This is a genomic window from Micromonospora eburnea, from assembly GCF_900090225.1.
Classification (GTDB): domain Bacteria; phylum Actinomycetota; class Actinomycetes; order Mycobacteriales; family Micromonosporaceae; genus Micromonospora; species Micromonospora eburnea.
The window spans coordinates 6456674-6514189 of sequence record NZ_FMHY01000002.1; the positions used below are offsets into that span (position 1 = coordinate 6456674).

Annotated in this window: 47 protein-coding genes, 3 tRNA genes and 3 pseudogenes (2 of these 53 only partly in view); 16 read left to right on the top strand and 37 right to left on the bottom strand. The window is 73.0% G+C overall.

All coding sequences use genetic code 11. The features are described 5' to 3' along the window. The 6 genes from rpmG to GA0070604_RS28145 form a co-directional block, all read right to left on the bottom strand. Window positions 1–85, bottom strand: partial view of a 50S ribosomal protein L33 gene (rpmG, locus tag GA0070604_RS28125; RefSeq protein WP_007073056.1) — the 5' portion only. It extends 83 nt beyond the left edge of the window; the window shows 85 of its 168 coding nt (coding positions 1–85); it begins with the start codon at window positions 83–85; its stop codon lies beyond the left edge, outside the window. Window positions 86–215: 130 nt separating this feature from the next. After that, window positions 216–288, bottom strand: a tRNA-Met gene (locus GA0070604_RS28130). A gap of 25 nt (window positions 289–313) precedes the next feature. After that, window positions 314–386 (bottom strand) — tRNA-Thr (locus GA0070604_RS28135). A 96-nt stretch (window positions 387–482) separates the two neighbouring features. Beyond that, window positions 483–3011: a putative bifunctional diguanylate cyclase/phosphodiesterase gene (locus GA0070604_RS28140; protein ID WP_091125226.1), complete on the bottom strand. Its 2529-nt coding sequence runs from the start codon at window positions 3009–3011 to the stop codon at window positions 483–485. Between the two features lie 62 nt (window positions 3012–3073). Continuing rightward, a complete protein-coding gene (locus GA0070604_RS32805) occupies window positions 3074–3232 on the bottom strand; it encodes a hypothetical protein (protein WP_167363374.1) in 159 nt (52 codons plus the stop codon). A gap of 918 nt (window positions 3233–4150) precedes the next feature. Beyond that, window positions 4151–4234, bottom strand: a tRNA-Tyr gene (locus GA0070604_RS28145). 147 nt (window positions 4235–4381) lie between these two features. Here GA0070604_RS28145 and GA0070604_RS28150 point away from each other — a divergent pair. Continuing rightward, a complete protein-coding gene (locus GA0070604_RS28150; protein ID WP_091125230.1) occupies window positions 4382–4876 on the top strand; it encodes a YajQ family cyclic di-GMP-binding protein in 495 nt (164 codons plus the stop codon). 290 nt (window positions 4877–5166) lie between these two features. Here the strand turns inward: GA0070604_RS28150 and GA0070604_RS28155 are convergent, their stop codons facing one another. From GA0070604_RS28155 to GA0070604_RS28195, 9 genes are all read right to left on the bottom strand, one after another. Further along, window positions 5167–6426, bottom strand: coding sequence for an MFS transporter (locus GA0070604_RS28155; protein WP_091125233.1), 1260 nt, complete (start codon window positions 6424–6426; stop codon window positions 5167–5169). Between the two features lie 149 nt (window positions 6427–6575). Beyond that, entirely contained in the window at window positions 6576–7454 is an 879-nt protein-coding gene (gene htpX / locus GA0070604_RS28160; protein ID WP_091125237.1) for a zinc metalloprotease HtpX, read from the bottom strand. 151 nt (window positions 7455–7605) lie between these two features. Then, window positions 7606–9069 carry an NADH-quinone oxidoreductase subunit N gene (locus GA0070604_RS28165; RefSeq protein ID WP_091125242.1) on the bottom strand — a complete coding sequence of 488 codons (1464 nt, stop codon included), beginning with the start codon at window positions 9067–9069 and terminating at the stop codon, window positions 7606–7608. A gap of 31 nt (window positions 9070–9100) precedes the next feature. Next, on the bottom strand, window positions 9101–10609 hold the full coding sequence (locus tag GA0070604_RS28170; RefSeq protein ID WP_091125246.1) for a complex I subunit 4 family protein: 1509 nt from the start codon (window positions 10607–10609) through the stop codon (window positions 9101–9103). Continuing rightward, window positions 10606–12552, bottom strand: a complete 1947-nt coding sequence (locus GA0070604_RS28175; protein ID WP_167363636.1) for an NADH-quinone oxidoreductase subunit 5 family protein — start codon at window positions 12550–12552, stop codon at window positions 10606–10608. The genes GA0070604_RS28170 and GA0070604_RS28175 overlap by 4 nt, the downstream gene beginning before the upstream one ends. 11 nt (window positions 12553–12563) lie before the next feature. Beyond that, entirely contained in the window at window positions 12564–12914 is a 351-nt protein-coding gene (nuoK, locus tag GA0070604_RS28180; protein ID WP_091125250.1) for an NADH-quinone oxidoreductase subunit NuoK, read from the bottom strand. Further along, window positions 12911–13537 (bottom strand): NADH-quinone oxidoreductase subunit J family protein, encoded by a 627-nt coding sequence (locus tag GA0070604_RS28185; RefSeq protein ID WP_244162101.1) that lies wholly within the window; start codon window positions 13535–13537, stop codon window positions 12911–12913. The genes nuoK and GA0070604_RS28185 overlap by 4 nt, the downstream gene beginning before the upstream one ends. Further along, window positions 13534–14121, bottom strand: coding sequence for a NuoI/complex I 23 kDa subunit family protein (locus tag GA0070604_RS28190; RefSeq protein WP_091125253.1), 588 nt, complete (start codon window positions 14119–14121; stop codon window positions 13534–13536). Before GA0070604_RS28190 ends, GA0070604_RS28185 begins: the two co-directional genes overlap by 4 nt. Window positions 14122–14232: 111 nt before the next feature. Next, entirely contained in the window at window positions 14233–14664 is a 432-nt protein-coding gene (locus GA0070604_RS28195; protein WP_091125255.1) for an ester cyclase, read from the bottom strand. A gap of 94 nt (window positions 14665–14758) precedes the next feature. Between GA0070604_RS28195 and GA0070604_RS28200 the strand changes: the two are divergent. Continuing rightward, a pseudogene (locus GA0070604_RS28200) lies at window positions 14759–15804 on the top strand (glutathione S-transferase family protein). 51 nt (window positions 15805–15855) lie between these two features. Here GA0070604_RS28200 and nuoH read toward each other — a convergent pair. Both nuoH and GA0070604_RS28210 read right to left on the bottom strand, forming a co-directional pair. Continuing rightward, a complete protein-coding gene (gene nuoH, locus GA0070604_RS28205) occupies window positions 15856–16818 on the bottom strand; it encodes an NADH-quinone oxidoreductase subunit NuoH (RefSeq protein ID WP_091125258.1) in 963 nt (320 codons plus the stop codon). Between the two features lie 266 nt (window positions 16819–17084). Next, window positions 17085–17684: pseudogene (locus GA0070604_RS28210) on the bottom strand (NADH-quinone oxidoreductase subunit C); the annotation flags it as partial. Window positions 17685–17797: 113 nt separating this feature from the next. Between GA0070604_RS28210 and GA0070604_RS28215 the strand changes: the two are divergent. After that, window positions 17798–18844 carry a glucose 1-dehydrogenase gene (locus GA0070604_RS28215; RefSeq protein WP_208602181.1) on the top strand — a complete coding sequence of 349 codons (1047 nt, stop codon included), beginning with the start codon at window positions 17798–17800 and terminating at the stop codon, window positions 18842–18844. A gap of 10 nt (window positions 18845–18854) precedes the next feature. Here GA0070604_RS28215 and GA0070604_RS28220 read toward each other — a convergent pair whose 3' ends face one another. After that, entirely contained in the window at window positions 18855–19430 is a 576-nt protein-coding gene (locus tag GA0070604_RS28220; protein WP_091125270.1) for an NADH-quinone oxidoreductase subunit B, read from the bottom strand. A 135-nt stretch (window positions 19431–19565) separates the two neighbouring features. Here GA0070604_RS28220 and GA0070604_RS28225 point away from each other — a divergent pair, with 135 nt between their 5' ends. Then, window positions 19566–20123, top strand: coding sequence for a SigE family RNA polymerase sigma factor (locus GA0070604_RS28225; RefSeq protein ID WP_091127469.1), 558 nt, complete (start codon window positions 19566–19568; stop codon window positions 20121–20123). Continuing rightward, a complete protein-coding gene (locus GA0070604_RS28230) occupies window positions 20120–21361 on the top strand; it encodes a hypothetical protein (RefSeq protein WP_091125273.1) in 1242 nt (413 codons plus the stop codon). The genes GA0070604_RS28225 and GA0070604_RS28230 overlap by 4 nt, the downstream gene beginning before the upstream one ends. A gap of 72 nt (window positions 21362–21433) precedes the next feature. Here GA0070604_RS28230 and GA0070604_RS28235 read toward each other — a convergent pair whose 3' ends face one another. Genes GA0070604_RS28235 through GA0070604_RS28245 form a run of 3 tightly spaced genes read right to left on the bottom strand, consistent with a single transcriptional unit; the run spans window position 21434 to window position 24671 of the window. Continuing rightward, window positions 21434–22906 (bottom strand): pyridoxal phosphate-dependent decarboxylase family protein, encoded by a 1473-nt coding sequence (locus tag GA0070604_RS28235; RefSeq protein WP_091125276.1) that lies wholly within the window; start codon window positions 22904–22906, stop codon window positions 21434–21436. Further along, entirely contained in the window at window positions 22903–24327 is a 1425-nt protein-coding gene (locus tag GA0070604_RS28240) for an MFS transporter (protein ID WP_091125278.1), read from the bottom strand. The genes GA0070604_RS28235 and GA0070604_RS28240 overlap by 4 nt, the downstream gene beginning before the upstream one ends. A gap of 32 nt (window positions 24328–24359) precedes the next feature. Continuing rightward, window positions 24360–24671, bottom strand: coding sequence for an MGMT family protein (locus GA0070604_RS28245; RefSeq protein WP_091125281.1), 312 nt, complete (start codon window positions 24669–24671; stop codon window positions 24360–24362). Between the two features lie 13 nt (window positions 24672–24684). On the opposite strand from GA0070604_RS28245, the gene proB reads away from it, so the two are divergent. The 3 genes from proB (at window position 24685) to GA0070604_RS28260 (ending at window position 27728) form a co-directional block, all read left to right on the top strand. Next, window positions 24685–25842, top strand: a complete 1158-nt coding sequence (gene proB, locus GA0070604_RS28250) for a glutamate 5-kinase (protein ID WP_091125284.1) — start codon at window positions 24685–24687, stop codon at window positions 25840–25842. Between the two features lie 66 nt (window positions 25843–25908). Further along, window positions 25909–27150 carry a glutamate-5-semialdehyde dehydrogenase gene (locus tag GA0070604_RS28255; RefSeq protein ID WP_091125286.1) on the top strand — a complete coding sequence of 414 codons (1242 nt, stop codon included), beginning with the start codon at window positions 25909–25911 and terminating at the stop codon, window positions 27148–27150. 95 nt (window positions 27151–27245) lie between these two features. Beyond that, window positions 27246–27728, top strand: coding sequence for a tetratricopeptide repeat protein (locus GA0070604_RS28260; RefSeq protein WP_244162102.1), 483 nt, complete (start codon window positions 27246–27248; stop codon window positions 27726–27728). A 400-nt stretch (window positions 27729–28128) separates the two neighbouring features. On the opposite strand, the pseudogene GA0070604_RS28265 reads toward GA0070604_RS28260, so the two are convergent. The 6 genes and pseudogenes from GA0070604_RS28265 to GA0070604_RS33795 all read right to left on the bottom strand — a co-directional run. Beyond that, window positions 28129–28998 (bottom strand): annotated as a pseudogene (locus GA0070604_RS28265) (hypothetical protein); the annotation flags it as partial. Window positions 28999–29069: 71 nt separating this feature from the next. Next, window positions 29070–30317: an adenylyltransferase/sulfurtransferase MoeZ gene (gene moeZ, locus GA0070604_RS28270; RefSeq protein ID WP_208602182.1), complete on the bottom strand. Its 1248-nt coding sequence runs from the start codon at window positions 30315–30317 to the stop codon at window positions 29070–29072. A 41-nt stretch (window positions 30318–30358) separates the two neighbouring features. After that, window positions 30359–31180, bottom strand: coding sequence for a DUF3152 domain-containing protein (locus tag GA0070604_RS28275; RefSeq protein ID WP_244162104.1), 822 nt, complete (start codon window positions 31178–31180; stop codon window positions 30359–30361). Between the two features lie 86 nt (window positions 31181–31266). Further along, window positions 31267–32172 carry a DUF3152 domain-containing protein gene (locus GA0070604_RS28280; protein WP_091125290.1) on the bottom strand — a complete coding sequence of 302 codons (906 nt, stop codon included), beginning with the start codon at window positions 32170–32172 and terminating at the stop codon, window positions 31267–31269. Between the two features lie 5 nt (window positions 32173–32177). Beyond that, window positions 32178–33200 carry an alpha/beta fold hydrolase gene (locus GA0070604_RS28285; protein ID WP_091125291.1) on the bottom strand — a complete coding sequence of 341 codons (1023 nt, stop codon included), beginning with the start codon at window positions 33198–33200 and terminating at the stop codon, window positions 32178–32180. Window positions 33201–33244: 44 nt separating this feature from the next. Further along, entirely contained in the window at window positions 33245–35179 is a 1935-nt protein-coding gene (locus GA0070604_RS33795; RefSeq protein WP_425256121.1) for a hypothetical protein, read from the bottom strand. Between the two features lie 1133 nt (window positions 35180–36312). Between GA0070604_RS33795 and GA0070604_RS28295 the strand changes: the two genes are divergently transcribed. The 5 genes from GA0070604_RS28295 to GA0070604_RS28315 all read left to right on the top strand — a co-directional run bounded on the left by GA0070604_RS28295 (window position 36313) and on the right by GA0070604_RS28315 (window position 41371). Then, window positions 36313–36951, top strand: coding sequence for a TetR/AcrR family transcriptional regulator (locus GA0070604_RS28295; protein WP_091125295.1), 639 nt, complete (start codon window positions 36313–36315; stop codon window positions 36949–36951). Between the two features lie 65 nt (window positions 36952–37016). Next, window positions 37017–37244: a DUF3107 domain-containing protein gene (locus GA0070604_RS28300; protein WP_091125297.1), complete on the top strand. Its 228-nt coding sequence runs from the start codon at window positions 37017–37019 to the stop codon at window positions 37242–37244. Window positions 37245–37832: 588 nt separating this feature from the next. Next, window positions 37833–39473, top strand: a complete 1641-nt coding sequence (locus tag GA0070604_RS28305; RefSeq protein WP_091125299.1) for a DEAD/DEAH box helicase — start codon at window positions 37833–37835, stop codon at window positions 39471–39473. A 188-nt stretch (window positions 39474–39661) separates the two neighbouring features. Continuing rightward, window positions 39662–40813: a class I SAM-dependent methyltransferase gene (locus GA0070604_RS28310; protein WP_091125302.1), complete on the top strand. Its 1152-nt coding sequence runs from the start codon at window positions 39662–39664 to the stop codon at window positions 40811–40813. A gap of 141 nt (window positions 40814–40954) precedes the next feature. Beyond that, the gene (locus GA0070604_RS28315) at window positions 40955–41371 is read left to right on the top strand and encodes a helix-turn-helix domain-containing protein (RefSeq protein WP_091125304.1); all 417 of its coding nucleotides are present in this window, start codon (window positions 40955–40957) and stop codon (window positions 41369–41371) included. 4 nt (window positions 41372–41375) lie between these two features. Here GA0070604_RS28315 and GA0070604_RS28320 read toward each other — a convergent pair whose 3' ends face one another. From GA0070604_RS28320 to GA0070604_RS28335, 4 genes are all read right to left on the bottom strand, one after another. Continuing rightward, a complete protein-coding gene (locus GA0070604_RS28320; RefSeq protein ID WP_244162106.1) occupies window positions 41376–42299 on the bottom strand; it encodes a hypothetical protein in 924 nt (307 codons plus the stop codon). 112 nt (window positions 42300–42411) lie between these two features. Continuing rightward, on the bottom strand, window positions 42412–42642 hold the full coding sequence (locus GA0070604_RS28325) for a heavy-metal-associated domain-containing protein (protein ID WP_091125306.1): 231 nt from the start codon (window positions 42640–42642) through the stop codon (window positions 42412–42414). A gap of 109 nt (window positions 42643–42751) precedes the next feature. After that, complete coding sequence (locus GA0070604_RS28330) at window positions 42752–44926, bottom strand: RecQ family ATP-dependent DNA helicase (protein ID WP_091125308.1); 2175 nt, start codon at window positions 44924–44926, stop codon at window positions 42752–42754. A 37-nt stretch (window positions 44927–44963) separates the two neighbouring features. Next, window positions 44964–46730 (bottom strand): AfsR/SARP family transcriptional regulator, encoded by a 1767-nt coding sequence (locus GA0070604_RS28335; protein ID WP_091125310.1) that lies wholly within the window; start codon window positions 46728–46730, stop codon window positions 44964–44966. A 141-nt stretch (window positions 46731–46871) separates the two neighbouring features. Between GA0070604_RS28335 and GA0070604_RS28340 the strand changes: the two genes are divergently transcribed. After that, window positions 46872–47696 (top strand): hypothetical protein, encoded by an 825-nt coding sequence (locus tag GA0070604_RS28340; RefSeq protein ID WP_091125312.1) that lies wholly within the window; start codon window positions 46872–46874, stop codon window positions 47694–47696. 123 nt (window positions 47697–47819) lie between these two features. On the opposite strand, the gene GA0070604_RS28345 is transcribed toward GA0070604_RS28340, so the two are convergent. The 6 genes from GA0070604_RS28345 to GA0070604_RS28370 form a co-directional block, all read right to left on the bottom strand. Then, the gene (locus tag GA0070604_RS28345) at window positions 47820–48917 is read right to left on the bottom strand and encodes a branched-chain amino acid ABC transporter permease (protein WP_091125313.1); all 1098 of its coding nucleotides are present in this window, start codon (window positions 48915–48917) and stop codon (window positions 47820–47822) included. Next, window positions 48914–49804 carry a branched-chain amino acid ABC transporter permease gene (locus tag GA0070604_RS28350; protein WP_091125315.1) on the bottom strand — a complete coding sequence of 297 codons (891 nt, stop codon included), beginning with the start codon at window positions 49802–49804 and terminating at the stop codon, window positions 48914–48916. Before GA0070604_RS28350 ends, GA0070604_RS28345 begins: the two co-directional genes overlap by 4 nt. Continuing rightward, window positions 49801–50532, bottom strand: a complete 732-nt coding sequence (locus tag GA0070604_RS28355; protein WP_091125317.1) for an ABC transporter ATP-binding protein — start codon at window positions 50530–50532, stop codon at window positions 49801–49803. Before GA0070604_RS28355 ends, GA0070604_RS28350 begins: the two co-directional genes overlap by 4 nt. Continuing rightward, a complete protein-coding gene (locus tag GA0070604_RS28360; protein ID WP_091125319.1) occupies window positions 50529–51272 on the bottom strand; it encodes an ABC transporter ATP-binding protein in 744 nt (247 codons plus the stop codon). Before GA0070604_RS28360 ends, GA0070604_RS28355 begins: the two co-directional genes overlap by 4 nt. A gap of 3 nt (window positions 51273–51275) precedes the next feature. Next, window positions 51276–52472, bottom strand: coding sequence for a substrate-binding domain-containing protein (locus tag GA0070604_RS28365; protein WP_091125321.1), 1197 nt, complete (start codon window positions 52470–52472; stop codon window positions 51276–51278). A gap of 273 nt (window positions 52473–52745) precedes the next feature. Continuing rightward, on the bottom strand, window positions 52746–54113 hold the full coding sequence (locus GA0070604_RS28370; protein ID WP_167363587.1) for a DUF7507 domain-containing protein: 1368 nt from the start codon (window positions 54111–54113) through the stop codon (window positions 52746–52748). 320 nt (window positions 54114–54433) lie between these two features. On the opposite strand from GA0070604_RS28370, the gene GA0070604_RS28375 reads away from it, so the two are divergent. After that, entirely contained in the window at window positions 54434–54664 is a 231-nt protein-coding gene (locus GA0070604_RS28375; protein ID WP_091125325.1) for a GntR family transcriptional regulator, read from the top strand. A 289-nt stretch (window positions 54665–54953) separates the two neighbouring features. Beyond that, window positions 54954–57516: the 5' portion of an AfsR/SARP family transcriptional regulator gene (locus tag GA0070604_RS28380; protein ID WP_167363588.1), read on the top strand. It continues 449 nt past the right edge of the window; only the first 2563 of its 3012 coding nucleotides appear in the window; it begins with the start codon at window positions 54954–54956; its stop codon lies off the right edge, out of view.

Genomic DNA, 57516 nt, shown 5'->3' on the forward strand with positions numbered 1-57516 from the left:
GGTTCTTGCGCGTGATGTAGTTGCGCTCCTTGCACTCCACACACGCCAAAGTGATCTTCGGCCGGACATCGGTCGCCTTCGCCACGGCGGAGTGCCTTCCTCGCTAACGGGTAACAACTACGACGCATCAGCCTACGCCGTTACTGCGCAGACATGCAAAGTGGGCGCCTATGGCGCCCATCCCACCGACCACCGGGTGACCCGGAGGACGAGAGTAGCGGTGGCCGGACTTGAACCGGCGACACAGCGATTATGAGCCGCTTGCTCTGCCATCTGAGCTACACCGCCGTGGCGGGTCCAGCCGGACCCTCTGAGCCCCCTTACGGAATCGAACCGTAGACCTTCTCCTTACCATGGAGACGCTCTGCCGACTGAGCTAAGGGGGCCTGCCCGATCACCCCGTGGGGTGCCGCGCAGGGGAAACAGTACACGACCTTGCCCCCGAGGTGAAATCGGATCCCCCGTTACCGCGTCCGCGCAGTTCAGAGCACCGCGCGCAGGCGAGGCAGCTCGTCGGCGGCGCCCGCCTCCGGGTCGGCCTGGGCGCCGAACCAGGTCTCCAGCCGCTCGTACGGCAGCGGCCGGCTGAACAGGAAGCCCTGGCCGATCTCGCAGCCGATGTCCTGGAGCAGCTCCAGGGTCAGCTCGCTCTCCACGCCCTCGGCCACCACGGCCAGCCCGAACTGCTGGGAGAGCGTCACCACCGCGTTCACGATGGCCAGGTCGCCCGGATCGGTCGCCATCCCCTGCACGAACGACCGGTCGACCTTCACCTCGTTCACCGGCAGCCTGCGCAGCTGGGCCAGGGACGAGTTGCCGGTGCCGAAGTCGTCAACGGAGAGCCGGACACCGAGGTCACGCAGACGCCGCAGGGTGGGTATCGGACGCTCCGTGCCGTCCAGCACGCCGGACTCGGTGATCTCCAGGGTGAGCCGCTGCGGCGGCACACCGTACTCGTCGAGCAGCTCCCGTACCAGGGTGGGGAAATGCTGGTCAGTGAGGGTGCGGGCGGCAAGGTTGACCGACACGGCCAGCGGCTGCTCGCCGTGGCTCCAGTCCCGGCTGCGCCGCAGGCTCTCCCGGAGCACGAACTCGGTGAGCCGACCGAGCTGGCCGGTGTGCTCGGCCACCGCGACGAAGTCGTCCGGCGCGACCGTGCCGTGCGCCGGGTGCTCCCAGCGGGCCAGACACTCGACCCCGATCAGACGCCGGTCCCGCAACGTCACCTTGGGCTGGAAGTAGACCTCCAGCGCGCCGTCGTCCAGCGCCCGCCGCAGATCGCCGGCGAGGCCCAGCCGACGCAGCGACCGGGACTCCAACGCCGGGCTGTAGAGCTGGACGCTGCCCGGAACGGACTTGGCGGCCGTCGCCGCCAGATCCACCCGCTGGAGCAGGGTCACCGCGTCACTGCCATGGTCCGGGTGCACGGCCACCCCGACCGCGGTGTCCACGTCTAGGGTGAGCGCGTCGAAGACCATCTCGTCGCGGATCTGCTCGCGGATCCGCCCGGCCAACTCCAGCGCCGCCTCGGCGCTCTCCAGCCGCAGCGTCACCAGGAACTCGTCACCGCCGGCCCGGCCGACCAGTGCCGAGGAGGGCGCGCAGGCGCGCAGCCGTTCGGCGACCTCGACGAGGACCTTGTCACCGGCCGCGTGGCCGAGCGACTCGTTGACCTGGCGCAACCGGTCGACATCGAACAGCAGCAGCGCCACCACCTCGCCCGGCGCCCGGATCTTGACGGCCTCGCCCACCGCTGCGGTGATCCGGCGGCGGTTGGGCAGCTTGGTCAACGTGTCGTGGGTCGCGTCGTGCCTCAGCCGGTCGACCAGGCGGGAGTTCTCGAGGGCAACCGCGGCGTGCGCGGCGACCGTCTCGAAGACCGGTATGTCACTCTGGGTGAAATGGCCCACGTCGCTCAGCCGATTGGCGACTTCGAGCGTGCCGATCACCGCTTGACCGGAACGCAGGGGTACCACGATGACGTCCTTGACCTTCGCGTCGTTCGTCGCCCGGCGGGCCGCCTGCTCCACACCGAAGGCACGACCGACCGCCACGGTGCGGCCCTCCGTCGCGGCACGTTCCCGCAGTACGCCAGGTGTGTGCACCACGTCGAGCAGGCCCTTGTCATCGACCCGGGCGGTGAGCAGCACTTCGGGATGCCGGCCCTGCGCGGGCAGCCAGAGCGTGGCGTACTCGGCCTGCATCAGTGCTCGCACCCGGCCGAGGAGGGCGTCCGCAAGGGTGCCGTCCGGACCGCTCTCGGCGGTAGCCCGGGTCAGGTCGTACATCTGGGCGAGGGTGCGGTGTTGCCGGAAGAACTCCGCGTAGGACCGGTAGACCAGGACCAGTGCCGCCGCCAGCGTCGCGAGCAGCAGAACCGACCACCATGTGCTCTTGACCGCGATCAGGATCATCAGACCCATCGAGGTGTTGATCGCGGCGGTGAGCAACCCGGGCGGGGCGCTGCGAAGCGCGTCTCGCCCGGCCTGCCAGCCCTGCAGAAGGGTGTGCACACCAACGATGGCGGCGAGACTGACAACGATCACCGAGCCGACGGCCGTGAAGAGGATCATCCACGTGCCCGGCCCCACTCCCCGCATCCGTGGCAGGGCCTGGAGTACGAGCCCGGCCAGGGAGGTACCGGCGGCCGCCTTGGCCACGTTGAACCAGAACTTTGCCGGGGGGAGGCGATGCCGGGTCTGGGTGACCATCGACGCGATGGTGTAGATCACCACAACCGTCAGCGGTGGCAGCAGGGCGAGCGCCACGACGAGCGGGATCTCGGTCAGCGTCATGCCGAACGACTGCCGCCGGACCACGAAGTTGAGCACCGGAATGCCAACAACGACCATTACCACCAGCAATGCGGCAGCCAACGCCCACTCGCCGAAGGCCTCGTCTGCGACCAAGCCGGTAATCGTGGCGCAAACGACCGCGAGCAGTGCCAGTGGTCCGGTGATCAGCCAGGCGTGATCGTTGGATCTCCGTCGCGAACGTTCACGACCGGCCATGGCGCTCCCTACGGGCTACGGATCTGCAGGCTCCTTGCCCGTCAGACGTCTTCCCGCGTCAGTCAGACACCCCTGTCGGCGGGTGCGACGGTCCAGATGAAGTCCGCATTCGAGTAGCGACCAGCCACGCCGTTGTGGTGCCCGGTGTTGAACCCGATAGCCGCAGCGGCGGCGATCGCGAGGACCGAGCCAAGCAGCCGGCCCAACCGTCGACCAGACATGGTTACTCCTGTCGGCGAGCGTCACGGGGTTAGGGTTCCACGATCGTGCCACAGGGCTCGCACATAGAAAAGCGCTGGAACCCCGCCCGACACGGGGAGCTGGACAGGTTCCGTCGTTCGGCCCACACCCTGCGGCACACCTGGCCAGATCAGGGCCCTGCCGGGTCGACGGACTGGTTCACCTACTGCGGGTTCCGACCTAAACCCCAAATCGATCATCAGCCTCAAGGATCACGCTGAGTAGCCCTACCGCGGACACGCTCCGGCAAGACCCCCCGCACCCAGCCATAGGTCACCATACATGCATCACGCCCGAAACCAGACCCGGACGTCACTCCTCGGTCACCGAACGGGCCTGCCGACGTTGCGTCGATCCGCTACCCAGAACGAGCGGTGTGAGGAGCGCTGCCCGAGGCGTCCGGGGTCGAGGTCGTACCCGACCTGATCGCCGGCCCTGGCCAGCCTCCAGAGCTCGGTGTCAGGCCCACCACTTCGGATACCACCTCAGAACCTCCTCGGCGGACTTCGGTGGCCTGGGTGCCCTCTCCCGCCGGGCGGCGACGGCGGCCGGCGCATGAAACAGGAACGATCCGGCGGCGAGGAGCAGCGACGTGACCTTGTCGGACCAGCCCAACCACAGCCCAACGCCCCACGCGAGCCCGAGCAGAAACCCGACGAGCTGCGGACGCGCCGTGCGACGGGTCTAGATTTGATCGCCAAGACGCCGAGCCCCCGTCGTCCGCAGCGTACGGATGCCGGCTGATCGGGTGGCAGGTCAGCGTGACCGAACCCCGAAGCCGAGATCGATGTTTCCGCTTTCGTCCCGGTAACCGCCGACCGATCGGACTGGACTGCGCTCGACTGAACGACAACGGCCCCGGAGCGCGTTTTCGCAGCTCACGGGGCCGTTCTCGCACCTGGTGGCGGGTAGAGGATTCGAACCTCTGTAGCTTTCGCGACGGATTTACAGTCCGCTCCCATTGGCCGCTCGGGCAACCCGCCAGGGCGTGCCACCGCGTGTAACGCGGCAGCGGAAGCAAGGATAGCGGTTACCCCCGGGCCTCTCGCAACCGGGTACCGTCAGGGGGTCCCACCGCTGGTCAGCGGGGGACGGACCAGGACAGACCGCCGGACAGCAGGAGCATGAGCATGGCAGCGAACCCGTCGTTCGACATCGTGAGCAAGGTCGACCGGCAGGAGGTCGACAACGCCCTCCGCCAGGTGGAGAAGGAGCTCGCGACGCGGTTCGACTTCCGCGGCACCGGTGCGGAGATCTCCTGGGCGGGCGAGGAGGCGATCAGCCTCCAGGCGGAGACCGAGGAGCGGGTCCGGGCCGCCCTGGAGGTCTTCAAGGAGAAGCTGGTCAAGCGGAACATCTCGCTCAAGTCGCTGGACGCCGGCGACCCGCGCTCGTCTGGGAAGGTCTTCAAGATCGACGCCAAGGTGATCCAGGGCATCGACTCGGACAAGGCCAAGGCGATCAGCAAGAAGATCCGCGAGGAGGGCCCGAAGGGTGTCCAGGCCCAGATCCAGGGCGACCAGCTTCGGGTCACCGGCAAGAAGAAGGACGACCTCCAGGCCGTCATCGCGCTGCTGAAGGGCGAGGACTTCGGCGTCGCCCTTCAGTTCACCAACTACCGCTGAGGGTTCTCGGGAAATAGTCCCCGGTAGCCCCGGTGATCAACTCGGTGTGCGGCAAAGGGTGGTCTCGCGGTCGGGATTGGCCCCAACATGCCGCACACCGAGTTGCTCAACAGGTCGACGGCTCAGCGCGCGAAGACCAGCAGCAGGATCACCGTCAGGATGGCGCTGACCAGGATCGAGCCGAGACAGCCGATCCGGTTCGAGAAGAAGACGAACATGCCGGGCGGCGTACCCGCCCCGGCTGCCTTTGATCCTCGGGCAGCCGGGGCGTGGGTCCGGGCGGCTGAGTGTCAGGCGGCGACCGGCTGTTCGACGCGTACCGTCGAGGCCTCGGCGCGGGCGATGGGGCCGGCGGGCAGCGCGGCGACCCCGGCCCCGACGGCGACGGCCGCCCCGGCGAAGAGGAAGGCCCAGGGTACGCCGCCGGCGTGGTCGACGATCAGCCCGGCCACCGCGCCCCCGGCGGCGCTCGCCGCCACCGACATGGTGACCACCCAGGTGTACGCCTCGTTCAGCATGCCGGCCGGGGCGATCCGGCCGACCAGGGTGTTCTCCAGGGTCAGCGCGGGAGCGATGGTGGCCCCGCCGAGCACCAGCGCCACGCCGAGCGCGGACGGGGTCGGCATCACCGCGAACACGGCGAAGCTGGCCGCGACGGCGGCGAGCAGCCAGGCGAACTGGCGGGTCATGTTGGCGGCCGGCCGGCGTACGCCGAACCAGAAGCCCCCGACGGCGCTGCCGATGCCCCAGACGGCGAGCAGCACGCCGGCGAGGCTCTCCGGGTCGTCGGCGGCGGCGTTCCCGGCGAAGGCCGGGACGGTCACCCCGGCGGCCCCGAACGCGATGCCGATGCAGGCGACGCAGAGCAGCAGGGCCGGGAAGCCACCGACCCGCAGCGGGCCGAGCCCCTTGGCCTGGTGCTCGTGCGGGTGCGGGCGCCAGTTGCGCATCACCTGGCCGAGCGCGACGGCGGTGGTCCCGACCAGGGTGACCACCGCCGCCCCGACCAGCGCGGCGGCGGCGTCGGCGAACAGGACGAACCCGGCCACCAGCAGCGGGCCGAGCACGAAGACGACCTCGAAGAGCGAGGTCTCCGCGGCGAGCGCGGTGTTGCGCAGGTGGGCCCGGCCGGAGGCGGGGGTGGTCAGGTCGTTCCAGGCGCCGCGGATGGCGGCGGTCAGCGGCGGGTAGGTGGCCCCGGCGACCCCGGCGGCCACGTAGATCAGGGCGAGGCTGCCGGCCCCGGACTGGCTGGCCCAGAGCAGCCCGAAGAGGGCGAGCGGGTGGGCGACGGCGGTGACCAGCAGCACCGGGGTGGGGCCGACCCGGTCGGCGGCCCGCCCGGCGACCGGGCTGAGCGCGGCGCCGGAGAGTGCGTAGATGCCGCCCGCGACCGCGGCGAGGGAGTACCGGTTGGTCACCCCCTGCACCACGAGCAGCAGCGCCAGCGGGGTCATGCCGATCCCGAGCCGGCCGATGATGCCGAGGATCAGCAGCATCGGCGCGCCGGGAATCCGCCAGACGCCCAGATACTGGCGCAGAGCGCGCACGGGTACACCTCCGAGGAGACAGGTAATGGGTGGAATACCTTCCGACCCTAACGCCCCAGCTCATCCTGGAGGTGGTCGGCTCGCTCACACCGGGTCGAAAACGGCTCCGCCCGCGTCCGGCTGTCGGACGCGGGCGGAGACCAGGTCGGTCAGCGCTGGAACTGCACCGGGCCGGCGTTGCGGGCCATCTGCTCCAGCCGGGCCACCCGCTGCTCCATCGGCGGGTGGGTGGAGAACAGGGCCGCGACACCGCCACCCCGCTTGAACGGGTTGTCGATCATCAGGTGGGCGGTGCTGGTGAGCTGACCCTGCGGCGGCAGCGGGCGCATCTGGGTACCCATGTGGATCTTCCGCAGGGCACTGGCCAGGGCCAGCGGGTCCCGGCTCAGCTCGGCGCCGGACTGGTCGGCCTGGTACTCGCGGCTGCGGCTGATCGCGAGCTGGATCACGGTGGCCGCGATCGGGCCGAGGATCATGGTGAGCAGCAGCACCGCCGGGTTCGGGCCGTCCTCGTCGTCCGAGGAGCCCAGCGGGATGAACCAGGCGAGGTTCGCCAGCATGGTGATGATGCCGGCCAGCCCGGCCGCCACGCTGGAGATGAGGATGTCCCGGTTGTAGACGTGGGACAGCTCGTGGCCGATCACCCCGCGCAGCTCGCGGTAGTCGAGGATCTCGACGATGCCCTGGGTGACGCAGACCGCCGCGTGCTGCGGGTTACGCCCGGTGGCGAACGCGTTGGGCTGCGACGTGGGGCTCACGTAGAGGCGGGGCATGGGCTGGCCCGCCTGGGTGGACAGCTCGCGGACCATCCGGTACAGCTCGGGGAACTCTGCCTCGCTGACCGGTTGCGCCCCCATCGAGCGCAGTGCGAGCTTGTCGGAGTAGAAGTAGGTGACGCCGTTCATCAGCAACGAGACGACGACGGCGATGACGAGGCCGCCGCTCCCACCGAACCAGTAGCCGACCGCGAGGATCAGCGAGGTCAACAGGCCGAGCAGCGCTGCGGTCTTCAGACGGTTGTGATGCACGATCGCTCCTTCGGTGCGCGGACCCGCGCGAGGGCCGCTGACCGGTTCAACAACACCGGTACCCGTCAACCATCCTGCCCATGGCTGAAAGTTGGCTGGGAATCTCTGTGAGCCGGCTGTGCCGTCTGCGCACGGAGGGACAAAACGCCGGTCAGCGGGCGGCCAGATCCAGGACGAGTTGCGGAGCGAAGCCGACCACCACGGCCAGGGCGGTGGCGGCCCCGAGGGCCACGACCACCATCCGCGCCGGGCGGGCCGTGGCCGGGCCGGGCGCCGCGTACAGGGTGGCAGCGAGGCGCAGGTAGTAGGCCAGGCCGAGTACCGCGTTCAGCGCCACCACCAGGGCGAGCCAGCCCGCGTGCCCGGCCAGCAGCGCGCGGACCACCGTCACCTTGGCGAACAGGCCGGCCAGGCCGGGTGGCAGGCCGGCCAGCCCGACCAGCGCGAGCGCGAACGCGCCACCCATCCACGGATGCCGTCGGGCCGCGCCGCGCAGGTCGGCCAGGGTGCCGCCGTCGCCGTCCGCCGGGCGCAACGCCACCAGCGCCGCGAAGGCGGCCAGCTCCAGCAACACGAAGAAGACGGCGTACGCGACGGCCGCCGCGTACGCCTCGGCGCGGGCGTCAGCGGTGCGGCCGGCGGCCAGCGCGAGCGCGCCCAGCGGGGCGAGAATGTAGCCGGCCTGGGCCACCGAGGACCAGGCGAGCAGCCGGACGGTACGCCGCTGACGCAGCGCCACCAGGTTGCCGACGGTCATGGTGAGCACCGCCAACCCGGCCAGCACCGGCCCGGTCACGGTGGCCGGCAGCGCCCGTTGCACCACCGCGAGCAGGGCCACCACCCCGCCCAGCTTCGACGCCGTCGACAGGTACGCGGCCACCGGCAGCGGCGCGCCGTCGTACGTGGCCGGGGCCCAGGCGTGGAACGGGACGGCGGCGACCTTGAACGCCAGCCCGGCCACCACCAGCGCCACGGCGACCGTGGTGAGCGGCAGGTCGCACAGCTCCGCGTCGGCGGCCAGGGTGACGCCGAGCCGGTCCAGGTGCAGGCCGCCGGTCACCGCGTAGAGCAGTGCCGCACCGAGCAGGGTCACCGTGGTGGCCACCACACTGACCACGAAGAAGGTGACCGCCGCCTCGGCTCCGGCCAGGCTGCCCCGGCGCAGCCCGACCAGCACGTAGAGCGGCAGGGTGAGCGTCTCCAACGCCACGACCAGGGTGATCAGGTCGCCGGCCGCGCCGAGCACCACGCCGCCGGTCATCGCGCAGGCGAGCAGGAAGCAGTGTTCTCCCACCGGGATCCGGCCGGCCCGCAGCAGCGGGCCCGAGAGCGCCAGCACACCGAGGGTGAGCAGGGCGAAAACCGCCCCGACCAGGGCGGCCCGGCCGCCGTAGACGTAGGAGCAGTCGGCGGCGACGCAGAAGGTACGCCGCTCGCCGCCCGTACCGGCCAGGGCCGCGCCGAGCGCGGTGGCCGCCGCGCCGGTCGCCGCCACCGCCACGGTGACGGCGGGGCGGGCCACCAGGAGGTCGGCCAGGAGCACGAGCACGGCCGTGCCGGCGGCCAGGTACGCCGGCAGCAGCGCCACATGGTCCACGCTCTGCACCAGACTCATCCGGGCTCACCTTCGGTCACGACTGCGGGCCTCACCGGAGAACCCCCAGCAGGGCGTCGACCGGTCCGGAGGCGTACGACAGGACGAGCGCCGGGGCCAGGCCGACGGCGAGGGCGAGCAGCACCAGCGGTGCCCAGGCGGTCAACTCCGCCCCGGCCAGCCCCGGCGCGACCCGCCCGACCGCCGGGCTGGGCCGGCCGTGGGTCACCCGGCGCAGCAGCCGCAGCAGGTACGCGGCGGCCAGCGCCCCACCCAACGCGGCCAGCACCGCGAGCGTGGTCCAGAGCGGGCCGCCCCGCCGTACGGCGGCGACCACGGCGAACGCCTCGCCCCAGAAGCCGGCCAGCCCAGGCAGCCCGAGCGAGGCGACCGCCGCGAAGCCGAGCAGCCCGGCCAGCCGGGGCGCGGTCTCCCGCAGCCCGGACAGTTCGGCGAGCGCCCCGGTGTGGGTACGGTCCTTGATCGCCCCGGCCAGGAAGAAGAGCAGCCCGGTGATCACGCCGTGCGCGATGTTGCCGATCAGCGCGGCCTGCAACCCGGTGGCGGTGAGCGTGGCGATCCCGAGCAGCACGAAACCCATGTGCCCGACGCTGGAGTACGCGATCAGCCGCTTCAGCTCGTCCTGCGCGAGGCAGACCAGGCCACCGACCAGGATCGCCGCGACGGCCAGCACCCCGAGCACCGGGGCGGCCCAGCGGGCGCCCTCCGGAGCCACCCCGACCGCCACCCGGATCAGGCCGTACGTGCCCATCTTCAGCAGCACCCCGGCGAGGATCACACTGCCCACGGTGGGCGCCTGGGTGTGCGCGTCGGGCAGCCAGGAGTGCAGCGGCCAGAGCGGGCTCTTCACCGCGAAGGCCAGTGCCAGCAGGGTGAACGCGGCGAGCTGGGTGCCCCGGGACAGCCCGGTCCCGCCGGTCAGCGCGACCAGGTCGGCGGTGCCCGCGGTGGTGACCACCAGGTAGACGCCGACCAGCAGCAGCACCGAGCCCAACAGGGTGTAGAGGACGAACTTGCGGGCCGCCCGCCGCCGGTCGTCGCCACCCCAGCCGGCGATCACCGCGTACATCGGGAGCAGCACGACCTCGAAGAACAGGAAGAAGAGCACCAGGTCGAGGGCGAGGAAGGTGCCCAGGATGCCCACCTCGACCACCAGCAGCAACGCCACCAGCGCCCGACCGCTGCCGCCGCCTTCGGGCACCCGCCACAGCGTGTACCCACAGCAGAGCAGCGTGAGCAGGGCGGTGAGCACCACCAACGGCCAGGAGATGCCGTCCACCCCGAGGTGGAAGCGCAGGTCCAGGCCGGGCACCCAGGGCAGGTCGAGCTCGTGCCAGGGGAGCACGCCGGGCGTCGGCCCGTAGCGGAACCAGCCGCGGTCACCGCCGCCGACCAGCGGCAGGGTGGCGAGCAGGGTCAGCGCGGCAGCGACGGTGCCGACCAGGCGGCCGGCCCGGTCGCCCGGGGTGGCCGCCACCGCGACCGCGCCCACAGCGGGCACCGCCAGGACCGCGACCAGCAGGAACTGCCCGAACGTCATGAGGTCACTCCGATCAGGGCGACCGCGAGGCCGATCAGCAGCGCACCGGCCAGCACGCCGGCCGCCGCGCGCGGCAGGGCCGCCCGGTGCAGCGCGGCCAGCCCGCCGCCCAACCCCACGGCGGCCCGACCGCTCCCCTCCACCAGGCCGTCGACCCCCCGCTCGTCCCCGGCCCGCACGGCCCGGGCCAGCGCGGTCGTCGGGCGTACCACGAGGGTGTGCTGGACGTCGTCGAGCCGGAACGCCCGGGCGAAGACCGGCCGCAGCGGGCCCAGGAAGCGCGCCGGGTCGGCGGCCGGGTCGCGGCGCCAGCCGAACCACGCCACGCCCACCCCGATCAGCAGCAGCACCAACGCCAGCACCAGGGCGGTGCCGACGTGGACCAGCGAGGTGCCGAAATCGGTCAGCTCCGCCTCGGTGACCGGCGCGAAGATCCGATCGGTGAAGGGCGTCCAGAAGGCGGCCAGGCCGAGCAGCGCGGCCGGCACCGCCAGCAGCAGCACCGGCCAGCGCATCACCCCCGGTGGATCATGCGGGCGGACCAGCGGGCTGCGCGCGGCGCCGAAGAAGGTACGCAGCAGCAGGCGGGTGGCGTACCAGGCGGTGATCGCGACGCCGAGCAGCCCGGCCAGCCACACCAGCCAGCCCACCCAGGCGTAGCCCGGGCCGCCGCCGTGCAGCGCGGCGACCTCAGCGGCGGCGAGCACCCCGTCCTTGCTCCAGAACCCGGACAGCGGCGGCACCCCGGCGAGCGCGCCCAGGCCGACCAGCATGCACCAGAAGGTGGCCGGCATGCCGGACCGGAGGCCACCCATCCGGGACATCAGGGTGCTGCCGACGGTGTGGATCACCGCGCCGGCCGCGAGGAACAGCAGCGCCTTGAACGCGGCGTGGGTGAGCAGGTGGAACAGCGCCGCCGTGGGCGCGCCGACGGCGAGCGCCCCGGTCATGTAGCCGATCTGGGAGACCGTCGACCAGGCCAGCACCCGCTTGATGTCGTCCTGCGCGGTGGCGGCGAGCGCGCCGAGCAGCAGGGTGACCGCGGCCATCACCCCGAGCACGGCCAGCGCGACCGGGGCGCGCTCGAACAGCGGGTAGAGCCGGGCGACCGCGTACACCCCGGCGGCGACCATGGTGGCGGCGTGGATCAGCGCGGAGATCGGCGTGGGGCCGGCCATCGCGTCCGGCAGCCAGGTGTGCAGCGGGAACTGGGCGCTCTTGCCGGCCACCCCGGCGAGCAGCAGCAGGCAGGCGGCGGTGAGCGTACCGGTCGAATAGTCGTGGGCCAGCACGTCCGCGATCCGGAAGCTGCCGGCGCCGACGCCGAGCAGAGCGATACCGAGCAGGAAGCCGACGTCACCGACCCGGGTCACCAGGAACGCCTTCACCGCGGCCCCCGGTGCCTCCGGCAGCCGCCGGTCGTGGGCGATGAGCAGATACGAGCAGATGCCCATCACCTCCCAGCCGACCAGCAGCAGGATCAGGTCGCCGGAAACCACCACGGTCAGCATCGCGGCGGTGAAGAGGCTGATCTGCGCCGAGTACGGCGGGTACCGGTGGTCCACGTCGACGTCGTCGTGCGGGCCGCGCTTCAGGTAGCCGATCGAATAGACCTGCACGGCCAGGGCCACCGCGGTCACCGCGGTGGCGACCAGCACCGCCACCCCGTCCAGCCGGTAGCCGAGGGTGACCCGGAGCCCGCCGAGGTCGACCCACGTCGTGCCGGACTCGACGAGGTGGTCGGTGCGGATCAGCAGCACGAGCGCGATCAGCAGCGCCGCGGCGGCACCGGTGACGCCGAGGGCGATCGCCGCCCGGCGCGACCGCGTCTCGCCGAGCGCGTGGTCGCGCGGAGACGGTGGCAGCAGCAGGCCGAGCAGACCGGCGGCCAGTGGTACGGCCGGCAGCAGCGGCGCGAGCCAGGTGGTCGCGCCGGTCACCATGGTCCCGTCACTCACCGCGACACCTCGTCACCTTTCCTGGCCGCCGGCTGCGGCGCCGGCTCGGTCAGCGGCACGTCGTCCACGGTGACGCTGGCCCGCAGCCGGTAGAGCTGGAGCACGATGGCCAGCCCGACGCCGATCTCGGCGGCGGCGAGCACGATCACGAAGAGCGCGAACACCTGGCCGGCGTGCGGAAGCTGGGCCCGGACCGTGGTGTCCGCGGTGACCAGGATCAGGTTGACGGCGTTCAACATCAACTCGACGGCCATCAGCACCAGGACGGCGTTACGACGCCGCAGCACGCCGTAGACGCCGAGACCGAACAGCAGCGCGGCGGTGACGTACGGGACGACCGGCCTCACGGGCGCCCGCCCTCATCGGCGGCCGGGACCGCCACGCCGGACGGACCGGCCGCCGGCGCGTCGGCCGGTCGGGGACGGAACGGACCGGGCGGCGCCACACCGGCCGGGTCCGGCCGGGCCGCGCCGGGACGGCCGATGTCGGTACGCGAGAGCACGATCGCGCCGACCAGCGCGGCGAGCAGCAGCACCGAGAGCACCTCGAACGGCAGCACCCAGGAGCGGAACACCTGTTCGCCCAGACGCTCGGCGGTGCCGGCGGCGGGCAACTCGACCCGGGACCAGCGGAACGCGTCGACCAGCAGCACGGCCAGGCCCAGCCCACTGCCGCCGCCGATCAGCGCGGCCGGCCAGCCGGGCCGGTCCAGGTCGTCCGAGGCGCCGATCGGGGCCCGGGTCAGCATCACCGCGAACAGCAACAGCACCACCACCGCGCCGACGTAGATCAGCACCTGCACCCAGGCCACCAGCTCGGCGGTGAGCACCAGATAGTCGCCGGCCAGCGCGCCCAGGCAGACCACCAGCCAGAGGCCGGCCCGGACCAGGTGCCGGGTGCCCACCACCAGCGCGCCGGCACCCACCGCCACCGCGCCCAGGGCGAGCAGCAGCACGTCCGCACCGGTCATGAGGCAGCGCCTCCGCCCTGCTCGGGGCGTACCCGGGAAGGGGCCGGACGCGCGGCGGGGGCCGCGGCCTTGCGGGCGGCGGTGGTCTCCTCCTTGGACGGGTCGCCGTGCGGGTCGTGGGCCGGCGGCGGCGGTACGGTGGCCATCCACTCGCCCAGGTGGTCCTTGTCGTGCAGCAGGTCCTTGATGTCGTACTCGGCGTACTCGAACTCCGGTGACCAGTAGAGCGCGTCGAACGGGCAGACCTCGACGCAGATGCCGCAGTACATGCAGAGCGAGAAGTCGATGTCGAACCGGTCGAGCACGTTACGCTGGCGGGGGCGGGCGGCGCCGGGCACCGCCACCTCCTCCTTGTGCGAGTCGATGTAGATGCACCAGTCCGGGCACTCCCGGGCGCAGAGCATGCAGACCGTGCAGTTCTCCGCCAGCAGCGCGATCACCCCGCGGCTACGGGGTGGCAGCTCGGGAGCCACGTCCGGGTACTGCTGGGTGGTCGAACGGCGGGTCATCGTCTTCAGCGTGACCGCCAGCCCCTTCACCAACCCCTGGCCTGGCACGCCGCTCCGCTCGCTCATGTCGCCCATCCTGCCCTGTGCCATCGGCGGGCGCGACCACCACCCGGCGTATTGCGGGACCGCGGTGGCTCGGGTGGCTGTGGGGCGGGCGCGTCATCGGATCGTCGACGGCCCGCCGGATCACTCGCCGGTCGCGGTGAACCCCGGCGAGGGCGGGATCATCTCCACGCCGAGCTGCTGGAGGACCTGGAACAGCTCGTTGACGCTCCACACGTCCACGATCCGGCCGTTGTCGTCGAAGCGCAGGAAGGTCGCCCCCGAGTAGCTGACCACCTGGCCGGTCGGCGGCACCGGGCCGAACTGCCCGGCCTGGGTGCCGGCGGCCCGCCAGTGCAGGGCCACCCGGTCACCGGAGGCCACCACGTCCACGATCTTGTAGCGCAGGTCGGGGAAGGCCGCCCGCCGTTCCCGATGCCAGGCCAGCGTGCCCGCCGGGCCGGTGCCGCCCAACCCCGGGCAGTCCTCGGCGACCAGCTCGTACGCGGTCTCCTCGCGGGTCGCGTTCCACACGTCGGCGATGAAGCGTCGGGCTACGGCCTCCACATCGGTCACCGCGGCAGCCTATCGCCGACGGTTGCGCCGGGCCTGCCGGACCGGCCCGCGACGACAATGATGGGACGGGACGACAGCGAATTGAGGTGACGCAGTGACCGAGAGCAGCGACGAGATCCTGGACCGGACCGGCGGCAGGTACGTCGAGCCGGGCGGCGAGTTCACCCGGGATCAGCGCTACATCGCCACCCGGATCACGGCCGACGGGCGGACCGGCTGGCCGGTGGAGCCCGGCCGGTACCGGCTCGCGGTGAGCCGGGCCTGTCCGTGGGCCAACCGGTTGATCATCGTCCGCCGGTTGCTCGGCCTGGAGGATGCCATCTCGATGGCGGTGGCCGGCCCGACCCACGACAAGCGGAGCTGGACCTTCGACCTCGACCCGGGCGGGCGGGACCCGGTGCTCGGCATCGAGCGGCTGGCAGACGCCTACTTCAAGCGCTTCCCCGGGTACGAGCGGGGCATCACCGTGCCGGCGATCGTGGACGTACCGACCGGCCAGGTGGTCACCAACGACTACGCGCAGATGAGCCTGGACCTGTCCACGGAGTGGGCGGCGTACCACCGCGAGGGGGCGCCCGACCTCTACCCAGAGCGGCTACGCGCCGAGATCGACGAGGTCAACGCCGCGGTCTTCGCGGACGTGAACAACGGCGTCTACCGGTGCGGCTTCGCCGGCAGCCAGCAGGCGTACGAGAAGGCGTACCACCGGCTCTTCGACCGGCTGGACCGGCTCAGCGAACGGCTGGCCGGACAGCGCTATCTGGTCGGCGACACGATCACCGAGGCGGACGTGCGACTGTTCACCACGCTGGTCCGCTTCGACCCGGTCTATCACGGCCACTTCAAGTGCAACCGGCAGAAGCTCACCGAGATGCCGGTGCTCTGGGCGTACGCCCGGGACCTGTTCCAGACCCCCGGCTTCGGTGACACGGTCGACTTCGACCACATCAAGCGGCATTACTACGAGGTGCACCGGGACATCAACCCGACGGGGGTGGTGCCGCTCGGTCCGGAGCTGTCGAACTGGCTCACCCCGCACGGCCGGGAGGCGCTCGGTGGCCGCCCGTTCGGCGACGGCACCCCGCCCCACCCCCGCTCGAACCCGTCGACCCCGCCCACACCCCACTGCCCATCGGCTGAGTGTGAGAAGGGTCCCCTTCTCTACCGGAGGCGTTAAGAAGGGGACCCTCCTTACAGCGCTAGGCGGACGGCGGCGGTGAGTACGAGCTGGGCGAGGGCCAGCGGCACCAGCACCAGCCAGCAGAGCCGCTGGAGCTGATCCTCGCGCAGGCGCGGATAGCTCACCCGGAGCCAGATGATCACGAACGCGACGGCGAAGACCTTGAGCAGCGTCCACAGCCAGCCGAGCTGGGCGTCGGCGAACGGGCCCTGCCAGCCGCCGAGGAACAGCACGGTGGTCAGCGCGGCGATCACCACGATGCCGACGTACTCGGCGAGCAGGAAGAACGCGAAACGCAGGCCGGTGTACTCGGTCATGTAGCCGAAGACCAGCTCGGAGTCGGCGACCGGCATGTCGAACGGGGGTCGCCGGATCTCGGCCAACCCGGCGACGAAGAAGATCACCATCGCCGGCGCCTGCCAGAGCAGCCACCAGGGCCGCCACGCCTCGACGATCCCGGGCAGGCTGAGCGTCCCCGCCGCCATCGCCACCGACGCGGCGGCCAGCACCAGCGGCAGCTCGTAGCCGAGCAGCTGGGCCGCGCCGCGCAGTCCACCGAGGAGGCTGTACTTGTTGGCCGAGGCCCAGGCCGACATGAGCACCGCCAGCACCCCGATGCCGACCACGGCCAGCACGAAGAACAGGCCGATGTCCAGCGGCTGCCCGACCAGGTCGCCCGGGCCGAGCGGGATCACCAGCAGGGCGAGCAGGTACGGCACCAGGGCCACCGCGGGCGCCAGCCGGAACACCGCCCGGTCCGCGTCCCGCGGGGTGACGTCCTCCTTCTGCACGAACTTGAGGCCGTCGGCGACCAGCTGCGCCCAGCCGTGGAAGCCGCCCGCGTACATCGGGCCGAGCCGGCCCTGCATGTGCGCCATGACCTTGTGCTCGGTCTGCCCGACGACCAGCGGCAGGACGAGGAACGCGACCAGCACGCCCGCCACCCGCACGACCAGCTCCAACCAGGCCGGCATCAGGCGTCACCCTCCTCGGGCCCGGGTCCGGGGGCAGGCTCCTGTCGGGGCGGACCGGTCGGGCGCTCGCCGGGCAGTGGGCGCCCGGGTGGTCCGGGCTCGGCCGCCGCCGGACCCGCCGAACGCTCACCCGCCGGTCGCTCGCCGGTCGTCGGACGAGCCGGGCGCTCGCCGGTCGCCGGGCGGGCCGGGCGCTCGCCGGGGGCGGGACGCGCGGGGCGTTCCCGGGCCGGGCGGGCCGGCGTACCCCCGCGGGGGCCCTCACCCGCCCCGGCCGCGCCGGCGGGCGTGGGCGTGCTCCCCCACTCCCCCGGCGCCGGCACGCCCGGCGGCCGCACCGGCCGGCGGCCACCGCCGGCCTCCGATTCCCCCGGCTCCTTCGCGCCCGGCCACGGCTTGGCCACCCGGGAGGCGAGCACGAACTCCTTGCGCAGCGGATGCCCCTCGAACTCCGGCGGCAGCAGCAGCGGGCGCAGCTCGCCGTGCCCGTCGAACGAGACGCCGAACATCTCGTACGTCTCGCGCTCGTGCCAGGCGGCACCGGGGAAGAGGTCGACGATGGACGCCACCACCGGCGTCTCGCGGGGCACCCGGGTACGCAGCAGCAGCCCGTGCCGGTGCCGCGTGGACCACAGGTGGACCACCACGTCGAAGCCCTCGGCCAGCTCGTCGACCGCCGACAGCCAGTCGAAGAAGTCGCCGTGCAGCTCGGCGTCGTCGCGGGCCGCGCGCACCGCGTCCCGCCAGCTCGCCACGGGTACGTCGACCGTGGCGCGGGCGTACCGCTGACCGCCGGAGACCGACGCGGTGGCCTCGACGGGCGCGAGCAGCGCGACCAACCGCTGGCCGATCTCTTCCGGAGTCATGCCGCTGATCCTATGGCCGCCGGCCGCCACCCGCGTCGGGCCGCCCGCGCTCCCGGTGCCGGGATCCGCCGCTTTGCCGGCGGACGGCCGCCCGGCGGGGAAAGATGAGCACCGTGCGCGCTGTGACTGTGACTCCCGGGGTCCCCGACTCGCTGCGGCTGGTCGAGGAGTGGCCCGAGCCGGCCGCGGAGGAGGGCGCCATCCTGGTGGAGGCGCTCGCGGTGGGCATCTGCGGGACCGACCACGAGATCATCACGGGCGCGTACGGCGAGGCGCCGCCCGGCCAGGAACGGCTGGTGCTCGGGCACGAGTCGCTCGGCCGGGTGCTGGAGGACCCGACCGGCACCCTGCAACCCGGCGACCTGGTGGCCGGCATCGTGCGGCACCCGGACCCGGTGCCCTGCCCGAACTGCGCCGTCGACGAATGGGACATGTGCCGCAACGGCCTGTACACCGAGCACGGCATCAAGGCGTTGCCCGGCTTCGCCCGGGACCGTTGGCGGGTGCAGCCGAAGTTCGCCGTCGGCCTCGACCCGGTGCTCGCCCCGGTCGGGATGCTGCTGGAGCCGACCAGCGTGGTGGCGAAGGCGTGGGACCACATCGAGCGGATCGGCGCGCGGGCCGAGTGGAAGCCGCAGAGCGTGCTGGTCACCGGGGCCGGCCCGATCGGACTGCTGGCCGCGCTGCTGGCCACCCAGCGCCAGCTCTCTGTACACGTGCTGGACCGGGCCACCACCGGGCCGAAACCGGAACTGGTGCAGGCGCTCGGCGCGACCTACCACACCTCGCCAGTGAGCGAGCTGGACTTCGCGCCGGACGTGGTGGTGGAGTGCACCGGCGCGCCCTCGGTGGTGCTGGACTGCATGTACAAGGCCGGACCGACCGGCATCATCTGCCTGACCGGGGTGTCCAGCGGCGGCCGGACCATCGATCTCGACGCGGGCGCCCTCAACCGGGAGCTGGTGCTGGAGAACAACGTGGTCTTCGGCTCGGTGAACGCCAACCGGCGGCACTGGGAGCTGGCCGCAGAGGCGCTCGCCCGGGCCGACCAGTCCTGGTTGAACTCGCTGATCACCCGCCGGGTGCCGGTCTCGTCGTACGCCGAGGCGTACACCTCGTCGGGCGGGGACATCAAGGTGGTGCTGGACTTCGAGCGGTAACGCCGGAGCCTTATTCGGCCGGCGGTCGGACCGGCGGCGCGGTGAGTGACTCCACCGGGCGCGGTGTGCTCTCCGCGGGCCGCGGGTCGACCGGTGGGGCGAGCCGGTCGGGGCGGGGCACCCCGCCGAGACCCGACTCCTCGGCGGCGATCTTCTCCTGGAGGCGGAGGATGCCGTGCAGCAGCGCCTCCGGCCGGGGCGGGCAGCCGGGCACGTAGACGTCGACCGGGATGAGCTGGTCGACCCCCTTGGTCACCGAGTACGAGTCCCAGTACGGGCCGCCGCAGTTGGAGCAGGCGCCGAAGGAGATGACGTACTTCGGCTCGGGCATCTGGTCGTAGAGCCGTTTGATCGCCGGGGCCATCTTGTCGGTGACCGTGCCGGAGACCACCATCAGGTCGGCCTGCCGGGGGCCGTGGGCGAACGGGATCACCCCGAGCCGCATGAAGTCGTGCCGGCCCATGCTGGTGGCGATGAACTCGATGGCGCAGCAGGCCAGCCCGAAGTTGAACACCCAGAGCGAGTAGCGGCGGCCCCAGTTCAGCACGAACCGGATCGGCTCACCGAGCACCGCCGGCAACTGCACCTCGGGCCTCCCTCATATGTCCCCAACATGACAGTCAACCACAGCGTCGGGGCCGTCACCGGCGCAACCACGGCCGAGATCGACGCGTGTGACCGGAGTGGGCCGCACCGACGGCGCCGTGCACGGGAGGACCAGATGACGATGACGGGGGAGCCACAACTCGGCGTGCCGCCACCCGCGGGGACAGCGGAGCGGACCGAAGAGTCCGAGGGGATCGACTTCGACCGGCTCTATCATGCGCATTTCCGGTCGCTGACGCTCCAGCTCGTCGCGTACTGCGGCGACCTGTCGCAGGCGCAGGATCTGGTCCAGGAGGCGTTCTGCCGGGCGTTCGCCCGCTGGTCCCGGGTGTCCCGCTACGACGATCCGCTCGCCTGGATACGCCGGGTCGCCTGGAACCTCGCCACCAGCCGCTGGCGCCGGCTGCGCACCGCCCAGTCCTGGCTGCGCCGGCAGCGCGTGGAGCACGTGCCGGGACCGGGTCCGGACCGGGTGGCGCTGACCGCCGCCCTGGCGATGCTCCCCGCCAGGCACCGCCGGGCGGTGGTGCTGCACTACCTGGCGGATCTCTCCGTCACGCAGATCGCGGAGCAGGAGGGGGTGCCGGAGGGCACGGTCAAGTCCTGGTTGCACCGGGGTCGGGTCTCGCTGGCGGAGCAGCTCGCCGGCACGAACGAGGTGAACGACAAATGACTGAGCGCGACAAGATCCTGGTCAGCGACGAGTTCGCCGCGTTCCGCGAGGCGTACGCCCCGGCGGTGCTGCCGGCCGGCCCGGGAACCGTGCGGCGGACGGTACGCCGGCGGCGCCGGCGCGCGGCGGTCGTCACCGCGGCCGTGGTGGCTCTGGCCGTGGCGATCCCGGTCGTGGCGAACGCGGCCCTGGTCGGGCGTTCCGGTCCGTCGCCCGCACCGGCCGACACCGGCGGCCCGACCCCGTCGGTGACCGCTCCATCGCCGACCCCCTCCCCGACGCCGAGCCTGTCCCCGACGACGCCGCCACCGAGCACGGCCAGCGCCACGCCGGCCGCCCCGGACGGCCGGATCAGCCGTAAGGCGCTGCTCGCCGCCCGGGTCGACCTCGCTGCCTGGTCCCTGTTCAAGACGGGGTACGCGCCGAAGACCTGCGTCAGCCAGGGGGTACGGCTGGACCCGGGGCCAGGGACGATTCCGGAATCCGTGCCGGTGCTGCTGGGTGACCCGAAGTACGGCGACCTGGACGGCGACGGCGCTGTCGAGACGGTGGCCCTGATCGGTTGCCGGTTCGGCGAGCCCACGGCCAAGCAGCTGGTCGCGTTCGACCGGGACACGGCCGGCCGGATCGTCACCCTGGGCTGGATCGTCGGCACCCGGCCCGGCCTGGAGAACATCACCGCGTTCACGGTGGAGCCGGACGGGCGTGTCCGGGCCAAAGTCGCGGACAGCCAGCCCTGCTGCGGTGCCCCGGGCTACTGGGCCCAGCAGCAGTGGCAGACGTACTCCTGGGACGGTGGGTACTTCACCCTGACCGGGGGGCGGGCTGACTTCGGGCCGGACCCCCGGCTCACCGACCTCGCCGTGACCCCCGGCGCCCTCGTCCTCGACCCGCCGGACGAGAGCGGGATGCGGCCGGGCACGCTCAGCGTCACGGTCCGCAACAAGGGCCCGGTCGACGTGCCCGAGTTGGGCTTCGCCTACGTCAACACGATCGGGACGCCCGCCGGCGGTGATCTCGCGGACTGCAAAATGGAGTCACGGACCAGTTGGCACGCCTGCCTCCTGGGCAGCCTGCCGGCGGGCAGGACCCGCACGTACACCTTCCGGTTCCTGGTCGACCCCGCGTCGCTGGGCGACCCGAAGGACGTGAAGGTCCTGCACTTCGACTCCGCCGGGCGGCAGTGGAACGACCTGGACGACGGGGACAACGCGGTCATGCTCCAGGTGAAGCCCTGAAGGTTCAGCGCGTCCGGCAGCACGTGGAGAGCCGGGAATCACGACGGTTCCGGGCTCTCCACGTTCCGGCGGTCACCAGGCCGGGCGTTGCAGCAGACTGACGAACTCGGCCAGCAGGCGTTCCCGCACCGCCACCGGGGCGGCGTCGAGCAGGGTGTTCACCACCGCCATCCGGTCCGGCGCCGGGCCGGTGCCGAGCCCCAGACCGGCGGCCAGCCCGGCGACCAGCTCCGGGGTGAGCGCCTCCGGGGCCAGGCTTCCGGCGAGCGCGAGCAGCTCGGCCGGCAACACGACCGGACCGGCGGCACGCGCCGCCGCGACCGCCTCGGCCAGCGCCGGGCCGAACTCGGCCACCCGGGGGGCCACCGCCGCGGTCACCGTCAGGTGCACGCTGGCCGGCAGTCCGGCGTACGCGAGCTGGGGCTGGGTGTGCCAGCCCCGGGCGGTCAGCTCGTCGACCAGCACGAACAGGTCGAGGCCCGGGTCGTCGCTGGTGAGGCAGACCACGGTGGACTCCGGCTCGGCCAACAGCCGCAGCCCGTCGACCGCGCGGACGGCGTCGGCCAGCCCGGACACCGCCTCCCGGGTCAGCGCCGCCAGCCGCAGATAGCCGTCCTCGCCGAGATGACGCAGGGTGGCGTACGCGGCGGCGATCGGCCCGCCCGACCGGGTCGAGGCGATCACCGGGTTCACCATCGTGTACCCGGGCCAGTCGGCGTACGCGAAGTACTGCGGGGCGCGCAGTCCGGCGTCCCGGTGCAGCAGCACCGACACCCCCTTCGGGGCGTACGCGTACTTGTGCAGGTCGACGGAGATCGAGGTGACCCCGTCGACGGCGAAGTCGAACGGCGGCACCGGTGCGCCGAGCCGCCGCAGCCAGGGCAGGGCCCACCCGCCGAAGCAGGCGTCCACGTGGCAGCGCACCCCGGCCGACGCCGCCACCGCCGCGATCTCCGCGACCGGGTCGACGACGCCGTGCGCGTACGACGGGGCAGAGGCGGCGACGAGCACGGTCTCCGGCCGGATCGCGGCGGCCACGTCGGCGGGCGCCGGGCGCAGGGTGACCGGGTCCACGGGCACCGCGTCGAGTGCCACCCGCAGGTAGTGGGCCGCCTTGGCGAAGGCGGCGTGCCCGCTGACCGGCACCACGATCCGCGGCTCGGCGAGGTCGGGCCGGGCGTCCCGGGCCGCCTTCACGGCCAGGATCAGCGACTCGGTGCCGCCGCTGGTGACGCTGCCGACCACGTCCGGCGCGTTCGTGCCCGGGCCGCCGCCGAGCAGCCGGGCAGCCGCCGCGACCAGGGCGTTCTCCATCGCCAGCAGGGACGGAAAGGCGGTCGGGTCGAGCCCGTTGACGTGGGCGCTCTCCGCGTACGCGGCCCGGGCCAGCTCGTCCAGCCCGGCCACCCCCGGGTCGTAGACGTACGCGAACAGCCGCCCACCGTGCGTGGGCCGATCCCCGGCCCGCAGTGCCCGAACCTCGTCGAGCACCTGCTGGGCGGGCACTCCCTCGGCGGGCAACGCGCCCGTACCTTTCTCGGTCATCGACTGGTGGCACCCTTCTCGTCGCGAATCAGCGGGTCGGTCGGCACCCGGGCAGCGGGTACGCCGGCCGAGCGGGTCACCGCGGCGAGGCGCGCGGCGGTCAGGTGGTAGCCGCGCAGCAGCAGCACCGGCACCCCGACCAGCAGCGCCGGTAGGACGGTGAAGCCGAGGAGGACGCCGAGGCGGGCGGCGTCGGTCTGGGCGGCGGCGACGCCGGTCGACGACGAGACGTACCCGGAGAGCTGGAGGACCAGGCCGTAGAGGCCGGGACCGAGGGCGAGGCCGAAGGTCTCCCCGGCCGTCCAGAGCCCGGTGAACACGCCGGCCTGCCGCCGGCCGGTGCGAGCGGTGTCGTACGCGATGCAGTCGGGCAGCATGGCGAGCGCGAAGACCTGCTGGCCGGCGTAGCCGGCGCCGATCAGCGCGACCACCGCGTAGACCCCGACGGCCGGGAGTGCCGGGGCGGCGACCAGGGCCAGCGCGCCGGCCGCGAAGAGCAGCGACGCGGCGACCAGCCCGGCCCGTTTGCCGGCCCGCGCGCCGACCCGGGTCCAGACCGGCATGACCAGCAGTGCCGGCCCGACGAAGCAGGCGAAGAGCAGGGTCGGCCCGGTCCGCGGGGCGTGGAGCACCTGGTCGGCGAAGTAGCTCACCCCGGCCAGCACGGTCGCCACCCCGGCGGACTGCACGACGAAACAGATCAGCAGCGCCCGGAACGGCCGGTTGTGGCCGGCGACCGCGAGTTGGGCGCGCAGGCTCGGCTCGGTCTCCCCCACCGTTCCGGTCGGGGCGGACCGGGTGCCGAGGAACACGCCCAGTGTGCCGGCCGCGACCAGCGCGGCCACGAAGAGGCCCATCCAGCGATGCCCCGGCACGCCGTCGCCGCCAGCGGCCACCACCGCCGGGGCCACCGCGCCGGAGACCAGGATGGCCAGCGCCAGCACCGCGATCCGCCAGCTCATCAGCCGGGTACGCTCCGCCGGATCGCCGGTCAGTTCGGCCGGCATCGCCACGTACGGCACCTGGAAGAAGGCGAACGCGGTCGCGGTGGCCAGGAAGGCCAGCGCCACGTACACCCCGGCGGCCGGGCCGGCCCCGAACGGCGCGGCGAAGATCGAGGCGAAGAGGACGGCCAGGGCCAGCCCACCGCCGAGCAGGTACGGCCGGCGCGCGCCCCAGCGGGAGCGGGTCCGGTCGGAGATCCGCCCGGCGACCGGGTTGACCAGCACATCCCACGCCTTGGGCAGGAGCACCAGCGCGGCGGCCACGCCGGCCGCGACGCCCAACGTGTCGGTGAGGTACGGCAGCAGAAGCAGCCCGGGCACGGTCCCGAACGCCCCGGTAACCAGGGAGCCCAGCGCGTAGCCGGCGTGCACTCGGCGGGGCAATCGTCCGGCGGACCCCGGACCTGTCCCGCTCATGGTGCCGGATGCTACTCACGTTATGGGGTGAGTCATATCCCCTCCTCCGGTGACCAGGCCGCCGCCATGTCCACCCCGGATGGGCGCAACGGACAGCCCTCGGCCCGCAGCCGGGCCCGCGCCTCCACCTCGTGCCCCGGCGGCAGCCGCCCCGCCGAGTTCACCACCCGGTGCCAGGGCACCGCGCCGCCGTGCCGGGCCATGATCGAACCGACCAGCCGGGCCGAGGCTCGCCCCGAGCGCTCGGCGAGCGCGTCCGCCACCGCCCCGTACGACATCACCCGGCCCGGCGGGATCCGCTCGACCAGATCGAGCACCGCCTCGACGTACTCGTCAGGTGTCATGACCGGCCACGATATGGGAACGCGCGCGGGCCCCGCCGACCCGGACGCGCAGAATGGTCGGGTGCGTGAAGCAGTCATCTCGGCCCGCCGGATCGTCGTCAAGATCGGTTCGTCCTCGCTGACCACGGCGGCGGGCGGCCTGGACGACGCCCGGGTCGACGCGCTGGTCGACACACTCGGCGCGCTGGCCGCCGCCGGCCGCGAGGTGGTGCTGGTCTCCTCGGGCGCGATCGCCGCCGGCCTCGCCCCGCTCGGCCTGGCCCGACGCCCACGCGACCTGGCCACCCAGCAGGCCGCGGCCAGCGTCGGGCAGGGCCTGCTGATCGGCCGGTACGCGACCAGCTTCGCGCGGCACGGGCTGACCGTCGGGCAGGTGCTGCTCACCGTCGACGACGTGACCCGACGCGCGCACTACCGCAACGCGTACCGGACCCTGCGCAAACTGCTCGACCTGCGGGCGGTGCCGATCGTCAACGAGAACGACACGGTGGCCACCGAGGAGATCCGGTTCGGCGACAACGACCGGCTCGCCGCCCTCGTCGCCGCCCTGGTCGACGCCGACCTGCTGGTGCTGCTGTCGGACGTGGACGCGCTCTGGACCGGCAACCCGGCCCGTCCGGGCAGCACCCGGATCACCGAGATCCACGGCGAGGGCGACCTGGCCGGCGTCGACATCGGTGGCGCGGGCCGGGCCGGGGTGGGCACCGGGGGCATGGTCACCAAGGTCGAGGCGGCCCGGATCGCCACCGGCTTCGGCATCCCCGTGGTGCTGACCGCCGCGCCGCTGGCCGCCGGCGCGCTGGGCGGCGAACCGGTCGGCACCTTCTTCCACCCGAGCAGCCGGCGCCCGGCCGCCCGGCTGTTCTGGCTGGCCCACGCCACCGCGCCCCGGGGCCGCCTGCATCTCGACCCCGGTGCGGTGCAGGCGGTGGTGGGGCGGCGCAAGTCGCTGCTCCCGGCCGGGATCGTCGCGGTGGACGGCGCGTTCACCGCCGGTGACCCGGTGGACCTGGTGGACACCGAGGGCGCGCCGGTCGCCCGGGGGCTGGTCAACTACGACGCGGTGGAGCTGCCCGGGCTGCTCGGCCGCTCCACCTCGGAACTCGCCGCGGCCCTCGGCCCGGCGTACGAACGTGAGGTCGTCCACCGCGACGACCTGGTACTGCTGTAAGCAGGGTCCCCCTGTTAACGCCTGGCGTTGTACAGGGGCCCCTCCTAACCACCGGAGGAGTGCAGGATGAGCGTCGTGGAGCAGGCCCGGCGAGCGCGGGACGCGGCTGAGGAGTTGGCTGTCGCCACCCGTACGGCGAAGGACGCCGCGCTGCACGCGATGGCCGACGCGCTGGTGGCGCGTACCCCGGAGATCCTGGCCGCGAACGCGACGGACCTGGCGGCCGGGCGCGCGGCCGGGCTGACCGAGGCGGTGCTGGACCGGCTGGCCCTCGACGCGGGCCGGGTCGCCGGCATCGCCGACGCGCTGCGCCAGATGGCCGCCCTGCCCGACCCGGTCGGCGAGGTGGTCCGCGGCTCGACCCTGCCCAACGGCCTGGAACTGCGGCAGGTCCGGGTGCCGTTCGGCGTGGTCGGCATCATCTACGAGGCCCGGCCGAACGTGACCGTGGACGCGGCCGGGATCTGCCTCAAGTCCGGCAACGCGGCGCTGCTACGCGGCTCCTCCTCGGCCGCGCACTCCAACGCCGCCCTGGTCACCGTACTCCGCGACGCGATCGCCGAGGCCGGCCTGCCGGCCGACGCGGTGCAGCTCCTCGACGCCAGCTCCCGCGACTCCGTCAAGGAACTGATGCGCGCCCGGGGCCTGGTCGACGTGCTGATCCCGCGCGGTGGCGCGTCACTGATCCGGACCGTGGTCGAGGAGTCGACCGTGCCGGTGATCGAGACCGGGGTGGGCAACTGCCACGTCTACGTGGACGCCGCCGCCGACGTCGCCAAGGCCGTGGCGATCACCCTGAACGCCAAGACCCAGCGCCTCTCCACCTGCAACACCGCCGAGTCGCTGCTGGTCCACGCGGACGTCGCGGACGCCTTCCTGCCCGCGATGCTGGCGGCCTTCGCCGACGCCGGGGTCACCGTGCACGGCTCCCCGGAGGTCGCGGCCCACTCCGACGCGGTCGTCCCTGCGACCGAGGAGGACTTCGCCACCGAGTACCTCTCGGCCGACATCTCGGTCGCCGTCGTCGACTCACTCGACGCGGCGGTCGCGCACATCCGGCGGTACGGCACCGGCCACACCGAGGCGATCGTCACCGACTCCCAGGCAGCGGCCCGGGAGTTCGTGGCCCGGGTCGACGCGGCGGCGGTGATGGTGAACGCCTCCACCCGGTTCACCGACGGCGGCGAGTTCGGCTTCGGCGCGGAGATCGGCATCTCCACCCAGAAGCTGCATGCCCGGGGCCCGATGGGACTGCCCGAGCTGACCAGCACCAAGTACGTCGTCACCGGTGACGGTCACCTGCGCTGACCGCCTCGCATCCGGCGCCTCTCGGCGTCGGCCCTGGGGATCGAGGGCCGGCCCACGATCTCGGGGAAAGGCACGATCCATGCCATCGCCGCGACATGAGCCGTGAGGAGCAGACGATGATCATGGATGCGACGCTCGCCCGCATCAACCAAGGGGTGCAGTTGCATCATCAGCAGGGCCAGCGTGCGGCTGCTCGCGACGTGTTCGCGCAGATCTGGGATGAGATCGGCGGGGAGCGGGGCGACCCTCTGCACGTTTGCGTCCTCGCGCACGCGATGGCCGACGTGCAGGACGACGTCCACCAGGAGTTGGTCTGGGATCAGCGAGCCTTGGCGGCGGCCGACCTGCTCACCGATGCCCGGGTGGCGCAGGCTGGGGTGGCGCTGCCGGTGGCCGGTCTGTATCCGTCGTTGCATCTCAACCTGGGTGAGTGCTATCGCAAGCTCGGCGATCTCGGCCGTGCTCGCGAGTACCTCCAGCGCGCGCAGGCGGGGATCGGCGCGCTTGGCGATGACGAGTACGGGCAGTTGATCAAGGGCGGCCTGGATCGGCTGGCGCGGCTGCTGACCTCCGAGTAGGCGCGCGCTGCCGAAGGCGCACGCCTACGGGGGTCGGCCCGCAGGTTGCGGCAGATTGTGGTCTCCGGCGACGGGGAGACCACGAATTGCCGCAACCTGAGTGGATCGCCCGCCCGGATCGGTGGCGGTCCGACCCGGGTGAGGGAGACGGGGACGGCAATCAGCCGAGGGGCAATTCCTCGCCCGCCGTCGCGCCGTTGGGTGGCGGTGAGGCGGCGGCAGGCGGCGCGCCGGCCGCCTGCGGTACGGCGGCAGGCGGCGGTACGGCGGCAGGCGGCGGTACGGCGGCAGGCGGCGGTGCCGCGTGCTGCGCCGGGAGCGGTAGCGGCGGGTTCGGCAGCGCGGCCGGCTGCGGTGGCAGGAAGACCGTGCCGGATGCCGGGGCCTCGGGGGTGGTAGGCCGGCAGGCGCGAATCGCGCGCAGGGTGGTGTGCACGTCGAACTGGTGGCCGTCGTCGCTGTCCCAACCGCCGTCGCTGCGCTGGGTCTCGGCGAGCCGGTTGCGCGCCGACACCAGCAGCCACTGTTCCTCGCCCACCTCGACCCGGCGCAGCGTGGCGGCGAGCCAGGCCACGTCGGCCGGGGACATCTTCGGGATCCGGTCGGCCAGCACCGCCTGGATCCGGGCCGACTCGTAGTACATCTGCTGCCGGTGCAGCACGGCCGCGGCCAGCCAGCCGGCGGGCAGGAAAGACGGCCAGCTCCCGTCCGGGGCGAGCTGCGCGGCGAGCGCCTGCGCCGCCGCCTGCACCACCCCGGCGTACGCCCCACCGACCCGGTGGTCGAGCGGTCCGGCGGCGCGGGCGTCGAGCCCGGCCACGGTCAGCCAGAACCCGGCGTTGGCGGTGAGGTAGAGCTGGGCCTCCGGGTCGCCCGGGGTGGCCCACTCGGGGGCGAGCCCGGCCAACGACGGGTCCTCGTCCCAGCCGCCGGCGGAGAGTTGCGAGGCGGCCAGCCAGTCCAGGGCGCGCCGGGCGGCCGGACGGCCGAGCGCCCCGAGGTCGTCCAACTCGGCCAGCCGGAAGCAGGTGGCGTCGACCGAGGCCACCTCGCCGTCGAGCACGGCGGGCCAGCCGCCGCCGGGCACCTGCCCGACCTCGGCGGCGTCGAGCAGGTCGGCCGGCACCGGGGCACCGGTACGCAGCCGGGAGAGACGGGCGCGGTCCACCGCGTCCCCATGCGCCACGACGAAGCCGATGGCGGCGTCCAGATCGACCACGCCGGAGACGCTACCTGCGGGAACGTGCGCCCGCCTCGGTAGCTCGGTCAGGGATGGCCCGGCTCACCAGACGGCACGCGAAGGGCCCTCCCGACACCTCGGGAGGGCCCTTCGGCGACGACTCAGTACGCCGGCAGCGACGGGTCGATCTGCTTGATCCAGGAGAGCACGCCGCCCTGGACGTGCACGGCGTCGGAGAAGCCGGCCGCCTTCAGCGCGGCGAGCGCCTCGGCGGACCGTACGCCGGACTTGCAGTGCAGCACGATCTGCCTGTCCTGCGGGAACTTCGCGAGCGCCTCGCCGGAGAGGATCTCGCCCTTGGGGATCAGCGTCGCGCCGGGAATCCGGACGATCTCGTACTCGGCGGGCTCGCGGACGTCGACCAGGAAGACGTCCTTGCCGGCGTCCTGCCACTCCTTCAGCTCCAGTGCGGTGATGGTCGAGTCGACCACCGCCTCCTGCGCCTCCACGGAGACCGCACCGCAGAAGTCCTCGTAGTCCTCCAACAGGTCGGTGACCGTGGGGTTCTCGCCGCAGAGCACGCAGTTCGGGTCCTTGCGAACCTTGATCTTGCGGTAGCTCATCTCCAGGGCGTCGTAGACCATCAGGCGACCGACCAGCGGCTCGCCGATGCCGGTGAGCAGCTTGATCGCCTCGTTGACCTGGATCGACCCGATGGACGCGCAGAGCACGCCGAGCACGCCACCCTCGGCGCAGGACGGCACCATGCCGGGCGGCGGCGGCTCCGGGTAGAGGCAGCGGTAGCAGGGGCCGTGCTCGGCCCAGAACACCGACGCCTGGCCGTCGAACCGGTAGATCGAGCCCCAGACGTACGGCTTGCCGAGCAGCACCGCCGCGTCGTTGACCATGTATCGGGTGGCGAAGTTGTCGGTGCCGTCGACGATCAGGTCGTACTGGGAGAAGATCTCCCGGACATTGTCGCGGTCCAGCGCGGTGTTGTGGATCTGGACCTGGACCAGCGGGTTGATCTCGCGGATCGACGCGGCCGCCGACTCGGCCTTGGGCCGGCCCACGTCGGAGACGCCGTGGATGACCTGACGCTGGAGGTTGGACTCGTCGACGGTGTCGAAGTCGATGATGCCGAGGGTGCCGACGCCGGCGGCGGCGAGGTAGAGCAGGGCCGGCGAGCCGAGACCGCCGGCGCCGACACAGAGCACCCGGGCGTTCTTCAGCCGCTTCTGCCCGGCCACTCCGACGTCTGGGATGATCAGGTGGCGCGAGTAGCGACGGATCTCGTCTACGGTCAGCTCGGCGGCGGGCTCGACGAGCGGGGGCAACGACACGGTGGACTCCCCGGGATCGGCGGTGGGACCGCGCCATTGTCGCTCGGCGCGGCGTCGATCGGCCATGATGAGGGCCACCCAACCCGACATTCGGGAGCGGGAATATCTCAGACGCCGTCCGTCTGCTCGCCCTCGTAGCGGATTCCGTCGAGATACGGCCAGGCGTTCGCGACGCAGCCGTCCAGTCCGTACGTCTGCTGCTGCATCACCGGGGCGGGCTCGCCCGGCCCCGGGCAGGCCTGGTGCAACTCGCCGAACTCGTGCCCGACCTCGTGGTTGATCACGTACGTCCGGTAGACGTCCAGCGGGGCGCCGTAGTCCGGCACCGCGTCCATCCAGCGGGCCAGATTGATGATCACCTGGCCGGGCAGCCGGCACGAGGTGTAGCGCTCGGTGTTGAGGCCCCCCTCGGCGCACATCCGCTCCGAGGTGGCCGGGGTGGCCAGGTAGATGGTGAAGTCGGCGGCGCCCGCGTCGGTCACCCGCTGCACCCGCAGCTCGCCGGAGGCGATCCAGCTCCGCGGGTCGCCGAGCACCGCGTCGACCGTGGCGGCGAACTCGTCCGCGTCCTGGCCGGCGTCCCGCTCGACCTCGATCCGGTAGCGGCGCAGCGGTCCGTCGTACCCGCGTACCGGGGAGCGGCTGTCGGCGGTGGCGAACCGTCCGGAGCCCTCGGTCGGGTACCCGCCGGGCTGCGGCCGGTCATCGGTGCCGGTGCCGGCACCGGCACCGGCACCGTGCGCCAGCCGCTGGTCGCCCGCCGCCACGGGCGGCGGGTCGGCGGGCTGGCGTACCAGGTGGGCCACGCCGGTTCCGGCACCGCCGGCCGCGAGCAGGCCGGCCAGGAGCAGGACGGTACGGCGACGGCGGCGACGCATCCGGCGTAGGCCGGACCGGACCGGCGGGCCGGGAGGGGACCACGACGTCATGACACCAGAGTGCCATGAAATTCGGGCATTTAGTGGCTTTTACTGCTTCTCTCGCGAAATACTCCTCATCGCCAGGATCAGGTCTTTCACACCGAAGGGCCGGTGTACCGCCTGCCGTCGAGGTACGGCCACGGGTTCGGCCGACAGCCCCTGAGGAAGAGCGTCTGCTGCTGCATCACCGGCGCCGGCTTCCCCGCCCCGGGGCACCCCTCGTGGTGGTGCCCCAACTGGTGGCCGACCTCATGGTTGATCACATAGAGCCGGTACGTGTCGAGCGGCATCCCCGCCGCGACCAGGTGCGGCGCCGAGGTGCGCCACCGGTCCAGGTTGATCACCACCTTGCCGGGCACCCGGCAGGACGTGTACGGCACCCCGCCCTTGCGGATGTCGACACCACCGCCGAGACACAACCGGCCGGCGGTCTCCCGGGTGGCCAGGTAGATCGTGAAGTCGGACCGGTTGCCCGGGGCGACCTGCTGCAACCGGAGCGCGCCACTGTCCACCCAGCTCCCCGGCCCGGCCAGCGCCCGCTGCACGGCGTCGCCGAAGGCGTGGACGTCCTCATCGGAGCCGTCCTCCACCGCCACCCGGAAGCGTCGCAGCACGCCCGCCCGGCCGAGCACTCCGCCCGGCCGCGCGTCGTACGCGAAGCTGCCCGCGCCGCGGGTCGGCACCGGGCCGGGCAGGCTCAGCACCGGCGCGGGGGTGGTCGGGCTCGGCGGCGGCGACGGGCTCGCCGGGGCGGACGACGTCGGCGGGGCGCTCGACGGCGCGCGCGACGGCGACCCGGGCTCGTCGCCGGCCAACACCTCGGCGAGGGCCGACGGCCGCTGCATCACCACCGGAACCGCGACCCCGCCGGCGATCAGGAACGCCGACACCACGATCAGCGTGCGCCACGGGTGGGCAGCCCGACGATGACGATTCCGGGCGGCGCCTGGCCGGGTGGGAGTGGACCGAACGCTGTTGCGGGGTGGGGCTGACGCGGGCATCCCGCTCAGCCTGCCATGTCACGGCCGAGCGCGCTGTCCTCTGCCCCGTCGAGCAGGCCCTCGGGCGTGTCCGACGACACACCATCCCGTGCCTCGGCGAGCAACGCCAGCACCGCCCGCGCCACGGTGCGCGGCACCTCCAACTGGGCCACGTGACCCACCCCGTCGAGCATCAGCAGCCGGCTGTCCGGGATCACCCGGGCGGCCTGCGGCGCCACCCGGACGTCGACCAGCCGGTCCAGCCGGCCCCCCACCACCAGCGTGGGCGCGCGCACCGCCGCCGCCAGCCGCCACAGTGAACCCGAGCCCGGCAGGTACGACCGCAGAAAGCTGGAGACCAGCCCACGGAAGGTACGGACGTACGCGGCGGCGTAGTGGGTGGCCTCGTAGCGGACCCGGGTCTCCTCGATCGCCTCCCGCCGGCGCTGCTCGCTGATCCGGGTCAGGTCGGCGATGCACGCCTCCATCACCTGCTGGGCCATCACCTCGGGCGCGAGTTGGGCCAGCCGCCGGGCGGCCAGCCACTCGCCCCGGGGGATCGCCAGCAACGGCAGCATCCGGCCCTGCACCGAGCGGCGGAAGTCCAGGAACGGCAGCGCCGGGGAGATCAGGGTCAGCGTCCGCACCAGATCCGGCCGCAGCGCCGCCACGCGTACCGAGATCGCTCCGCCCAGCGAGTTGCCGAACAGGTGCACCGGGCCCCGCCCGCCATGCTCGACGAAGCGGATCACCCGGTCGGCGAAGGCCGGGACGGTGTACCGCCGGCCGGGCTCGCTGCGACCGAAACCGGGCAGGTCGATCGCCTGGCCGGCCAACCGGTCGGCGAGCAGGCCGGCCAGGTCGGTCCAGTTCTGCGAGGAGCCGCCGAGCCCGTGCACGTAGAGCGCCGGTTCGGCGCCGGGGGCGGTGGCGGGGGTGTCCCGCACGTACGTCACCGTGCCGTCGAGGCGTACCTCCCGGCCGGGCCAGGGCGGTGGCAGGTGGGACGCGGGTAGGACGTGTTCCGGCCAGAGGACGGCGCGCTTCATGGCTCCAGTCTTCCCGTGCCCGGCCGGCGACACCGGGCATCGGGTCAGGCGAGCAGCGCCTCCAGCCGGCGGTTCACCGCGGCCAGGGTCGCCCGGACCACCGCCTGCCGGGGATCCCCGGCGACCAGGGCGGACCCGGCGAGCTGCTCGACCCAGCCGTCGCAGACCAGCAGCACCACCACGGTGGCCACCTCGCAGTTGCCGAACGGGACCACGGCGGCGTGCTCGACGAAGCACCGCCCCCGTTCGCCGTCCGGGGCCGCCGGGCCGAGCAGCTCGTCCACCGCCGCCGCGGCGGCCACCGCGCAGAGCCGCAGCACGTACGCGTCGACCGCCGGCCCGGTGGAGTGGCCCTCCGCCGTCCGGCTGCCGGCGATCAGGCGTACCTCGACGGTGGCGTCGAGGCCGAAGGTGCTCACCTGGACATGGTCGATCACCACCCGTGGCCCCGGCACGCCGCCGGTGTCCAGCGGCCGGGAGGGCGCGGTCTCCGTCGTGGTCATCTGCCCACCGGAGTACGACGCGCCGAGAGTGGCCGGGCTGCCGGTGGCCGCACCGGGGGCCGGGGCGGCGGCGAGCGAGGACTCCTCGACGGCCGCCCGACCCCGGTGGACCGGGGCCTGCCGACGCCGGCGCTGCGGTTCACCGCCCGGTTCCGCGCCTTCGGGAGCCTCGGCGACCCGCCCCTGCGCCGCACGCGGCTCGGCAGCGCGGCCCTGCGCCGCACGCGATTCCGCGGCGGGCGGCTGCGCCGGCCGGCGACGGATGGGGGGCGGCGGGGCGGCGGGGGCGCCGGGCAGGTTCTGCGGTGCCGCGGCCAGCCCCATCCGCTCCTGGAGCAGCCGGGCCACCAGCCGGCTCACCTCGGCCGGGTCGGCACCGTCGGCGAGGTCGAGCCGGAGACTGTGCGCCCCGGCCGGGGTACGGCGCAGAGCGGCGTCCCGCACGCCGGCGACCTCGCGGACGGCGTCGAGGATGGCGTTGACATCGAAGCCCTCAGGTCGCTCGCGCAGCGGTGCCGGCTCGTCGTCGCGGCGCAGGTGGGTGGCGATGCGGGCGAGTTCCGGAGTTTCGGCGGACGGCTCCACGGCGGGCGGCTCCGGCACGCCGGGCACATCCGGTTCGGCGGGTACGCGCTGCGGCAGCACCACCGGCGCGGGCTCGGCCGACTCGGCGCTCGGCACCGGCTGGCCCGGCCGGGAACCGGCGACCGGCTCGGCCGGCGGCACGGGCTCGGGCGCCGCCCGGCGGGCCGCATAGGGAGGCGCGCTCGTCGGGGTGGCCGTGGGGGTGTGGTCGAAGCGGGTCGCCCCGCTCGCGGCGGTGGCCGGACCGGCGGGCGGCTCGGCGGGCACGCCCCGCGGTCGGTACGGCCCGGTGTCGCGCGCCTCGCCCGGCCGTATCCCCGCCTGGGGGGCGTGGCCGGTGGGTACCGGATCGTCGTACCCGGTGGCCGGGGTGCCGGACGCCTCGCGCGGGACCGGCGGAGCACTCGTCGGGGTGGCGTGCGGCGGTGCGTTGAACGGGGTCACCGGGACGGGCGGCCCGGCCCAGGACGGCCGCTCACGGGTCTCCCGCCCCGCCGGCTCGTACCCCGGTCGGGGCTCGGCCTCGGCGCGGGGCGCCTCGTACGACCGGGCCGGCTCGGGCGCCCACTCGGCGGCACGCTCCGCACGGGCGCGGCGGCCCACCGGCTCGCCCTCGTGCGCCCGCCGCCCGGCAGGCTCGTCGTCGGCGCGGCGTCCGGCGGGCTCGTCCTCACCGGGCCACCGGGGTGCCCAGCCGCCACCCCAGCTCGGCGGAGTCCAGTTCGATTCCTCGGCCGGCGCCGGCCCGCGCTCGTCGGCCGGCCCGGCGCGCCGGTCGTCGGCCGATGCGGCGCGCGGCTCCTCGACGGGGTCCAGGCGCTCCGCCGCCGGGCCGATGTCCCCCTCGGTGGATGGCGGCGAAGCCGGGCGCTCAGCCCACCCGTGCGACAGCGACGGCCGCTCGGCCGGCGGCTCCGAAGACGCCCGGTCGGCCCATCCGTGGGACCGCGACGGCGGCTCGCCCGGCGACTCCGACGCCCGATCGGCCCAGCCCCCGTGGGACCGCGACGGCGGCTCGGCCGGCGGCTCCGCCGCCCGGTCGGCCCAGCCCTGGGACAGCGACGGCGGCTCCGCGGAGGCGCTGTCGGCCCAGCCGTGGGACGGCGACTCGGGCGACGGCCGATCGGCCCACCGCTGCGACAGCGACGGCGGCTCGGCCGGCCCGGAGGATGCCCGATCGGCTCGCCCGTGGGACCGCGACGGCGGCTCGGCCGGCGACTCCGCCGCCCGATCAGCCCAGCCCTGCGACAGCGACGGCGGCGGGTCGGCGGTGGCGGTCGGCTCGGCGGTCGGGGCGTGCAGGCCGGGCGGCATCTCGAAACCGGAGGCGGCGGCGCCGACCGGTGGCACCTGGAGGGCCGGCGGCGCGGACGACGGGATGCCGCCCTCGGCCCAGCGGGCGGCCCGGCCGGCCGACGGGTCGTCCGAGGAGTGCCGGGCCGGCCCGGCCTCCGCCTCGGCGGGCGGCTGCTCCTTCGCCGGGACCGGCCGCTGGGCCGGTACGACCAGCCGATCGCCGTCGGTCTCCCGGCGCGGTTCGTCGACGGGCGGGGCACTCACCGGCGCCTGGCGGTTCACAGGCGGTTCCTCCCCGGCGTGTGGCACGCCGTTGACGTGGTGACCGTTGACCCGGCCCGACGGCTCGTTGGGCGGCAGGGGCAGCGGAGCCGGCAGGTCGCCGTGCCGGGGGGACGAGGCGCCCCAGCCGGTCGTGGCATCAGGACGGGGCCAGCCGTTGGGGACCTCCGCGCCCCGGGCCCAGCCGGTCGCCGGGGGCGCCCACCCGCTGCCGACCCGGGCCGGGTCGTGGTGCTGGCCCGTCCCGTCGCCGTGCTCTCCCGGGGTGGCGGCTCCGGGTTGGCCTGATTCACTCACCGTGCGCTCCTTGGTCGCCCCCGCTGAGGCTACCGTGTGGCGACAGTGGCGATAAGTTACAGCGGCGGGCCAATTCCGCGACGGGTTCACGAACCCCGACCGGTTCGGGTGATAAGTGCCGGCTCGTACGACGAAACTCGGAGGTTCCCATGACCGCTGTGGGGAACGGTGCGCACACCGCCGGCCGGCCCACCCGCCTGCCCCGCTCGGCGCGGCGCAAGCAACTGCTCGCCGCCGCCCAGGAGGTGTTCGTCGCGCAGGGCTACCACGCCGCCGCGATGGACGACATCGCCGAGCGGGCGGGAGTCTCCAAGCCCGTCCTCTACCAGCACTTCCCTGGGAAGATGGAGCTCTACCTGGCGCTGCTGGACACGCACTGCGACGCCATCGTGGCCAAGGTGCACGACGCGATGCGCGGCACCAACGACAACAAGGAGCGGGTCAGCGCCTCGGTGCGCGCGTACTTCGATTTCGTCGACCACGAGAGCGAGGCGTTCCGGCTGGTCTTCGAGTCGGACCTGCGCAACGACCCGGCCGTCCGACAGCGGGTGGAGCGGGTCGAGCAGGGCGCGATCGCCGCGATCACCGACACCATCATCTCGGACACCGGGGTGAGCCGGGCGCATGCCGAACTGCTCGCCTCCGGCCTGGTCGGCGCGGCGGAGACGGCCGCGCAGTTCTGGCTGGCCAGCGGCCGGCAGGTGCCCAAGGCGGAGGCCGAGGCGCTGGTCGCCGCCCTCTCCTGGCGGGGCATCGCCAGCTTCCCGCTGCAAGGTGAGTCAGCCTGACCATCGGCCCCACAGATCGGATAGCCTTCTCACGGCGGCTCTTTCGCCCCAGTTGAGGAGGCACTGTGGAGGTCAAGATCGGCGTGCAGTACGCGCCGCGGGAGCTGGTCCTGGAGAGCGCGCAGTCGCCGGCCGAGATCGAGCGGATCGTGACCGACGCCGTCGCCAAGGGTGAGGGCACCCTCTCCCTGACCGACGAGAAGGGCCGGCGGGTCATCGTGCCGGTCAGCAAGGTCGCCTATGTCGAGATCGCGGAGGCCTCGCCCCGCGCGGTCGGGTTCACCGTCCGCTGACTCCCCGCCGGGTCGCCGTGGCGGGGGACGACCGCCGCCACGGCGCCGCCGGATCTAGTTTCACCAGCCGGACGAAGATCACCCGCGCGGTACGCGCCACCGTCACCCGTACGGTGCGCGCGACCGGCGCGGTGAGTCCCCCCGGTCCGCCCCGTACGCCCCGGGGGCCGGAAGCAGGTCGGCCAGGGCGGGATCGAGGCGCAGATCTTGATCAACTCCGTGTGCGGCACATGGTGCTCCCGGTCGCAGCGGATCCCGCCACGTGCGGGGCATGGAGTGGATCACCTGCTGTGGGCGCGCGAGCACAGGCTTCCGCCCGATCACCGGCAAACCGCCCGGTAATCTATGGCTCAGGTCACAGGAAAGCGCCCTGGACGTGCCCTGGTCAGCGGAATCTGCGCGGCTTGGGAGCGGTTCAGGTAGTATGGAACAGTTGCCGTGGGCACCGATCTGATTACAGCGGTCCCCGGCGCGCGCGTGCGGCCCGGTCAGGCTCGGCGTACCGCCCCCGACCGTGTGGCCCGCGCCATACCGATCGCGCCCTGAGGACTTGAGGGGCGCACCACGAGAGGGCACCCCCAAATCCATATGAGCGAGCAGACTCAAGGCCAGCCGTTGGCCACCACCGTTCCGGTTCGTCCGGAAGCTCCCACATTCGCCGCACTCGGCGCCCGACCGGAGACCGTCGAGGCCCTCGCGGCCGCCGGCATCACCCACGCGTTCGCGATCCAGGAGTACGCGCTGCCGATCGCGCTGCGCGGCGTCGACCTGATCGGTCAGGCGCCCACCGGCACCGGCAAGACCCTCGGCTTCGGCATCCCGCTGCTGGAGCGGGTGTTCGCCCCGTCCGAGGGCGGCGACGGCCAGCCGCAGGCGCTGGTCGTCGTACCCACCCGCGAGCTGGGCCTCCAGGTCGCCAAGGACCTGGACACCGCCGGCCGTACCCGGGGCGTCCGGGTGCTGCCGATCTACGGCGGGGTGGCGTACGAGCCGCAGATCGAGGCGCTGCGCAAGGGCGTCGAGATCCTGGTCGGCACCCCGGGCCGGCTGCTGGACCTGGCGAAGCAGAAGCACCTGCGGCTCGACCGGGTGCACGCGCTGGTGCTGGACGAGGCCGACCGGATGCTCGACCTGGGCTTCCTGGACGACGTCGAGAAGATCCTGGCGATGCTGCCGGAGGACCGGCAGACCATGCTCTTCTCGGCGACCATGCCGGACCCGATCGTCGCGCTGTCCCGGCGCTTCCTGCGCCACCCGATCACCATCCACGCCGGGCACACCGCCGAGACCGGCCCGAACCCGCAGACCCGCCAGCTGGTCTACCGCACCCACTCGCTCAACAAGGTCGAGATCGTGGCGCGGATCCTCCAGGCGGAGGGGCGGGGCCTGACCATGGTCTTCACCCGTACCAAGCGGGCCGCCGACCGGGTCGCCGAGGACCTCGACTTCCGTGGCTTCGCGGTCGCCGCGGTGCACGGCGACCTGGGTCAGGGCGCGCGGGAGCGGGCGCTGCGGGCGTTCCGGGCCGGCAAGATCGACACGCTGGTCGCCACCGACGTGGCCGCCCGGGGCATCGACGTCACCGGCGTCACCCACGTCATCAACTACGACTGCCCCGAGGACCAGGACACCTACACCCACCGGATCGGTCGTACCGGCCGGGCCGGCGCGAGCGGCGTGGCGGTGACCTTCGTCGACTGGGACGACATGCCCCGCTGGCGGATCATCGACAAGACCCTCGGGCTCGACATGCCCGAGCCGCCGGAGACGTACCACACCTCCGCGCACCTCTACACCGACCTGGACATCTCCCGGGACGTCTCCGGCACCCTGCCGAGCGCCGAGCGCACCCGCGCCGGGCTGTCGGCGGAGGCCGAGGAGGACCTGGGCGGCGGTCGGTCCCGGCGGGGCGAGCGCGGCGCGCGGCGCGGCGAGGGCCGCGGCCGGGAGCGCCGCCGGGGTCGCGGGGGCGACACCGAGGGCGACACCGCCGCCGCGGTGCCCGACGCCGAGGGCGGCGACCGGGCCCCGCGCCGCCGCCGGCGCCGCCGGGCCGGCGAGGTGGTCGCGGGAGAGCAGCCGACCACGGTGATCGCCGCCGAGGGCGGGTCCGAGCCGACCGCGCCGGCCGCCGAGGGTGAAGCGGTGCCCAGGCCCCGCCGCCGCCGGCGCCGTCGGGGCGGGGCTGGTTCGGGCGCCGGTACGCCGACCGAAGCAACCGCCGACTGACAGCGGATGGACAACGGCCCTCGGACCACACCGGCCCGGGGGCCGTCCCCTCTCTTCCCCACCCCACCCCGCTCAGCGCGTTGATCATGGCGTTACCGCCACGACACGCCGTGGTGGAGGGCGACAACTTCATGATCAGCGGGTTCGGGCGGGGTGGGGCGCGCCGAGGACGTGAGGAAGATGGAGTAATGCCGGAACCGTTGGACGCCGCCCTGACCGAGGTGCGGGCGCTGCTGCTCGACCCTGCTCTGACCCGGGCGGTCGCCGCCGGCCGCCGCCGTGGTCAGCACCCGTCGGTGGTCCGCGCCGAACTGCGTCCGGTCGTCCTCAAGGCCGGCCCTCGGCTTCAGATCTCCACCTCCGACGGCGCTCGGCCGTACACCCGGAACGTGGCGCCGGGCGCGGAGGCCGATGCCGCCGTCGACGCGCTGCTCGCCGAACCGTTCGGCAACTGGCACGTGGAGACGGCCGGCACGACGCTCCAACTGCGGGTGACCAAGTCGGGCGAGGCGCAGGTGCACCGGGCCGCGGCCAGCCGCCCGGCAGCCGAGCCGGGCGGTCACGACCGGACCAAGGAGTATCTGCTCGACCCGGGCGACCCGATCTTCGCGGAGATCGGCGGCTCGGCGGCCAAGCGCCGCCAGGTGGACGCGTTCCTACGCGCGCTGTCCGCCACCCTGCCGGACGACCTGACCGGGCCGCTGCGGGTCGTCGACCTGGGCTGCGGCAACGCGTACCTGACCTTCGCCGCGTACCGGTACCTGATCGGGCACGGGCTGGATGTGACGCTGGTCGGGGTGGACGTCCGCGAGGACCAGCGCCAGCGCAACACCGAGCTGGCCGAGCGGCTGGGCTGGGCCGACCGGGTGCGCTTCGTGGCCGGCAGCATCGCCGACGCGGTGGTCGAGCCGACCCCCGACCTGGTGCTGGCGCTGCACGCCTGCGACACCGCCACCGACGAGGCGCTGGCCCGGGCCGTACGGTGGGGTGCCCGCTGGGTGCTCGCCGCCCCCTGCTGCCACCACGACGTGGCGGCCCAACTGCGCGCCCGGCCGGCGCCGGGGCCGTACGGGCTGCTCACCCGGCAGGGCATCCTGCGCGAGCGGTTCGCGGACGTGCTGACCGACGCGCTGCGCTCCGGCCTGCTCCGGCTGCACGGATACCGGGCCGAGGTGGTGGAGTTCGTCGACTCCCGGCACACCCCGCGCAACCTGCTGATCCGGGCCCGGCTGACCGCGACGGCGCCGACCGAGGGCCAACGGGCCGAATACCAGGAACTGGTCGACCAGTGGGGCGTCACGCCCCGGTTGGCGACGCTGTTGGCCGAGTCACCGGCCTGACGGGCGACGCCCGGCCACGATGCCCGTGGCACCGAGGGCCGGTCCCGTTCCGACCATTCAGTCGGTTGCTTCCGCGTACCGCCGTACTACCCTCGTAGGCGCACCGTCCCGTGCTCCAGCGGAAGGAACAGTCCCAGGCGGATGGGTTCGGCAGAGGTTTCGCCGCAGATGGCCTTCGCACGCTTCGTGCGGCGCGCCATCGACGACGCCCGGGAGGAGCGCGGCTGGACGGTGACCGATCTGGCCGCGCACACCGGCGTGGGCCGGTCCACCGTGTTCCGCTGGCTGGCCGGCGACTGGCAGGACTACCCCGAGTTGGCCAAGGTACGCGGCTTCTGTGCCGCGCTCGACCTGCCGGTGGCGGCCGCCTTCCGCGCGCTCGGCCTGCCCGACGCCGCTCCGCTTCCCCGCCGCCGGGCGGAGGACGCCCCGGTTGAGGCGGACGTCCGGGTGATCCTGGAGCGGCTGGCCGATCCGAGCGTCCCCGCCGAGGAGAAGCACCACATCCGCGACCTGCTCCGCTACCTGGCCCGCCGGCCGATCCGCCGGGCCGGCTGACCGTTCAGGCCACCGCCACGGTGAACTCGGCGGTACGCACCACGCCGGCCACCTGGAAGTCCAGGAACATCCGGTAGCGCCCCGGCCCCGGCGCGGTCACCCAGAACGTCACGGTGCCCGGCTCGTCCTGCGGCCCGGGGTGCACGTGCAGGTAGCCGAGGTCCCCCTCACGCAGCGCCACCAGGTGGCCGTACGCGCCGAGATAGGTCTCCAGGGCCGCGGGCGCACCGCCGGTCTGGATCGAGAAACGCACCGGCAGCGTTTCGCCCGCCTTCGGGGTGCCCTGGTAGTCGACCGTGAACCCGTCGACCGTCGCCGAGGTGGCCGGGGCCGGCAGTGGTCGGGGCGAGTATCCGCCGGGGGCGGCCAGATCGACGCCGAGCGTGACGGCGGTCTGCCGGCCGTCGTCGGCAACCGCGGTGAAGTCGGCGTACGCCCGCCAGACGCCCGCCTCGGGCAGGGTGAGCGGCACCGACCAGGTGCCGTCGGCCGCCATGGTCGGGTGCAGGTGCTGGAAACCGGTGAGGTCGCGGCGCACCACGATGAGGTGCAGGGGTTTCTCGTGTACGACCGCGAAGCGGGTGACCGGGCGGCGCTGCTCGTCCCGGATCTGGAACCGCAGCGCGCTGGCCCGGCCGACCGGGAACTCCCCGGTCAACGGGGCGAGCGTGTAACCGCCCGCGCTGATCGACAGACCGTCGGCGTCCGCACCGCCGGCCTGGGTGGCGGTGGCCCCGTCGTGCGAGTGGGCGCCGGTGCCTGCCGGGTGGCTGTGTGCCGCGGGGCCCGGGACGATGCGGGAGGCGCTGGTCGGGGTCGCGTTCATCCGGCCGAGGCCGAAGCCGAGCAGCACGGCGAGCACCAGCCCGCCCACCACCAGGGCGAGCCGGAGGGTGCCCTGGTCCACCCCGGTCGGTCCGTCCCCCACGACACCGACCCGTCCCAGGCCCGGCCGGTCCGCCTCAGGCCGGTCCGCCTCAGGCCGGTCGGAGGCCGTCGGATCGGATCCGACGGCCGGCGGTGCGCTGGTGGCTGACGACTCAGGCAACGCCGGCGGCCAGCTCGTAACCCGCCTCGTCGACGGCGGCTCGGACAGATTCGACGGGCAGCGGCTCGGCGCTGGTGATCGTGGCCGTCCCGGCGGCCAGATCGACCCGGACCTCGTCGACGCCGGGCAGGGCGGAAAGCTCCTCGGTGACCGCCCGTACGCAGTGCTCGCAGGTCATCCCGGTGACGGTGTACGTCTGGGTGACAGGTCGCTGCTCGGTCATGAGGCCACGGTACCGCCGATGGTGCGCCCGACGCGCCGACGGTCGATGACGGTGGCGACGCTCGCAGTCCGGCCGGCGCGGGAACTTTTCCCCAGGTGAAACCGACGGTTCACCCGGCGACCGCGAGGGCCAGCGGGAGCACGTCCGGGGCGCCGGCGCGGCGCAGCAGCCGGGCCACCATCGCCACGGTCCAGCCGGAGTCGACCAGGTCGTCGACGAGCAGCACCGGCCCGTCCAGCCCGGACAGGGCGTCGGCGAGCTCGTCCGGCAGGGCGAAGGCGTCGTGCAGCGCGCGTACCCGCTGGGCGCTGTTGCCGCGCGGACCGGCGGCCCCGGACGGGCCGGTCGGGACGACCCGGCCGAGCAGCGGCAGCCGGCCCACGGCGGCGATCCGCTCGGCGAGCGAGCCGACCAGCGCCGGGTGGCTGCGGGAGGCGACGGCGACCACGCCGACCGGGCGGCGCGGCCAGGGGTCGTCGCCGTGCGCCCACGCCTTGAGCACCTCGACCACCGCCGCCGCCACGTCGTCGGGGACCGGGCCGTCCGGTGATTCCGGCCCGAGCAGGCCGCGCAGCCGCCCACCCCAGCCCAGGTCGGAGAGGCGGCCCACGGCCCGCCCGGGCAGCGCCTGCTCCGCCGGGGGGATGCGCCCCTTCAGGGGTACGCCCACCGCCTCCAGCCCGGTCGGCCAGAGCTTCTTCGGCGCGATCGCCACGCCGGGGCGGCCGAGGAAGGTCTGCGCGGCGGTGAGCGCGGCGTCGGAGACCTCGGCGGTGAACAGCGGGCCGGCGCAGTTGTCGCAGCGGCCGCAGTCGCCCGCCCCGGCGTCGTCCAGGCACTCCCGCAGGTAGCGCAGCCGGCAGCCGGTCGTGCTCGCGTACCGGAGCATGGCCTGTTGCTCGGCGGTGCGCGCCTCGGCGACGCGGCGCAACCGGGCCTCGTCATAGACCCAGGGCTCGCCGGTGGCGAGCCAGCCGCCGCGCACCCGGCGGACCGCGCCGTCGACGTCGAGCACCTTGAGCATCAGCTCCAGCCGGGCGCGACGCAGGTCGACGACCGGTTCGAGGGCCTGGGTGGAGATCGGTCGGTCGGTGTGCAGCGCGGCGAGCACCGCCCGAACCTGCTGCTCGGGCGGGAAGGCGAGCGAGGCGAAGTACCGCCAGATCGCCGCGTCCTCGACGCCGGGCAGGAGCAGCACCTCGGCGTGCTCGACGGCCCGGCCGGCCCGGCCGACCTGCTGGTAGTAGGCGATCGGCGAGGGCGGGGCACCGAGGTGCACCACGAAGCCGAGGTCCGGTTTGTCGAAGCCCATGCCGAGCGCGCTGGTCGCGACCAGTGCCTTGATCTTGTTGTCCAGCAGGTCCTGCTCGGCGGCGCGGCGGTCGGCGTCCTCGGCCTGCCCGGTGTACGCCGCGACCTGCCAACCCCGCGCCCGCAGGAACTCGGCCGTCTCGCCGGCCGCCGACACGGTCAGCGTGTAGATGATCCCGGAGCCGGGGAGCCCGTCCAGGTGGTCGGCGAGCCAGGCCAACCGCTGGGCCGGGCTCGGCAGGTCGAGTACGCCCAGCCGCAGCGACTCCCGGTCGAGGGTGCCCCGCAGCACCAACGCGTCACCGAGTTGCTCGGCGACGTCCTGGGTCACCCGGGCGTTGGCGGTGGCGGTGGTGGCGAGCACCGGGGTGCGCTCGGGCAGGCCGGTGAGGAAGGTACGCAGCCGCCGGTAGTCCGGCCGGAAGTCGTGCCCCCAGTCGGAGACGCAGTGCGCCTCGTCCACCACCAGCAGCCCGGTGGTGGCGGCCAGCTTCGGCAGCACCCCGTCACGGAAGTCCGGGTTGTTGAGGCGTTCCGGGCTGATCAGCAGCACGTCCACCGCCCCGGCGTGGATCTCGGCGGTGATCTCGTCCCACTCGTCCAGGTTGGCCGAGTTGATGGTGCGAGCCCGGATGCCGGCGCGGGCGGCCGACTCGACCTGGTTGCGCATCAGCGCCAGCAGCGGCGAGACGATCACGGTCGGGCCGGCTGGTTCGCGCCCGGCGGCGGCTGAGTCGGGCCCGGCGCCGCCTGACTCGGGCCCGGCGCCGGCCTGGCGGAGCAGCGCGGTGGCCACGAAGTAGACCGCCGACTTGCCCCACCCGGTGCGCTGCACGCAGAGCACCCGCCGGCGGTCCACCACCAGCGCCTCGATGGCCCGCCACTGGTCCTCACGGAGCCGGGCGTGCTCGCCCGCCAGCCGCCGCAGCACCTCCTCGGCCCGCTCTCGTACCGCCGCCCGATCCTGGCTCATCCGGCATTTCTACCAGGCGAACCGGCGACGGCCGGGATCACGAGGATGGCGCGGGCGGCAGGAAGACCAGCACCTCGCGGAGCGGCTCACTCGCGGCGGGCGGCAGCAGGCACCGCGCGGCCAGCTCCTCCATCGAGGCGTACGGGCCGCGTACGCGCCGGTCCAGCATCAGGTGCTGCGCCTGCGTCGGGCTCAGCCCGGGCAGCCCGATGATCACCTGGTCCGCCACCGCGTTGATGTCGACCAGTCCGCCGTCGTCGTACGCCCGGGGCAGGTCGGGGCGGCCGATGTGCAGCTCACCGCGGGCCGTCGGGTAGTGGTAGAGCAGGTAGCGGGCGTGCTCCCGGCGCAGCCTGCGATCGTCCGCCACCTGCCGACGCCGGTGGGCACCGAGCCAGCCGAGCAGCCGGCCGTTGAGCAGCACGATGTGCACCACGCCCGCCAGCCAGGCGATCAGCCAGACGGCGATCAGGAATCCCTCGAGGTCGCTCACCTCGTCCGTGTCGCTGTTGCCGATGACACTCAGGCAGGTCACCGACACGGCCAGGTAGCAGGCCGCCGCGAGACCGTTACGCCAGCTCCGCCGCCAGAGCGCGTAGAGGAGCACCACCAGCCAGGTGAGGAAGCCGAAGGAGGCCACGGCGGTGAGCGCGGCCACGACGGTGGTGCCGATACTCAGCCAGCGTGGCACGCCGCGGCGCGGTACCGCGGGCATGGGCACCGGCCCCAGCGGTGGGCCTCCGGGCCAGCCCTGCGCCGGCCCGCCGGCCGGGCCGGGCGGTGGCCAGCCGGCAGGCGGCGGGAGCGGTCCGGCACCCCGGTCCGGCCACGGCGCCGGTACGGGTGGTGCGGCCGGGACCGGCTGCGCGGGACGGACCGCCGAGGCCGCGGCGAGCGGCTGCTCGGGTACGACCGGAGCGGCGGGCGCGGCGAGCGGCTGCTCGGGTACGACCGGAGCGGCGGGCGCGGGGGCGGCGCGGGTGTCGGCCGGGATCAACGCCGGTGCGGTGAGCGCGGGCTGCGGGGAGGCGGGCAGCAGCGTGGCGTCCGAGCGCAGCATCCGCCCGTGCAGGTCCTGTAGCACCTCGCCGGGCTCGATGCCGTGCTCCTCGCGGAGCAGATCGGCGAACTCCCGGTACGCGACGAGCGCCTCCGCCTGCCGCCCACTGCGGTACAGCGCCAGCATGAGCTGGTGCCGCAGTCGTTCCCGGACCGGGAACTCGGCCACCAGTTCGACCAGTTCGCCGACCAGCTCGCGGTGCCGGCCGCTCTCCAGTGCCAGCTCGGCGCGGGTCTCCAGGGCGACGGCCCGCAGCTCCACCAGCCGGTGCCGGGCCGTGTCGAAGTACATCCCGGGGAAGCCGGTGAACGGTTCCCCCTGCCACAGGTCCAGGGCGGCGGTCAGCTCGGCCAGTGCCTCGGTGGCACGCCCGGCCGCGTGCTGCTGTCGGGCCCGGTGCACGCCGCGCTCGAAGCGGACCGCATCGACCGACTCCGGCGGGATCCGCAGCAGGTAGCCGGCGTCGGTGAGGGTCAGCACCTGCCCCGGCGTACGCGGGGACCGGTCCGGTTCCAGTATCCGGCGCAGGCCGGCGACGTGCTTCTGCACCACGTTGGGGCCGTTCGCGGGCGGTTCCTCCGGCCAGACCGCCTCGATGACCTGCCCGATGGAGACCGGGCGGCCGGCGGAGAGCAGCAGAACGGCGAGCACCGCCCGCTGCTTGCCCGCGCCGAGGTCGAGTGGACGGTCGGCGTACCAGGCTCGCTGCGGCCCGAGGAGCTCGAAGCGCAACACCTCTGACATGCGAGTTCCCGCTCCTACGCCCCCGCCCGTCCGCCGACGGCGGCCGCGGCAGTCGGACGGCAGCATATCGGCAGCGGGATGGCGGTGGCGATCTGCCAGGATCTGGCCGGCAACAACCCCCTGGGAAAGTGAGTCACCGAAATGACGCAGCATATCGGCACCGCCGCGACGATCCGGCGGGTCGCGGGCATCGCGACGGCCGTGCTGGCCGCCACCGCCCTGACGGCGGGATGCGGCACCACCAACGACACCGCCGCCGGATCCAGCCCGGCGTCGTCCCCGTCCGCGTCCCCGTCCGCCGATCCGAAGCAGGTGCTCCTCGCAGCGGTCCCGGACGAGACCACGAGCGCGTTCCGGTTCACCGGCAAGGACGCCTCCAGCGATCTGAGCGGGCGGATCGATCCGGCGTCGAAGGCGATGGAGATGCACATGGCGATGCCGCCGGAGGACGGCATCACGGTGAAGATGTCGTTCCTGATCATCGACGACGAGGTCTGGATGAAGGCGAAGTTCAGCGGCAAGCCGGGCCTGCCGAAGCTTCCGGACAAGTGGCTGGCGCTGGACAAGGCCAAGCTGACCGACGCCAGCAGCGTGCCGAGCTATGACGGCGCGGACCAGGGCAACGCGGGTCCGCTGCTCAGCGCGGCGACCTCCGTCGAGCAGCAGGGCCCCGGGAAGTACGCCGGGTTCATCGACGTGACCGGCGGCGAGGCGGCCAAGGTGCTGGACGACGGCGAGGCGGCGGCGCTCGGCGAGGCCGGCAAGCACGTGCCGTTCACTGCGCAGGTGGGGCCGGACGGGCACCTCACCTCGCTGGTGCTGGAGATCCCCGCGGCCGGCAAGCAGAAGGCGTACCAGTACATCGTCAACTACACCGACTTCGGCGGCACGCCGAAGATCACCGCGCCGACCGGGAGCGCGGCGGCGAAGGCTCCGGCCCTGGCGTACGAGCTGCTGAACGGCTGACCCACGGCGAAAGGCGGCGGCCACACGGGGGGCCGCCGCCCTGCAGCGCAAGGAGGGTCCCCTGTTAACGCCTGGCGTTAACAGGGGACCCCTCCTTGCAGTGCACACGATCGACGGGGCGGGTCACTTCCGGCGCAGGGCGACCACCAGGGGGTGCAGGCGGGAACGGAGACTGGTCAGGCCGCCGGGGAAGAAGTAGACGGCCAGGATGAAGACGGTGCCCAGCACGAACAAGGGCTGGGACAGCGGGCGGCTGAGGAACGCCGGCAGGCTGTTCACCGCGTCGCTGGCGCCGAAGGCGGTCAGCCGGTGGTCCAGGTACATGTAGAGGATGCCGCCGAGCACCGGGCCCCAGCGGGTGCCCGGACCGCCGAGCACCACCATGACCAGCAGCGACAGGGTCAGCTCGGACGACGTGACGTGCGGGCTCGCCCCGGACACGACCAGGCAGTAGACCACCCCACCGGCCGTGGCCAGCCCGCCGGCCAGGGTGAACGCGACCAGCTTGAACCGGTACGGGTCGAGCCCGAGCACCCCGATCCGCCGCTCGTCGTCGCGCAGCCCGGCCAGCACCCGCCCGGTCGGCGAGCCGCTCACCCGGTGCACGACGAAGACCACCAGCGCCAGGTACGCCAGCGCCAGCCAGTACAGGTTCACCGTGTTGGCCACCCCGACCAGGGCGGACGGCAGCCCGGCGACGTCGAGCGGCAGCCCCTCCTCGCCACCGGTGAGCCCGCCGAAGTCCCGGGCCACCAGGATCGCCCCGACCTGGGCGAACGCGAGCGTCACCATGGCGAACGCGATGCCCACGGTACGCAGCGCGACCGCGCCGAGCAGTGCGGCGAGGATCGCCCCGCCGGCGACGGTGAGCAACGCGGCCTGCCACAGCGGCAGCCCGGCCCGGGTGATCAGCACATCGGTGCCGTACACCCCGGCGGCGAAGTAGAGGGCGTGCCCGAAGGAGAGCATCCCGGTCCGCCCGAAGAGCAGGTCGTAGCCGGCGGCCAGGCCACCGAAGACCAGGCAGATGGCGAGTAGTTGCAGGGTGCCGGGCGAGTTCAGCGGCCCCTCGAAGATGCCCGGCAGGTTCAGCGTCGAGTACGGCACGATCGCCGCCACCACCAGGGCGACCAGCGGCGTGTACGGGCGGACCCGCCGCCAGCGGGAGACCGCTTCACCGGACACCCGGGCGGGCGGCGCCTCCAGCACCGAGTTGGTCATGCGTGAGCCACCTTTCCGGCCAGGCCCTGTGGACGCAGCAGCAGCACCACGGCGAGCAACCCGACCACGCAGAGGTCGCCCAGCCCGGACGTGCCGTAGTAGTTGACGAACTGTTGCAGCAGCCCGACCGCGACCGCCGCGTACGCGGACCCGACCACCGAGCCCATCCCGCCGATCACCACCACGATGAACGCGAAGATCAGCAGCGAGCCGCCCTGCCCGGGCGAGACGGTGCCGAAGTAGACCCCGCCGAGCGCGCCGGCCAGCGCGGCGGCCGCCCCACCGATCGCGAAGACCAGGGTGAACGCCTTGCGGACGTCGATGCCGAGCGCGGTCACCATCTCCCGGTTCTCCACCCCGGCCCGGATGATCAGGCCGTACCGGGTGAAGCGGAGGAAGGCGAGCAGCCCGCCGAGCACCAGGACCGCCGCGATGATCAGCAGCAGCCCGGCGTTCGGCACGTTCGCGCCGAGGATCGAGGTCACCTCGCGGCTCCACGCCGGGCGCGGGAACGGCCGGGGGTCGGCGCCCCAGGTGGCCTGGAGCAGCGCCACCCCGGCCAGCGACAGGCCGACGGTGACCAGCACCTGCTCGATGGTCCGGGAGTAGAGCGGCCGGATCAGCACCAGCTCGACCAGCACCGCCACCAGCGCCCCGGCGAGCACGCCGAAGGCGACCGCCACCACGAACCCGAACCCGGTCGAGCCGGCCCCGGGCAGGTTGTCCGCCGCCCACCAGGTCGCGTACGCCCCGACGCCGAGGAACAGGCCGTGCGCGAAGTTGAGCACGTCGGCCAGGCCGAAGACCAGGGACAGGCCGGAGGCGACCAGGAAGTAGAGCGCCGCCAGGCCGAGCCCGGTCAGCGCCAACAAGATCACTGTGCTCATGCCTTCACCTCTCCCGAGCCGACACCCAGCAGTGACCTGGTCAGCGCGGTCTCCAGCAGCAGGTCCTGGGCATTGCCGGTCCAGGCCACCTGGCCCGCGGAGAGCACCACGGCGTCCCTCGCCAGCCGCCGGACCACCGCCAGGTTCTGCTCGACCAGCAGCACCGGCACGGATTCGGCGACCCGTTCCAGCACCTCGGCCACCTCGGTCACCACCTTCGGCGCCAACCCCTTGGTCGGCTCGTCGACCAGCAGCAGCCGGTTGTCGTTGAGCAGCACCCGGCCGATCGCGAGCATCTGCTGCTGCCCGCCGGAGAGCGAGCCGGCCCGTTGCCGTCCGCGCCGGTCCAGCTCGGGAAAGAGCGCGAAGACCTTGTCGTACGCCGGGGCGGTGCCCCGCCGTTCGGCGAGGCGCAGGTTCTCCGCGACGGTGAGGCCGGCGAAGACGCAGCGGTCCTCCGGCACGTAGCCGAGGCCGTCGCGCACCAGCCGGTGGGTGGGGCGGGTAAGCAGGCCGCGCGAGCCCATCCGGACGCTGCCGCGCACCTCGCCGTTGCGTGGGGTGAGGCCGACGATCGCGCGCAGCGTGGTGGTCTTGCCGACGCCGTTACGGCCGAGCAGCACGGTGACCCCGGTCGGCGCGACCTCGAACGACACCCCCTGGAGGATGTGCAGCCCGGCGATCCGCACCGACAGGTTCTCGACGCTGAGGATCGGTTCGACGGTCACAGCGCCTCCCCCAGGTACGCCTCCTGCACGGTGGAGTTGGCCATCACCGTGTCCGGGGTGTCGCAGGCCAGCAGCGCACCGTGGTGCATCACGGCGATCCGGTCGGCCAGCTCCAGGATCACGTCCATGTGGTGCTCCACCATGAGCACCGATCGCCCACTGTCGCCGGTCAACGACTTGATGACGGCGACCAGCTCGGGCACGTCCTCGGCGCTCACCCCGGCCATCGGCTCGTCCAACAGCATCACCCGGGGCTCACCGGCGAGCAGCAGGGCGATCTCCAGCTTGCGCTTCTCGCCGTGGGCCAGGGTGCCGGCTAGCGCCGTACCCCGGTGGGCGAGGCCGACCCGGTCGAGCGCCGCGTCGGCGGCGGCGGCCACCTCCCGGTCGGCCGCCGCCCGCCGCCACAGCTTCATCGAGCCACCCCGGTGCGCCTGTACGGCGAGCCGGACGTTCTCCCGGACCGTCAGCGAGCCGAACACCGAGGACGCCTGGAAGGTACGTCCCAGCCCGAGGCGGGCCCGCCGGTGCGGGGGAAGGGCGGTGACGTCCTCCCCGTCCAGCAGGACCCGGCCCTCGGTGGGTCGACGCAGGCCGGTGATCAGGTTGAACAGGGAGGTCTTGCCGGCGCCGTTCGGCCCGATCACGCCGAGGAACTCGCCGGGCGCAAGGTCGAAATGAACGTTGTCGACGATGGCGACCTCACCGATCCGCCAGGTCAGACCGTGGGTGGCGAGCACGGGTCAGCCCTTCATCTGGGTGACGGGCGGCGCGCTCTCGTCACCGGTCAGGCTCTTCTGCACGGTCGCCGTGAACTCGGTGCCGCTGCCGGCGAGCTTGGCCTGGTACATCGGCTGGAGCAACGCGTGGTCTTCGGGCCGGATGGCCATCTGGCCCTTGACGCTGTCGAACTGCCAGCCTTCGAGGGCCTTGACCATCTTGTCGACGTCGTCGCCGCCCTCCTGCACGGCGCGGACGACCATCTGGGCGGCGGCGAAGCCGTCCGGGTGGAACAGGTCGACGGTGCCGACCTTGGCCTTCAGCGCCTTGGCGGCCTCGGTGTCGCTGGCCCCGTCGAAGTAGTGCGACAGGAAGGAGATCTTGCTGCCGGCGGCGCCGAAGGTGGGCCAGGAGGCGCGGATGTCCAGGCCGGTGACGACCGTGGTGGAGGCGAGTACGCCCTGCTGGTCGAGGGTCTGCCACATGGCCGGGGCGGTGGTGCCGGCCCAGGCGACGAAGAGCAGGTCTGGCTTGGCGGCCTTGATCTGGCTGGCGAACGGGGTGAACTCGGTGGCGCTGGCCGGGGCCCGGACGCTGCTCACGTTCGCGCCGGCACCACCGATCACCGCCTTGACGGCGGCCTCGTTGGCGTCGCCGAACGCGCCGTCCTGGGCGAAGACGACGACCTTCTTGCCGGTGGCGTCGCCGATGAAGGACTTGGCGGTCACCACGTCCTGGTACGACTGCCGGCCCGAGCGGAACGTGTACTTGTTCGCCCCGGTGACCGCGTCGGTGGCGGCCGGCCCGGAGATGAAGAGGACCTTGTTCTGCGCGGCGATCGGGGCGACCTGGAGGGCCACGCCGGAGGCGGTGGAGCCCCCGATGATCTTCGTACCCTTGCCGATCAGGTCCTTGGCCGCGGAGACCGCCTTCGCCGGGTCCCCCGCGTCGTCGACCTCGGTCAGCTCGATCTTCCGGTCACCGACCTTGCCGGTGCCCTTGGTGGCAAAGTCGAGGCCGGCCTTGAAGCCCTCGATGTACTGCTTGCCGTAGCTGGCCAGCGGCCCGGACTGGGAATACACCAGACCGACCTTGACCGGTGCGGCGTCGCCGCCGCCGGACGCGGTGTCCTGCGGGCTGCCACAGGCCGTGGCGGCCATCGCGGCCGCCATCATCGTGGCGGCGGAGAGGAACACCCGTCGCGTGTGCCGGATCGTCATTGCGACTCCAGGTGAGGACAGGGGGACTCAGTTGTCGGCTCACGCTAGAAGTGACGTCACCCACGAGCTATGTGGCCGAAGCACACAAGTAATCCACGAAGGGTAGTCCGGCGTTACAACCGCCCGACTCCGGTGGCTGACTCCCCCCGATCCCGGTGGCCGCTGGCACCACCCGCGGGCAGACGGCTGTGTCGCACCCCGCCACCGGCCGGACCCCGGACACGGAACGCTCCGGGCACCGCGTGCGGCGCCCGGAGCGTTTCGGCGTACGGGTCAGAGCCGGATGCGCGCCTTGCGACGCAGCCGGCTGAGTCCGACCAGCAGGCTGCCGGCGGCCAGCAGGCTGCCAGCCACCCCGAAGGTCTGGGCGAGGTTGCTGCCGGTGGTCGGCAGGCGACCCTCCCCGCCTTCGTGACCTTCGTGCTTCCGGTGATCGAACTTGCCGCCACGGATACAGATGGTGACGGTGTCCGGGGCGGAGACCACGGTCCGGTGGTCGAACTCGCCGATCGCCCGGGAGGTGTCGACCACCTTGCCCCGCTTGACGTCAGCCTCGGTCACCACGTACGGCTTGACGGCGTGGCAGTCGGTGCCGGCACCCGGAGCCAGCGTGGTGCGGTCGCAGACCACCTGCCCGGCGTGCGGATCGTCGACCTTGACGTGGGTGAGCTTCACCGTGCCGGTGTTGGTGACCCGGAAGGTGTAGAAGATCTTGTCACCCTTCTCCGCGAAGCCGTCGTCCGCGCACTTGTCCCGGCACTCCGACTCCCCCTCGACCCGGGCCTTCTCGTCGATCGAGAGGCTGGCCCGCACCGACTCTGTGTGCACGGTGAACCTCGCCGGGTTGGACGTCACCGTCTCCTTGCCGAACCTGCCGGTCGCGCGGGCGGTGTTGACGATCTCGCCCTCGGCCACGTCCCCCGTCGTGACGGTGTACGTGCCGGTGCAGGTGGTGCTCTTACCCGGAGCGAGTGACCCGGCCTGGCAGGTGATACCGGTCACCTTGTCGTCGGTGACGGCGATCCTGGTGATCGGCGTGCTCGTACCGGTGCTCTCGTTCTTCACCGTGTAGGTGTAGGTGACCCTGTCACCGGCGTCGAGATCACTGGTCGGCGTACCCGTCTTGGTCAACGCCAACTTCGGGTTGGGCTTCTCGCCCGAGGCGGGGCAGGTGTGGCTGAGCTCGAAGTGCCGGTCGTCGTCACCCGTCACGGCGGCGCTGCCGGCGGTGAGGGTCCAGCCGGCCGGCAGCCGGATCCACGCCTTGCTGGTGCCCATGTTGTTGGCGATGGCGCTGGTCGAGGTCGGCGTGCCGGTGATGTTCGCCGTCCGGATACCACCAGGCGTGCTGAAGGTCAGATGGAGCGACCCGAACTCTTCCGCGGGCGGGTGGCTACCGGGCAGGACGAACACCCAGACGTCCTGGTTCTGGAAGGGTCCGCCGCCGAGGTTGTCGTCGCATTCATGGCTGCTGAACCCGGCCGCCGTCGTCGGGACGTTTCCCGGGTTGATGCTGATCGTCGGATCAGCGGCGAGGGCCGGCGAACCGCCCACCAGCAGCAGTGCGCCCGCCATGAGGCCGATGGCACCCAGCAACGCGCCAGCGCCCATCCGGCCGTGCGGCGCAGAGGTCGTTCTCATGCATATCCCCTGTGTCGTGGATTGTTGACACGGGAGAAACGACCACATCACGGACATGTCACCGCGTATCAGGCCCTAGTCCCTCAAAAGGATGATGTTCCTCATTTTCTGCGCCCGACCGGGCCGCGGTCACCATCGTGGTCGGCCGGACGCGGGCAGCGTCGGTCCACCGTCGACCGGCGAACCGCCGCGCACCGTCGAGGCCGGTCGCCAACCCCGGAGCCGAACACGACCCTCCGCTTTCGACGTGTCGCAGCCTGTTGCGGTTGTTGGTGCAGGTACGGCAGGATCGGACCCGCCGAACAACCGGAGCCCCCACCATGCCCACAGCCGAAGCGCCGTACCGCCGGATCGCCAACGACCTCGCCGCGCAGATCAGGGGCGGAGAGCTGAAGCCCGGCGACAAGCTGCCCTCGACCCGCGAGCTTGCCGAGGTACATGGCGTCCACATGAACACGGCCTACCGTGCAATGCCCCTGCCGCACGATCGCGAACTGATCACCGGCCAGCCCGGCCGCGGCACCTGCGCCGCCGAGCGCTCCGGGCGGTAAGGCTCTCGCCCCCTTTGGATCTGATGCCGTAAACGAATAACACCCTCATCCGAGCGCGCAAGATTCGTTTGCGCCATCAGAACCTAAAGGGCCCGACGAGCGCAACTCGCCCACGCGGCCGAACCGACGAAGCCCGCTCATATCGCCGGCCGGCCGACCCGCCCAACAGGAATCCCGGTTGCGGGAAGGCCCCACAGCCACAGTTATTACATCGACGAACGTCACCACGCGAAGGTGAATAATGGCGTACTGTGAGTCGGGGATCACACAGCCAGCGGGGAGACACTGGATGCTTCTGCGACTCCTTGGTCCGGTGGAATTGGGCAGTGATAACCGGTCGGTGAACCTGGGCGGGACACGCCAACGAATCGTCCTCGCGGTACTCGCTCTCAACACCAACCGTATTGTCCCGGTGAACCAGCTCATCGACGCGGTGTGGAGCACGGAGCCGCCAAGCACCGCCCGCAGCCAGATCCAGATCTGCATCTCCGCGCTGCGCCGCCTGTTCGACGAAGTCGGCCGCCCCGACGCCATCAGCACCCGTCCGCCGGGCTACCTCCTCCAGTTGGACCCCGCAGACGTGGACAGCCTCCGGTTCGCGGCGCTGACGGCCGACGCCCGGCGACAGGCCGACGCGGGGGCAAAGGCCCAGGCCGCCGAGACCCTGCGGACGGCGCTCGCCCTGTGGCGCGGCAAGGCCCTCTCCGGCATTCCGAGCGAACCGGTCCAGCGGGCCGCCACCGTCCTGAACGACCAGTGGCTCGCGGCCGTCGAGGAGCGCATCCAGCTCGATCTCGATCTCGGCTGCCACCAGGAGGTCACCGGCGAGTTGCAGGGCCTGGTCGGGGAGCATCCGCTCCGCGAGCGGCTGCACACCTTCCTCATGCTCGCGCTCTACCGCTGCGGCAGACGGGCCGACGCACTCGAAGCCGCCCGGCAGGCCCGAAAGGTGCTCGCCGAGGAGCTCGGACTGGACCCGAGCGAGGAGCTCCACCGGCTGACCCGGGCCATCCTGCAACGGGACCCCACGCTCGGCGCCACGGACGAGCAGCCGACACCCGTCGCGCGGCCGGCAGACCCCAAGTGGGCCCCGCCGCAGCCGCGTACCCCGGCGGTGGTCCTCCCCCGCCAGCTCCCCGCCAGCATCACCGACTTCGTCGGCCGCGAGCCGCAGCTCGACCAGATCCGTCGGCTGCTGGCCCGGGAGCCGGACGGCGACCAGACGCTCCAGGGGATGCCGATCGTGGTCATCTCCGGGATGGGCGGGGTGGGCAAGTCCAGCCTCGCCATCCGCACCGCCCACGAGCTCAGCGACCACTATTCCGACGGTCAGCTCTACGCCGACCTGCGATCGTGGGATCGGCAGGACCACACCGCCGAGCTGCTCGCCCGGTTCCTGCGCGCCCTCGGCCTCACCGGGTCGGCCATTCCCGACGGCATCGAGGAGCGGAGCAAGCTCTACCGGAGCATGCTCTCCGGCAAGCGGCTGCTCCTGGTTCTCGACGACGTCCCGCCGGACCTTCAGGTGCTGCCGCTGCTGCCCGGCAGCTCGTCCTGCGCGGTCGTGATAACCAGCCGGCTGCGCCTCACCGGCCTGCCCGGCGCCCGCCAGGTCGCTCTCGACGTCTTCGATCTCGCCCAGTCGCTGGAGATGCTGACCACGTTGGTCGGCCCGGACCGGGTCGCCGCCAGCCAGCAGGACGCCTCCGAGCTGGCGAAACTCTGCGGTGGCCTGCCGCTGGCGCTGCGGATCGCCGGCGCCCGCCTGGTCTCCCGTCCCCACTGGCGGCTGGGCGGGCTGGTGCACCGACTCCGGGACGAGGCGAAGCGGCTGGACGAGTTCACCCACCACGGCCTGGAGCTGCGCTCCAACATCGAGCTGGCCTACCGAGCGCTCGACGGTGTGGGGCAGCGGTTGCTCCGGCTCTGCTCGCTGTTGCGGGCCCCGGACTTCCCGAGCTGGACCGCGGCCGCCCTGCTGGACAGCAGCGTCATCGAGGCCGAGGACATCCTGGAGAGCCTGGTCGACGCCCAACTCGTCGACATCGTGCAATACCCGGACGCCTCGCCGCGCTACCGGCTGCACGATCTGATCCGCGTGTACGCCGCCGAGAAGCTGGGCGAGGTGGAAACCGAGCGGGAGCGGGTGGTGGCGCTGGCCCGGGTGCTCAGCGGCTGGCTGGCCCTCGCCGAGGAGGCGCACCGCAGCGACTACGGCGGCAACTACACCACCCTGCACGGCACGGCCACGCGTTGGACCATGGACCCGGCCGACGTCGCCGAGCATGTCGGCGACCCGGCGGACTGGTGGGAGGCGGAACGCCGGGCGCTGGTCGTCGCCGTCCGGCAGTCCGCCGACGCCGGCCTGGTGGAGCTCTGCTGGGACCTCGCCCTGACCGCGGTCAGCCTCTTCGAGTCCAAGGGATACTTCGATGACTGGCGGGAGTGCGCCACCACGGCGTACGCCGCCGCGGAGCGGGCCGGCAACCGGGTGGGCATGGCGGCGATGCGCTACTCGCTGGGCACCCTGCACATGTTCCAGACCCGGCTCGCCGAGGCGGACGTCTGTTTCGCCACCGCGCTGGAGATCTTCGCCGAGGAGGGCGTCGAGCACGGCAGCGGCCTGGTGCTGCGCAACGCCGCGCACATCGACGGCCTACGTGGGGACACCGGGTCGATGCTGGCGAAGTACGCCCGGTCGCTGGAGATCATGCGCCGGGTCGGGGACCGGATCGGCGAGGCGCACATCATGCGCAGCCTGGCCCGGCACCGGATGGACGAGGGTGACCACGGCGGGGCGATCGAACTGCTCGACCAGGCCCTGGTCATCTGCCGGGAGACCGGCTGCCTGC

Coding starts and splice junctions, on each gene's coding strand:
- GA0070604_RS28140 (WP_091125226.1), bottom strand. CDS start 3,011: ATGGCCGGTCGTGAACGTTCGCGACGGAGATCCAACGATCACGCCTGG.
- GA0070604_RS32805 (WP_167363374.1), bottom strand. CDS start 3,232: ATGTCTGGTCGACGGTTGGGCCGGCTGCTTGGCTCGGTCCTCGCGATC.
- GA0070604_RS28150 (WP_091125230.1), top strand. CDS start 4,382: ATGGCAGCGAACCCGTCGTTCGACATCGTGAGCAAGGTCGACCGGCAG.
- GA0070604_RS28165 (WP_091125242.1), bottom strand. CDS start 9,069: ATGAGTCTGGTGCAGAGCGTGGACCATGTGGCGCTGCTGCCGGCGTAC.
- GA0070604_RS28170 (WP_091125246.1), bottom strand. CDS start 10,609: ATGACGTTCGGGCAGTTCCTGCTGGTCGCGGTCCTGGCGGTGCCCGCT.
- GA0070604_RS28175 (WP_167363636.1), bottom strand. CDS start 12,552: ATGGTGACCGGCGCGACCACCTGGCTCGCGCCGCTGCTGCCGGCCGTA.
- GA0070604_RS28185 (WP_244162101.1), bottom strand. CDS start 13,537: ATGACCGGTGCGGACGTGCTGCTGCTCGCCCTGGGCGCGGTGGCGGTG.
- GA0070604_RS28190 (WP_091125253.1), bottom strand. CDS start 14,121: ATGGGCGACATGAGCGAGCGGAGCGGCGTGCCAGGCCAGGGGTTGGTG.
- nuoH (WP_091125258.1), bottom strand. CDS start 16,818: ATGCCGGCCTGGTTGGAGCTGGTCGTGCGGGTGGCGGGCGTGCTGGTC.
- GA0070604_RS28225 (WP_091127469.1), top strand. CDS start 19,566: ATGACGATGACGGGGGAGCCACAACTCGGCGTGCCGCCACCCGCGGGG.
- GA0070604_RS28230 (WP_091125273.1), top strand. CDS start 20,120: ATGACTGAGCGCGACAAGATCCTGGTCAGCGACGAGTTCGCCGCGTTC.
- GA0070604_RS28235 (WP_091125276.1), bottom strand. CDS start 22,906: ATGACCGAGAAAGGTACGGGCGCGTTGCCCGCCGAGGGAGTGCCCGCC.
- GA0070604_RS28240 (WP_091125278.1), bottom strand. CDS start 24,327: ATGAGCGGGACAGGTCCGGGGTCCGCCGGACGATTGCCCCGCCGAGTG.
- GA0070604_RS28245 (WP_091125281.1), bottom strand. CDS start 24,671: ATGACACCTGACGAGTACGTCGAGGCGGTGCTCGATCTGGTCGAGCGG.
- proB (WP_091125284.1), top strand. CDS start 24,685: ATGGGAACGCGCGCGGGCCCCGCCGACCCGGACGCGCAGAATGGTCGG.
- GA0070604_RS28255 (WP_091125286.1), top strand. CDS start 25,909: ATGAGCGTCGTGGAGCAGGCCCGGCGAGCGCGGGACGCGGCTGAGGAG.
- GA0070604_RS28260 (WP_244162102.1), top strand. CDS start 27,246: ATGAGCCGTGAGGAGCAGACGATGATCATGGATGCGACGCTCGCCCGC.
- moeZ (WP_208602182.1), bottom strand. CDS start 30,317: ATGGCCGATCGACGCCGCGCCGAGCGACAATGGCGCGGTCCCACCGCC.
- GA0070604_RS28275 (WP_244162104.1), bottom strand. CDS start 31,180: ATGACGTCGTGGTCCCCTCCCGGCCCGCCGGTCCGGTCCGGCCTACGC.
- GA0070604_RS28280 (WP_091125290.1), bottom strand. CDS start 32,172: ATGCCCGCGTCAGCCCCACCCCGCAACAGCGTTCGGTCCACTCCCACC.
- GA0070604_RS28285 (WP_091125291.1), bottom strand. CDS start 33,200: ATGAAGCGCGCCGTCCTCTGGCCGGAACACGTCCTACCCGCGTCCCAC.
- GA0070604_RS28295 (WP_091125295.1), top strand. CDS start 36,313: ATGACCGCTGTGGGGAACGGTGCGCACACCGCCGGCCGGCCCACCCGC.
- GA0070604_RS28305 (WP_091125299.1), top strand. CDS start 37,833: ATGAGCGAGCAGACTCAAGGCCAGCCGTTGGCCACCACCGTTCCGGTT.
- GA0070604_RS28310 (WP_091125302.1), top strand. CDS start 39,662: ATGCCGGAACCGTTGGACGCCGCCCTGACCGAGGTGCGGGCGCTGCTG.
- GA0070604_RS28315 (WP_091125304.1), top strand. CDS start 40,955: ATGGGTTCGGCAGAGGTTTCGCCGCAGATGGCCTTCGCACGCTTCGTG.
- GA0070604_RS28325 (WP_091125306.1), bottom strand. CDS start 42,642: ATGACCGAGCAGCGACCTGTCACCCAGACGTACACCGTCACCGGGATG.
- GA0070604_RS28330 (WP_091125308.1), bottom strand. CDS start 44,926: ATGAGCCAGGATCGGGCGGCGGTACGAGAGCGGGCCGAGGAGGTGCTG.
- GA0070604_RS28335 (WP_091125310.1), bottom strand. CDS start 46,730: ATGTCAGAGGTGTTGCGCTTCGAGCTCCTCGGGCCGCAGCGAGCCTGG.
- GA0070604_RS28340 (WP_091125312.1), top strand. CDS start 46,872: ATGACGCAGCATATCGGCACCGCCGCGACGATCCGGCGGGTCGCGGGC.
- GA0070604_RS28345 (WP_091125313.1), bottom strand. CDS start 48,917: ATGACCAACTCGGTGCTGGAGGCGCCGCCCGCCCGGGTGTCCGGTGAA.
- GA0070604_RS28350 (WP_091125315.1), bottom strand. CDS start 49,804: ATGAGCACAGTGATCTTGTTGGCGCTGACCGGGCTCGGCCTGGCGGCG.
- GA0070604_RS28365 (WP_091125321.1), bottom strand. CDS start 52,472: ATGACGATCCGGCACACGCGACGGGTGTTCCTCTCCGCCGCCACGATG.
- GA0070604_RS28370 (WP_167363587.1), bottom strand. CDS start 54,113: ATGAGAACGACCTCTGCGCCGCACGGCCGGATGGGCGCTGGCGCGTTG.
- GA0070604_RS28375 (WP_091125325.1), top strand. CDS start 54,434: ATGCCCACAGCCGAAGCGCCGTACCGCCGGATCGCCAACGACCTCGCC.